At 69.3% G+C, this 52,450-nt stretch carries 48 protein-coding genes and 1 pseudogene; 35 read left to right on the top strand and 14 right to left on the bottom strand.

Features of this window, described 5'->3' with window-relative positions:
• The 3 genes from ADL12_RS35285 to ADL12_RS35275 form a co-directional block, all read left to right on the top strand.
• Positions 1-1,194 (top strand): site-2 protease family protein (locus ADL12_RS35285; RefSeq protein ID WP_244188160.1); only part of this gene is annotated, 1,194 nt, incomplete at its 5' end.
• 56 nt (positions 1,195-1,250) lie between these two features.
• The gene (locus ADL12_RS35280; protein ID WP_062710055.1) at positions 1,251-2,153 is read left to right on the top strand and encodes a tRNA (adenine-N1)-methyltransferase; all 903 of its coding nucleotides are present in this window, start codon (positions 1,251-1,253) and stop codon (positions 2,151-2,153) included.
• A 278-nt stretch (positions 2,154-2,431) separates the two neighbouring features.
• On the top strand, positions 2,432-3,010 hold the full coding sequence (locus tag ADL12_RS35275) for a hypothetical protein (protein WP_062710052.1): 579 nt from the start codon (positions 2,432-2,434) through the stop codon (positions 3,008-3,010).
• A gap of 57 nt (positions 3,011-3,067) precedes the next feature.
• Here ADL12_RS35275 and ADL12_RS35270 read toward each other — a convergent pair whose 3' ends face one another.
• Complete coding sequence (locus ADL12_RS35270; protein ID WP_062710049.1) at positions 3,068-3,373, bottom strand: ferredoxin; 306 nt, start codon at positions 3,371-3,373, stop codon at positions 3,068-3,070.
• Positions 3,374-3,618: 245 nt separating this feature from the next.
• On the opposite strand from ADL12_RS35270, the gene arc reads away from it, so the two are divergent.
• The 6 genes from arc to prcA all read left to right on the top strand — a co-directional run bounded on the left by arc (position 3,619) and on the right by prcA (position 9,804).
• Positions 3,619-5,385 (top strand): proteasome ATPase, encoded by a 1,767-nt coding sequence (arc, locus tag ADL12_RS35265; protein ID WP_062710046.1) that lies wholly within the window; start codon positions 3,619-3,621, stop codon positions 5,383-5,385.
• Between the two features lie 245 nt (positions 5,386-5,630).
• Positions 5,631-7,142 carry a depupylase/deamidase Dop gene (gene dop / locus ADL12_RS35260; protein WP_341846390.1) on the top strand — a complete coding sequence of 504 codons (1,512 nt, stop codon included), beginning with the start codon at positions 5,631-5,633 and terminating at the stop codon, positions 7,140-7,142.
• A 198-nt stretch (positions 7,143-7,340) separates the two neighbouring features.
• Positions 7,341-7,559 (top strand): ubiquitin-like protein Pup, encoded by a 219-nt coding sequence (locus ADL12_RS35255; protein WP_030955201.1) that lies wholly within the window; start codon positions 7,341-7,343, stop codon positions 7,557-7,559.
• Positions 7,560-7,609: 50 nt separating this feature from the next.
• On the top strand, positions 7,610-8,176 hold the full coding sequence (locus ADL12_RS51395) for an endonuclease VII domain-containing protein (protein WP_079052448.1): 567 nt from the start codon (positions 7,610-7,612) through the stop codon (positions 8,174-8,176).
• Complete coding sequence (gene prcB, locus ADL12_RS35250) at positions 8,128-8,973, top strand: proteasome subunit beta (RefSeq protein WP_062710039.1); 846 nt, start codon at positions 8,128-8,130, stop codon at positions 8,971-8,973. Before ADL12_RS51395 ends, prcB begins: the two co-directional genes overlap by 49 nt.
• Before the next feature lie 60 nt (positions 8,974-9,033).
• Complete coding sequence (prcA, locus tag ADL12_RS35245; protein ID WP_062710036.1) at positions 9,034-9,804, top strand: proteasome subunit alpha; 771 nt, start codon at positions 9,034-9,036, stop codon at positions 9,802-9,804.
• A 78-nt stretch (positions 9,805-9,882) separates the two neighbouring features.
• On the opposite strand, the gene ADL12_RS35240 is transcribed toward prcA, so the two are convergent.
• Positions 9,883-10,899, bottom strand: coding sequence for a LacI family DNA-binding transcriptional regulator (locus tag ADL12_RS35240; protein WP_062710068.1), 1,017 nt, complete (start codon positions 10,897-10,899; stop codon positions 9,883-9,885).
• 102 nt (positions 10,900-11,001) lie between these two features.
• On the opposite strand from ADL12_RS35240, the gene ADL12_RS35235 reads away from it, so the two are divergent.
• The 11 genes from ADL12_RS35235 to ADL12_RS35185 all read left to right on the top strand — a co-directional run bounded on the left by ADL12_RS35235 (position 11,002) and on the right by ADL12_RS35185 (position 22,371).
• On the top strand, positions 11,002-12,261 hold the full coding sequence (locus tag ADL12_RS35235; protein WP_062710033.1) for an MFS transporter: 1,260 nt from the start codon (positions 11,002-11,004) through the stop codon (positions 12,259-12,261).
• Between the two features lie 9 nt (positions 12,262-12,270).
• Positions 12,271-13,632 carry a Pup--protein ligase gene (gene pafA / locus ADL12_RS35230; protein WP_059196529.1) on the top strand — a complete coding sequence of 454 codons (1,362 nt, stop codon included), beginning with the start codon at positions 12,271-12,273 and terminating at the stop codon, positions 13,630-13,632.
• A 110-nt stretch (positions 13,633-13,742) separates the two neighbouring features.
• The gene (locus ADL12_RS35225) at positions 13,743-14,684 is read left to right on the top strand and encodes an FKBP-type peptidyl-prolyl cis-trans isomerase (protein WP_062710029.1); all 942 of its coding nucleotides are present in this window, start codon (positions 13,743-13,745) and stop codon (positions 14,682-14,684) included.
• Positions 14,685-14,745: 61 nt separating this feature from the next.
• Entirely contained in the window at positions 14,746-15,117 is a 372-nt protein-coding gene (locus ADL12_RS35220; protein ID WP_030053355.1) for an FKBP-type peptidyl-prolyl cis-trans isomerase, read from the top strand.
• 157 nt (positions 15,118-15,274) lie between these two features.
• Positions 15,275-16,228 (top strand): helix-turn-helix transcriptional regulator, encoded by a 954-nt coding sequence (locus tag ADL12_RS35215; protein WP_062710026.1) that lies wholly within the window; start codon positions 15,275-15,277, stop codon positions 16,226-16,228.
• 19 nt (positions 16,229-16,247) lie between these two features.
• The gene (locus ADL12_RS35210) at positions 16,248-17,276 is read left to right on the top strand and encodes a helix-turn-helix transcriptional regulator (protein ID WP_062710023.1); all 1,029 of its coding nucleotides are present in this window, start codon (positions 16,248-16,250) and stop codon (positions 17,274-17,276) included.
• A gap of 44 nt (positions 17,277-17,320) precedes the next feature.
• Positions 17,321-17,614 (top strand): hypothetical protein, encoded by a 294-nt coding sequence (locus tag ADL12_RS35205; protein WP_079052447.1) that lies wholly within the window; start codon positions 17,321-17,323, stop codon positions 17,612-17,614.
• 20 nt (positions 17,615-17,634) lie between these two features.
• The gene (locus ADL12_RS35200) at positions 17,635-17,829 is read left to right on the top strand and encodes a hypothetical protein (protein WP_062710019.1); all 195 of its coding nucleotides are present in this window, start codon (positions 17,635-17,637) and stop codon (positions 17,827-17,829) included.
• A gap of 260 nt (positions 17,830-18,089) precedes the next feature.
• A complete protein-coding gene (tatA, locus tag ADL12_RS35195; protein ID WP_062710016.1) occupies positions 18,090-18,377 on the top strand; it encodes a Sec-independent protein translocase subunit TatA in 288 nt (95 codons plus the stop codon).
• A 46-nt stretch (positions 18,378-18,423) separates the two neighbouring features.
• On the top strand, positions 18,424-19,371 hold the full coding sequence (tatC, locus tag ADL12_RS35190; protein ID WP_062710014.1) for a twin-arginine translocase subunit TatC: 948 nt from the start codon (positions 18,424-18,426) through the stop codon (positions 19,369-19,371).
• A 147-nt stretch (positions 19,372-19,518) separates the two neighbouring features.
• Positions 19,519-22,371 (top strand): DEAD/DEAH box helicase, encoded by a 2,853-nt coding sequence (locus tag ADL12_RS35185; protein WP_062710012.1) that lies wholly within the window; start codon positions 19,519-19,521, stop codon positions 22,369-22,371.
• 104 nt (positions 22,372-22,475) lie between these two features.
• On the opposite strand, the gene helR is transcribed toward ADL12_RS35185, so the two are convergent.
• From helR to ADL12_RS58625, 4 genes are all read right to left on the bottom strand, one after another.
• Positions 22,476-24,629, bottom strand: a complete 2,154-nt coding sequence (helR, locus tag ADL12_RS35180; protein WP_062710009.1) for an RNA polymerase recycling motor ATPase HelR — start codon at positions 24,627-24,629, stop codon at positions 22,476-22,478.
• A gap of 107 nt (positions 24,630-24,736) precedes the next feature.
• Positions 24,737-25,963, bottom strand: coding sequence for a glycosyltransferase (locus tag ADL12_RS35175; protein ID WP_062710006.1), 1,227 nt, complete (start codon positions 25,961-25,963; stop codon positions 24,737-24,739).
• 152 nt (positions 25,964-26,115) lie between these two features.
• The gene (locus ADL12_RS58630) at positions 26,116-26,436 is read right to left on the bottom strand and encodes an allophanate hydrolase-related protein (protein ID WP_425265178.1); all 321 of its coding nucleotides are present in this window, start codon (positions 26,434-26,436) and stop codon (positions 26,116-26,118) included.
• Between the two features lie 150 nt (positions 26,437-26,586).
• Positions 26,587-27,612, bottom strand: a complete 1,026-nt coding sequence (locus ADL12_RS58625; protein WP_425265180.1) for an amidase family protein — start codon at positions 27,610-27,612, stop codon at positions 26,587-26,589.
• On the opposite strand from ADL12_RS58625, the gene ADL12_RS58620 reads away from it, so the two are divergent.
• The 6 genes from ADL12_RS58620 to ADL12_RS35140 all read left to right on the top strand — a co-directional run bounded on the left by ADL12_RS58620 (position 27,567) and on the right by ADL12_RS35140 (position 32,923).
• Complete coding sequence (locus ADL12_RS58620; RefSeq protein ID WP_425265179.1) at positions 27,567-28,031, top strand: hypothetical protein; 465 nt, start codon at positions 27,567-27,569, stop codon at positions 28,029-28,031. The two genes, ADL12_RS58625 and ADL12_RS58620, sit on opposite strands and share 46 nt — an antisense overlap.
• A 301-nt stretch (positions 28,032-28,332) precedes the next feature.
• Positions 28,333-29,925 carry a sensor histidine kinase gene (locus ADL12_RS35160; protein ID WP_079052446.1) on the top strand — a complete coding sequence of 531 codons (1,593 nt, stop codon included), beginning with the start codon at positions 28,333-28,335 and terminating at the stop codon, positions 29,923-29,925.
• Positions 29,922-30,329 carry a roadblock/LC7 domain-containing protein gene (locus ADL12_RS35155; protein WP_062710000.1) on the top strand — a complete coding sequence of 136 codons (408 nt, stop codon included), beginning with the start codon at positions 29,922-29,924 and terminating at the stop codon, positions 30,327-30,329. Before ADL12_RS35160 ends, ADL12_RS35155 begins: the two co-directional genes overlap by 4 nt.
• Positions 30,326-30,730, top strand: coding sequence for a DUF742 domain-containing protein (locus tag ADL12_RS35150; RefSeq protein WP_062709997.1), 405 nt, complete (start codon positions 30,326-30,328; stop codon positions 30,728-30,730). Before ADL12_RS35155 ends, ADL12_RS35150 begins: the two co-directional genes overlap by 4 nt.
• Positions 30,711-31,331 (top strand): GTP-binding protein, encoded by a 621-nt coding sequence (locus tag ADL12_RS35145; RefSeq protein ID WP_062709994.1) that lies wholly within the window; start codon positions 30,711-30,713, stop codon positions 31,329-31,331. Before ADL12_RS35150 ends, ADL12_RS35145 begins: the two co-directional genes overlap by 20 nt.
• Before the next feature lie 119 nt (positions 31,332-31,450).
• Complete coding sequence (locus ADL12_RS35140; protein WP_062709992.1) at positions 31,451-32,923, top strand: cytochrome P450; 1,473 nt, start codon at positions 31,451-31,453, stop codon at positions 32,921-32,923.
• Positions 32,924-32,950: 27 nt separating this feature from the next.
• Here the strand turns inward: ADL12_RS35140 and ADL12_RS35135 are convergent, their stop codons facing one another.
• Complete coding sequence (locus tag ADL12_RS35135) at positions 32,951-33,892, bottom strand: RluA family pseudouridine synthase (RefSeq protein WP_079052452.1); 942 nt, start codon at positions 33,890-33,892, stop codon at positions 32,951-32,953.
• A 1,227-nt stretch (positions 33,893-35,119) separates the two neighbouring features.
• Between ADL12_RS35135 and ADL12_RS35130 the strand changes: the two genes are divergently transcribed.
• From ADL12_RS35130 to ADL12_RS35120, 3 genes are all read left to right on the top strand, one after another.
• A complete protein-coding gene (locus tag ADL12_RS35130) occupies positions 35,120-36,043 on the top strand; it encodes a terpene synthase family protein (RefSeq protein WP_062709984.1) in 924 nt (307 codons plus the stop codon).
• A 16-nt stretch (positions 36,044-36,059) separates the two neighbouring features.
• Positions 36,060-37,439 (top strand): cytochrome P450, encoded by a 1,380-nt coding sequence (locus ADL12_RS35125; protein WP_062709982.1) that lies wholly within the window; start codon positions 36,060-36,062, stop codon positions 37,437-37,439.
• Between the two features lie 104 nt (positions 37,440-37,543).
• Positions 37,544-38,125 carry a GNAT family N-acetyltransferase gene (locus tag ADL12_RS35120; RefSeq protein ID WP_062709979.1) on the top strand — a complete coding sequence of 194 codons (582 nt, stop codon included), beginning with the start codon at positions 37,544-37,546 and terminating at the stop codon, positions 38,123-38,125.
• Between the two features lie 91 nt (positions 38,126-38,216).
• Here the strand turns inward: ADL12_RS35120 and ADL12_RS35115 are convergent, their stop codons facing one another.
• The 4 genes and pseudogenes from ADL12_RS35115 to ADL12_RS35100 all read right to left on the bottom strand — a co-directional run bounded on the left by ADL12_RS35115 (position 38,217) and on the right by ADL12_RS35100 (position 42,654).
• Positions 38,217-38,579: a hypothetical protein gene (locus ADL12_RS35115; RefSeq protein WP_062709976.1), complete on the bottom strand. Its 363-nt coding sequence runs from the start codon at positions 38,577-38,579 to the stop codon at positions 38,217-38,219.
• A 357-nt stretch (positions 38,580-38,936) separates the two neighbouring features.
• Positions 38,937-39,146 carry a hypothetical protein gene (locus ADL12_RS35110; protein WP_062709973.1) on the bottom strand — a complete coding sequence of 70 codons (210 nt, stop codon included), beginning with the start codon at positions 39,144-39,146 and terminating at the stop codon, positions 38,937-38,939.
• Positions 39,147-39,491: 345 nt separating this feature from the next.
• Entirely contained in the window at positions 39,492-40,466 is a 975-nt protein-coding gene (locus tag ADL12_RS35105) for a GNAT family N-acetyltransferase (RefSeq protein WP_062709970.1), read from the bottom strand.
• A gap of 629 nt (positions 40,467-41,095) precedes the next feature.
• Positions 41,096-42,654, bottom strand: a pseudogene (locus ADL12_RS35100) (amino acid permease).
• Between the two features lie 36 nt (positions 42,655-42,690).
• Between ADL12_RS35100 and ADL12_RS35095 the strand changes: the two are divergent.
• On the top strand, positions 42,691-42,897 hold the full coding sequence (locus tag ADL12_RS35095) for a hypothetical protein (RefSeq protein WP_062709967.1): 207 nt from the start codon (positions 42,691-42,693) through the stop codon (positions 42,895-42,897).
• Between the two features lie 29 nt (positions 42,898-42,926).
• Here the strand turns inward: ADL12_RS35095 and ADL12_RS35090 are convergent, their stop codons facing one another.
• Positions 42,927-43,772 (bottom strand): siderophore-interacting protein, encoded by an 846-nt coding sequence (locus tag ADL12_RS35090; RefSeq protein ID WP_062709964.1) that lies wholly within the window; start codon positions 43,770-43,772, stop codon positions 42,927-42,929.
• Between the two features lie 165 nt (positions 43,773-43,937).
• Positions 43,938-44,867: a 5'-3' exonuclease gene (locus tag ADL12_RS35085; RefSeq protein ID WP_062710065.1), complete on the bottom strand. Its 930-nt coding sequence runs from the start codon at positions 44,865-44,867 to the stop codon at positions 43,938-43,940.
• A 235-nt stretch (positions 44,868-45,102) separates the two neighbouring features.
• Here ADL12_RS35085 and ADL12_RS35080 point away from each other — a divergent pair, with 235 nt between their 5' ends.
• From ADL12_RS35080 to ADL12_RS35065, 4 genes are all read left to right on the top strand, one after another.
• Positions 45,103-46,191 carry a quaternary amine ABC transporter ATP-binding protein gene (locus tag ADL12_RS35080; RefSeq protein WP_062709960.1) on the top strand — a complete coding sequence of 363 codons (1,089 nt, stop codon included), beginning with the start codon at positions 45,103-45,105 and terminating at the stop codon, positions 46,189-46,191.
• Positions 46,184-48,814: an ABC transporter permease/substrate binding protein gene (locus ADL12_RS35075; protein ID WP_062709957.1), complete on the top strand. Its 2,631-nt coding sequence runs from the start codon at positions 46,184-46,186 to the stop codon at positions 48,812-48,814. Before ADL12_RS35080 ends, ADL12_RS35075 begins: the two co-directional genes overlap by 8 nt.
• A gap of 478 nt (positions 48,815-49,292) precedes the next feature.
• Positions 49,293-49,862 carry a helix-turn-helix domain-containing protein gene (locus ADL12_RS35070; RefSeq protein ID WP_062709954.1) on the top strand — a complete coding sequence of 190 codons (570 nt, stop codon included), beginning with the start codon at positions 49,293-49,295 and terminating at the stop codon, positions 49,860-49,862.
• On the top strand, positions 49,862-50,581 hold the full coding sequence (locus ADL12_RS35065) for a helical backbone metal receptor (protein ID WP_062709952.1): 720 nt from the start codon (positions 49,862-49,864) through the stop codon (positions 50,579-50,581). Before ADL12_RS35070 ends, ADL12_RS35065 begins: the two co-directional genes overlap by 1 nt.
• On the opposite strand, the gene ADL12_RS35060 is transcribed toward ADL12_RS35065, so the two are convergent.
• Positions 50,493-51,617, bottom strand: coding sequence for a TDT family transporter (locus tag ADL12_RS35060; protein ID WP_062709949.1), 1,125 nt, complete (start codon positions 51,615-51,617; stop codon positions 50,493-50,495). The two genes, ADL12_RS35065 and ADL12_RS35060, sit on opposite strands and share 89 nt — an antisense overlap.
• A gap of 70 nt (positions 51,618-51,687) precedes the next feature.
• On the opposite strand from ADL12_RS35060, the gene ADL12_RS35055 reads away from it, so the two are divergent.
• A partial coding sequence (locus ADL12_RS35055) for a LysR family transcriptional regulator (RefSeq protein ID WP_062710062.1) occupies positions 51,688-52,450 on the top strand: 763 nt, incomplete at its 3' end.

The raw sequence follows: 52,450 nt of genomic DNA, 5'->3' as shown, positions 1-52,450 counted from the left end.
CCCCTCGCCCACTCCGGCACGGAAAAGCCCCGCCCGCCCAAGCGCCCCCGAGGCGGGCTGCTGATGGGACGGCCGTTCGGCGTGCCCGTGTACGTCGCGCCCAGCTGGTTCCTCGTCGCCGCCCTCATCACCTGGGTGTTCGGCGGACAGCTCGACCGGGTGCTGCCCGAACTCGGCGCCGCCCGCTACCTCGTCTCCCTCTTCTTCGCCGTCGCCTTCTACGCCTCCGTCCTCGTCCACGAACTCGCCCACACCGTCGCCGCCCTCCGCTTCAAGCTCCCCGTACGCCGCATCCAGCTGCAGTTCTTCGGCGGCGTCTCCGAGATCGAGAAGGAAGCCGAGACACCGGGACGGGAGTTCGTGCTCGCCTTCGTCGGCCCGCTGCTCTCCCTCGTCCTCGCCGGCGTCTTCTACGCCGCCATGCAGACCGTCGAACCCGGCACTGTCCCCGGCGTCCTGCTCGCCGGCCTGATGGCCTCCAACCTCATCGTGGCCGCCTTCAACCTGCTCCCCGGCCTGCCTCTCGACGGCGGCCGCATGCTCCGCGCAGTCGTCTGGAAGATCACCGGCAAGCCGATGAGCGGCACCATCGCCGCCGCCTGGATCGGCCGCGCCCTCGCCGTCTCCGTCCTCATCGGACTCCCGCTGCTCACCCAGTCCGGCGCCCTCGGCTCCGACGCCGTCGACAACGTCGGCATGGACACCGTCATGGACGCCCTGCTCGCCGCCATCCTCGCCGCGATCATCTGGACCGGCGCCGGCAACAGCCTGCGCATGGCCCGCCTGCGCGAACACCTCCCCGAACTGCGCGCCCGCACCCTCACCCGCCGCGCCGTCCCCGTCGAGACCGACACCCCCCTCTCCGAGGCCCTGCGCCGCGCCAACGCCGCCGGCGCCCGCGCCCTGGTCGTCGTCGACGCCGACGGCAACCCCCTCTCCCTCGTCCGCGAAGCCGCCATCGTCGGCGTACCGGAACACCGCCGCCCCTGGGTCGCCGTCAGCGGCCTCGCCCAGGACCTCACCGACGGAATGCGCGTCTCCGCCGAGCTGGCCGGCGAGGAACTCCTCGACACCCTCCGCGCGACCCCGGCGACCGAATACCTCGTCGTCGAGGAGACCGGCGAGATCTACGGCGTCCTGTCCGCCGCGGACGTGGAGCGCGCCTTCGTGAAGGCCATGGCCCGCCCCAGCTGAAGCACCGGCACACACGCGTGGTCGGCGACCCCCCGAAACGCCGGTAGGCTGGTCACATGTCCGAACCGACCGGTGCCGCCCGCAGGCGCGGGCCCTTCAAGGTCGGGGACCAGGTTCAGCTGACCGACCCCAAGGGCCGCCACTACACGTTCACGCTCGAAGCCGGGAAGAACTTCCACACCCACAAGGGTTCCTTCCCGCACGACGAACTGATCGGCGCACCCGAGGGCAGCGTTGTCCGCACCACCGGGAACGTCGCCTACCTCGCGCTGCGCCCCCTGCTCCCCGACTACGTCCTGTCCATGCCCCGCGGCGCCGCCGTGGTCTACCCCAAGGACGCGGGGCAGATCCTCGCCTTCGCCGACATCTTCCCCGGCGCCCGCGTCGTCGAGGCCGGCGTCGGCTCCGGCTCGCTCAGCAGCTTCCTGCTGCGCGCCATCGGCGACCAGGGCATGCTGCACTCCTACGAGCGCCGCGAGGACTTCGCCGACATCGCCAAGCAGAACGTGGAACGCTACTTCGGCGGCCCCCACCCCGCCTGGCAGCTCACTGTCGGTGACCTTCAGGACAACCTCAACGACACCGACGTCGACCGCGTCATCCTCGACATGCTCGCCCCCTGGGAGTGCCTGGAAGCCGTCTCCAAGGCCCTCGTCCCCGGCGGCATCGTCTGCTGCTACGTCGCCACCACCACCCAGCTCGCCCGGACCGTCGAGTCCATCCGCGAGATCGGCTGCTTCAACGAGCCGACCGCCTGGGAGACGATGATCCGCAACTGGCACATCGAAGGCCTCGCCGTCCGCCCCGACCACCGCATGATCGGCCACACCGGCTTCCTCCTCACCGCCCGCCGCCTCGCCGACGGCGTCGAGCCGCCCATGCGCCGCCGCCGCCCCGCCAAGGGCGCCTACGGCGAGGACTACGAAGGCCCCAACGCCGACGGAGGCGCCGGCCGCTGAGGCGGCCCCGTGCCGCATTCAACGCACAGGCGCTGTGGTCGAGTTCCCGGAACCCCTCCGGAACTCGACCACAGCGCCTTTCTGTTGACACGGCCACAACGACCGACACCTCCGACCGACCCCGCCGAGCGTCGTACGAGACCCGCACGCCCCCTCCGTAACCCCAACCACCGGACATCCGCCACCGGAACTCCACACCCCCGCCGTTCCCCCGGCCTGTGACGTGTGGCACCATGCTGGCCACCCCACCGGCACAGCCCTCACAGGAGACGCTCCTAGTGCAGCAATCCGCCGTCCCGGAACTGGCACACACCCACGCCCGGCCGATCCACTGGCTCGCCACCGCCACAGCGGTCGCCGGTGTCGTGGCCCTCTCCTCGGTCCTGCAACCCAACTCGGCGACGGCGGCCCAGACAGCCGGCCCGGGGGCGAAGAACACCCCTGCCGCCACCACACCCCCCGACCCCACGGGAGTCGACTTCCCCCTCGAATGCGGGCCGGTGAAGGCGATCGTGGTCAAGAAGGCCACCGGAGACCTCGACGGCGACGGCAGCCCCGAAACCGTGGCCGTGGTGCACTGCGACTCACCCATGGGCACCCCGCCCGACGGCGTCTACGTCCTCACCCGGACCACCGAGACCGCCACACCCCGCCTCATCGCGACCCTCATCAACCCGAAGGACAGCATCACCGTCAGTGACATCGCCGTCCGCGGCGGAGCCGTCGTCGCCGACCTGCTCGGCTACTCGTCAATCGACGTACCGCGCTGCTGCCCGGACGTGAAGAACAGCGCGAAGTGGCAGTGGAAGAACGGCGCGTTCGTCCGCACCACACCCGCCGGCGCCCAGAGCGTCTGACCACGCCACCGGCACATGTGAGAAATCAGACAGTCGTAACACCCCGTACACGCAAGGTCACTCGGCGTCCGGACCGAACATCTCGACCTTGTCCGAAACACGACGCACATGGATGCACTCGCCCGGACACTCCTTCGCCGAGTCCACCACATCCGTGAGAAGCGGCAGCGGTACGGGCGTTGTCGCCCCCTTGGCCTGCAGCAACTCGTCCTCGCCGCTCTTCACATAGGCCAGACCATCGATGTCCAGCTCGAACACCTCGGGCGCGTACTGGACACAGATGCCGTCACCAGTACAGAGATCCTGGTCGATCCAGACCTCCAGCGCCTCACTGCCGACCCCGGCCGCCTGCTCCACGCTCATCTCTCCTGCCCTCTGCTACGCCGAGCCGCACGGGAATCCGGCCAGCTCTGACGGGTGTTGAACGCTTCGAGCCTACCTGTGGCGGCTTCCCAATCATGTTCGGTGGGTATTCCCCTGGCGTGAGGGAGAGCGCAAGGGTGAAGATCGGACACACCTCGACAGTCTTTGTGATCTAGGGGTTTCAATCGACACCCACCCAGGTAGGGTCTGGAAGCGTCCAGCTCCCCTTGGAGGAGGTGAGGACCGTGGCAGCCCACGACGACGACATGAACCGCGGCATCCGCCCGGGACGAGGGTCCGACGACCCGGCCGGGCAGATCGCCTACCTTGAGCAGGAGATCGCCGTCCTGCGACGCAAGCTCGCCGACTCTCCGCGACACACGAGGATTCTCGAAGAGCGGATCGTCGAGCTGCAGACAAACCTGGCCGGCGTCTCCGCACAAAACGAGCGACTCGCCAACACGCTCCGTGAGGCCCGCGACCAGATCGTGGCCCTCAAGGAAGAAGTCGACCGGCTTGCACAGCCACCGGCCGGCTTCGGTGTCTTCCTGCAATCCAACGAGGACGGCACAGCCGACATCTTCACCGGAGGCCGCAAACTCCGCGTGAACGTCAGCCCGAGCGTCGAACTCGACGACCTCAGGCGCGGCCAGGAACTGATGCTCAACGAAGCGCTCAACGTGGTCGAAGCCATGGAGTACGAGAGCGTCGGCGACATCGTCACCCTCAAGGAGATCCTCGAGGACGGCGAGCGCGCCCTCGTAGTGGGACACACCGACGAGGAACGGGTGGTACGGCTCGCCGAGCCGCTGCTGGACGTCACCATCCGCCCCGGCGACGCCCTGCTGCTCGAACCCCGCTCCGGCTATGTCTACGAGGTCGTACCGAAGAGCGAAGTCGAGGAACTCGTTCTCGAAGAAGTACCGGACATCGGCTACGAACAGATCGGCGGCCTGGGCAACCAGATCGAAATGATCCGCGACGCAGTCGAGCTCCCGTACCTCTACCCCGACCTGTTCAAGGAGCACGAACTACGCCCGCCCAAAGGCGTCCTCCTGTACGGGCCCCCCGGATGCGGCAAGACACTCATCGCCAAGGCCGTCGCCAACTCGCTGGCCAAAAAGGTCGCCGAAGTCACCGGCCAAGCCCAGGGCAAGAGCTTCTTCCTCAACATCAAGGGCCCCGAGCTCCTCAACAAGTACGTCGGCGAAACCGAACGACAAATCCGCCTCGTCTTCCAGCGAGCCCGTGAAAAGGCCAGCGAGGGCACACCCGTCATCGTCTTCTTCGACGAAATGGAATCCCTCTTCCGCACCCGCGGATCCGGCGTCAGCTCGGACGTGGAAAACACCATCGTCCCCCAGCTCCTCGCCGAGATCGACGGCGTGGAAGGCCTGCAGAACGTGGTCGTCATCGGCGCCTCCAACCGCGAGGACATGATCGACCCCGCCATCCTGCGCCCCGGCCGCCTCGACGTGAAGATCAAAATCGAGCGTCCCGACGCCGAGGCCGCCAAGGACATCTTCGGCAAGTACCTCACCGAGCGCCTCCCACTGCACTCCGAAGACCTCGGCGAGCACGGCGGCAGCAAGGCGACGACCGTCCAGAGCATGATCCAGACCGCCGTCGAGCAGATGTACGCCGAATCCGAGGAAAACCGCTTCCTGGAAGTCACCTACGCCAACGGCGACAAGGAAGTCCTCTACTTCAAGGACTTCAACTCCGGCGCCATGATCGAAAACATCGTGGGCCGCGCCAAGAAGATGGCGATCAAGGACTTCCTCGAACACAACCAAAAGGGCCTCCGCGTCGCCCACCTCCTCCAGGCATGCGTGGACGAGTTCAAGGAGAACGAGGACCTGCCCAACACCACCAACCCGGACGACTGGGCCCGCATCTCCGGAAAGAAGGGCGAACGGATCGTCTACATCCGCACCCTCATCACCGGAAAGCAGGGCGCAGACACCGGACGCTCCATCGACACGGTGGCGAACACCGGTCAGTACCTGTAAAAGACAGGGCGGCTGCGGGTGCCCTCACCGGGTACCCGCAGCCCACTGTTTTTCAGGCCAGAACCGGAACACGAGGCGTGCAAGGCAATGACGCAAATGATCTCCCCACCAGCGCAGAGGCGTTCTAGGCTCTTCCATACCGCCAAGTCGCGCAGTGCGGGGACGGGCACCGCACACGCAACCGAGCGCCAGCGGTATCTGTGCAGCGCCCACGACCGAGGGTGCCGCCGGGCAAGGAGGGCCGCATGACCGTACGGCGAGTAATGGGCATCGAGACGGAGTACGGGATCTCCGTCCCCGGCCACCCCAACGCCAATGCCATGCTCACCTCATCCCAGATCGTCAACGCCTACGCGGCGGCGATGCACCGGGCCCGCCGGGCCCGCTGGGACTTCGAGGAGGAGAACCCGCTGCGGGACGCGCGAGGCTTCGACCTCGCCCGCGAGGCCGCCGACTCCAGCCAGCTCACCGACGAGGACATCGGCCTGGCCAACGTCATCCTCACCAACGGAGCGCGACTCTACGTCGACCACGCACACCCCGAATACAGCGCACCCGAGGTCACCAACCCGCGCGACGCCGTCCTCTGGGACAAAGCCGGCGAACGCATCATGGCCGAAGCCGCCGAACGCGCCGCCCAGCTCCCCGGCGCCCAGCCCATCCACCTCTACAAGAACAACACCGACAACAAGGGCGCCTCCTACGGCACGCACGAGAACTACCTGATGAAGCGGGAAACCCCCTTCTCCGACATCGTGCGCCACCTCACCCCCTTCTTCGTCTCCCGCCAGGTCGTCACCGGAGCAGGACGCGTCGGAATCGGCCAGGACGGCCACGAACACGGCTTCCAGCTCAGCCAGCGCGCCGACTACTTCGAAGTCGAGGTCGGCCTGGAGACCACCCTCAAGCGCCCCATCATCAACACCCGCGACGAGCCGCACGCCGACGCCGAGAAGTACCGCCGCCTACACGTGATCATCGGCGACGCCAACCTCTCGGAAATCTCCACGTACCTGAAGCTGGGCACCACCGCCCTGGTCCTGTCGATGATCGAGGACAGCTTCATCGCCGTGGACCTCGCCGTCGACCAGCCCGTACGCACACTCCACCAGGTCTCGCACGACCCGTCCCTGAAGCGCCTGATCACCCTCCGCAGCGGCCGCACACTCACCGCCGTCCAGCTCCAGATGGAGTACTACGAGCTGTCGCGCAAATACGTGGAGGAGCGCTTCGGCGCCGACGCCGACGAGCAGACCAAGGACGTCCTCACCCGCTGGGAGGACACCCTCAACCGCCTCGAGCGCGACCCCATGAGCCTCGCCGGCGAACTGGACTGGGTAGCCAAACGAGAACTCATGGAGGGCTACCGGCGCCGCGACGACCTCGACTGGGACGCCGCCCGTCTCCACCTCGTCGACCTCCAGTACGCCGACGTACGCCCCGAGAAGGGCCTCTACAACCGTCTCGCGGCCCGGGGACGCATGAAACGCCTCCTGGACGAGACGGACGTCGAGCGGGCCAAGGCCAAGCCGCCCGAGGACACGCGCGCGTACTTCCGCGGACGCTGCCTGGAGCAGTACGCCGACGACGTCGCCGCGGCCTCCTGGGACTCGGTGATCTTCGACCTGCCCGGCCGGGACTCCCTCCAGCGCGTTCCAACCCTCGAACCGCTTCGCGGAACGCGAAATCACGTCAAGGAGCTCCTGGACCGCTGCCGCACGGCAGAAGACCTGGTCAGGGTCCTGTCAGGCGGCTGAGGGCACTCGGGCGGTGTCGGCCGGGCGTCGGCTGGGCAGGGTGGAAAACCCGGCGTCCGGGAATCATCGAGATGGCCCCCGTACGTTGGAGAAACTGCGGGGCCGATGTCAGACCCGGCTTGTAGGGTCTGATCATCACCGATCGGCAGGAAAGCCGACCTGTCGACCATGTCGGGCGAACTGAGCGGGGTGAGGGATATGGCAACCAAGGACACCGGCGGCGGACAGCAGAAGGCCACACGTTCCACTGAGGAGGTCGAGGAGCAGGCGGCTGAGACGCAGGCTTCCGAGGATCTCAAGGAGCGGCAGGAGAAGCTGAGCGACGACGTCGACTCGGTTCTGGACGAGATTGATGATGTCCTTGAGGAGAACGCAGAGGACTTCGTCCGTAGTTTCGTTCAGAAAGGCGGCGAGTAACCTTCGAATCGAAGGTTGCGGGGGCGTCGAATTTGGGGAACGAAGGAGCGGTGAAGCGCTGCGTGCGGTGCGGCGAGGACAAGCCGTACGCGGCCTTCGCTCGTAAGCGGTCGAACCTTGATGGCTTGCAGCGCCACTGTCGGGATTGCAGGACCAACTACCACAGCGGTGCGCAGGTAGCTGTGGTCCGGCTCAAGGCGGACGTGCCCGAGGGGCACAAGCGCTGTCGAGGATGTGGCGAGGTGAAGCCGCACAGCGAGTGGCATCGCAAGAGGAGCGCTGCCGACGGCTTGGCCAGTCGCTGCAAGGCGTGCAGAGCGGCCGCAGCGCCGGCGCAACATCTGCGGCGCAAGTACGGCATCACCGAAACCGAGCGCGACGAGATGATCGCCTCCCAAATGGGGCTCTGTGCGATCTGCCTGACGGCTCCGGCCGTTCATGTGGATCACTGCCACAACACGGGTAGGGTCCGTGGCGTACTGTGCTTCAACTGCAATTCCGGCCTCGGCCTGTTGAGGGACGACCCCGAAGCGATGAACCGAGCTGCCGACTACTTGGAAGGAAACGCGTGGAAGCCAACACTCGTAGCACCGGGCGTCTACCAGCTGCCTTCCTGACGCCTGGGTCGTCCTCGTTCATGGACTTTCTCTCCGAGCACCAGCCGGAGATGCTGCCCGGTAACCGTCAACTCCCGCCCACGCAGGGTGTGATCGAGGCGCCGCACGGCACCACGATCGTGGCTGTGACGTTCCCCGGCGGTGTCGTGCTGGCCGGTGACCGGCGGGCCACCATGGGCAACATCATCGCGCAGCGGGACATCGAGAAGGTCTTCCCGGCGGATGAGTACTCGGCCGTCGGTATCGCCGGTACGGCTGGTCTGGCCGTCGAGATGGTGAAGCTCTTCCAGTTGGAGCTGGAGCACTTCGAGAAGGTCGAGGGTGCTCAGCTGTCGTTGGAGGGCAAGGCGAACCGGCTGTCGACCATGATCCGGTCGAATCTGGGGATGGCGATGCAGGGGCTGGCGGTCGTGCCGCTCTTCGCGGGGTACGACGTCGACCGGGAGAAGGGGCGGATCTTCTCCTACGACGTGACCGGTGGTCGTTCGGAGGAGCAGGGTTACGCCGCGACCGGTTCTGGTTCGATCTTCGCGCGTGGTGCGATGAAGAAGCTCTTCCGTGATGACCTGAACGAGGCCGAGGCCACGACGCTCGTGGTGCAGGCCTTGTATGACGCGGCTGACGACGACTCGGCGACCGGTGGTCCCGATGTCGCGCGCCGGATCTACCCGATCGTCACCGTGATCACCGAGGACGGTTTCCGCCGGCTCGGCGATGAGGAGTCGTCCGAGATCGCCCGTTCCATTCTGGAGCGGCGTCTGGAGCAGCCCGACGGTCCGCGGGCCGCGCTGCTGTAGGCGGCGGGTCGGTCTTATCAAGGTGATCCTGTGACTTCGACAGAAAGGGACGGATAACCGGTGTCGACGCCGTTCTATGTCTCACCCCAGCAGGCCATGGCCGACCGGGCGGAGTACGCCCGTAAGGGCATCGCCCGTGGTCGCAGCCTGGTCGTGCTGCAGTATGCCGATGGCATTGTCTTCGTCGGCGAGAACCCGTCCCGCGCGCTGCACAAGTTCAGCGAGATCTATGACCGGATCGGCTTCGCGGCGGCCGGCAAGTACAACGAGTACGAGAATCTGCGGATCGGCGGTGTGCGGTATGCCGATCTTCGTGGTTACACCTATGACCGTGATGATGTGACCGCTCGTGGTCTGGCCAATGTGTATGCCCAGACGCTGGGTACGATCTTCTCTTCCGCGGCGGAGAAGCCGTATGAGGTGGAGCTGGTTGTTGCCGAGGTCGGGGAGACGCCGGAGGGTGATCAGATCTATCGGCTGCCGCATGACGGCTCGATCGTGGACGAGCACGGCTCGGTCGCGGTCGGCGGCAATGCCGAGCTGATCAGCAATTTCCTTGACCAGCGGCACCAGGATGGTATGAGCCTCGCCGAGGCCCTCAAGCTGGCCGTCCAGGCTCTGTCGCGCGAGTCGAACGGTACGCAGCGGGAGATTCCCGCTGAGCGCCTTGAGGTCGCGGTGCTGGACCGTACGCGTCCGCAGTCGCGGAAGTTCAAGCGCATCGTCGGTCGTCAGCTGGCGCGGCTGCTGGAGGCCAACGGCGCGGCCACTGAGGCCGAGAGTGCCGACTCTGCGGAGGACTCCGAGGAGTCGGGTAGCTCCGAGGAGTAGCCGCACCTCCCCACCTCGTCGCCCGTACTGTGCCCCGGCCGCCCGCTCGGCCGGGGCGCAGGGCGTTCATGGCGGGGTTCAGGGCGCGCTGGGCGGCGCTGTGGAGCCTCGTACGACGAGTTGGACCGGAATGTCGCCTCCCTCGAGCTCGCGGCCTTCCAGGACGGCCAGGAGGGCTTGCATGCCGCGTTCCCCGAACAGTTCGGCGTCGAGTCGTACGGTGGTGAGTTCGGGGTCGATGGCGGTGGCGAGGGCGAGGTCGTCCAGGCCGGTGACGGAGATGTCGTCGGGGATGCGCAGGCCGAGGCGGCGTACGGCCTTGTAGGCGCCGGCGGCGAGTTTGTCGTCGTCGCAGATGATCGCGGTGGGGCGGGGGCCTTTGGCGGAGAGTGCGGTTTCGGCTGCGGTGAGGGCGCCTTCGATGGAGATGGGGGCGCGGATCGTGAGCAGTGATGTGCCGGGTACTGCGCCGATGCGTGCGGCGAGCTCACGTGCGCGTACTTCGAAGGTCCAGGACGCCACGTCGGCTGCGAGGTGCAGGATGCGGCGGTGGCCGAGGGTGAGCAGGTGTTCGGCGACTTGGCGGACGCCGTCGGTGATGTCGAGGTTGACGGTGGCGGCGCCGAGGCTGCCGTTGGGGTCGCTGTCGAGCATGACGAGGGGCAGTTGGTCGCCGCGGATTGCGGTGAGGGCGTCGGCGGCCATGGAGGAGGCGATGACGCCGTCGAGGGCGGCTTGGGCGGAGGCGAAGGGGTTGCGGGCGGGGCCGATGCCTTCGGGGGAGGGGTAGAGGACGACGCCGAAGCCGTTCTGGGCGGCGATGCGGGCGGCGCCGGTGTAGACGCCGGCGAAGAACTCGGTGGTCAGGGCGGGGACGACGAGGAGGACGGTTCGGGTGTGGCCGAGGCGGAGGTTGCGGGCGGCGAGGTTGGGTCGGTAGCCGAGTTCGCGGGCGGCCTGGCGGACGCGTTCGGCTGTGGTTTCGGAGACTCGTCCGCGCCATTTGCCGCCGAGCACCAGGGAGACCGCGGCCTGGGAGACTCCCGCGGCCTGGGCGACGTCCCGGCTGGTGGGGCGGGTGCTGCCCTGTGCCACCGTCCGCATGCTCCTTCGTCTGGACTCGTGAACAGTGCACATGGTACGTATGACGGGAGGCGTTATACGTAACACTTGACCGAGCGGAGGGCGGCGCGGCCGATGACCGGCGCATACGTGGAGATCCTCAGGGCGAGGCATGCCGCCCGGCTGCTCGTCGGCACGCTCACGGGGCGGCTGCCGAACGCTGTCGCCGCGATCGCGATCGTGTTGTTCGTGCGCGAGGAGGGTGGCTCGTACACCCTGGCCGGCGGTCTGGCGGCTGTGTACGGGGTCGCGAACGCCGTGGGGCAGCCGGTGCTGGGCCGGCTGGTGGATCTGTACGGGCAGCCGCGGGTGCAGTTGCCCGCCGCGGTCGCCTCGGCCCTGGCGATGGCCGCGTTCGCCTTCGTGGGCATCGGGCCGCTGCCGCTCGCCTACGCCGCCGTCGCGGCGGCCGGACTGTTCACGCCGCCTCTGGAGGGTGGTCTGCGGGCGCTGTGGTCGTCGGTCCTCCACAGGGAGGACCAGGTGCACACGGCGTATGCCATGGACGCGGTGGCGCAGGAAGTCATGTTCACCGTCGGGCCGTTGCTGCTGACGTTGGGTGCGTCGGTGTGGTCGGCGCAGGCGGCGCTGCTTCTGCTGAACGTCGTCGGGGTGCTGGGTGCTCTGTCGGTGGTCGTGTCGCCGCCTTCGCGCGCGTGGCGTTCGGAGCCGCGTGAGGCGCACTGGCTGGGGGCGTTGCGTTCGCCGGGGCTGTTGGCGCTGCTCGCCTCGTTCCTGTTCATCGGGATGGCGCTCGGTTCGATCGCGGTCGCGGCCGTCTCGTATGCGGACGACCATGGCGGTGACGCGGTGTACGGCTGGCTGATGGCGGGTGTGGGGCTGGGTGCGCTGATCGGTGGTGTGGTGTACGGGGCGCGCCGGTGGGGCGGGGAGCCGGCGCTGCGACTGCGTCTGCTGGTGGCGCTTCTGGCGGTGTGTTATCTGCCGTTGATGCTGATGCCGGGGGCGGTCGCGATGACCCTGCTGGCGGTACTGGCGGGTGTGTTCCTCGCGCCGTGCATCGCGTGTGCGTTCGTGCTGGTCGACCGGCATGCGCCGCGCGGCACGGTCACCGAGGCGTTCTCCTGGCTCGTGACGACGTTCACGGTGGGTGCGTCGGTCGGAACGGGCCTGGCGGGGCCGGTGGTCGAGGTGGGCGGGGCGCTGTGGGGGTTTGCTGTGCCGAGTGCGGCGGGGGCCGTGTCGTTGCTGGTCCTGCTGGCCACGGGGCGGGTCCTCGCAGCTCCCGCGAGGGGCGCGGTGGTTGCGGCTTCATCGGAAAATGATCCAAACCGTGCCGTCGAACCCCGTTTCAGCTCAGGGGATCGGGCGTAATGTTCAGTCATGGACCGCCGCATTTTCGGGCTGGAGAACGAGTACGGCGTCACGTGCACGTTCAGGGGACAGCGCCGCCTGTCGCCTGACGAGGTGGCGCGGTACCTCTTCCGCCGTGTCGTGTCATGGGGCCGCAGCAGCAATGTCTTTCTGCGAAACGGCGCCCGTCTGTATCTCGACGTGGGCTCACATCCGGAATACGCGACACCCGAATGTGACAACGTGACCGAACTGGTCACCCACGACAAAGCAGGCGAGCGCATTCTCGAAGGACTCCTGGTGGACGCCGAACGACGCCTGCACGAGGAAGGAATCGCGGGCGACGTCTACCTCTTCAAGAACAACACCGACTCGGCGGGCAACTCGTACGGCTGCCACGAGAACTATCTGGTGGCACGCCATGGCGAGTTCTCCCGGCTCGCGGACATCCTCATCCCGTTCCTCGTGACCCGGCAGCTGCTGTGCGGCGCCGGGAAGGTGCTGCAGACTCCGCGTGGCGCGGTGTACTGCGTCAGTCAGCGGGCGGAGCACATCTGGGAGGGCGTCTCTTCGGCGACGACCCGTTCCCGGCCGATCATCAACACGCGCGACGAGCCGCACGCGGACGCCGAGCGCTACCGGCGCCTGCACGTCATCGTGGGCGACTCGAACATGTCCGAGACGACCATGCTGCTCAAGGTCGGCGCCACCGACCTGGTGCTGCGCATGATCGAGGCGGGCACGGTGATGCGTGACCTGACCCTGGAGAACCCGATCCGGGCGATCCGTGAGGTCAGCCACGACATCACGGGCCGGCGCAAGGTGCGCCTGGCCAGTGGCCGGGAGGCCTCCGCGCTGGAGGTGCAGCGGGAGTACTACGAGAAGGCCGTGGACTTCTGCGAGCGCCGCGGTATCCGTACGGGCACGGTCGAGCAGGTCCTGGAGCTGTGGGGCCGCACGCTGGACGCGATCGAGGCCGAGGACCTCGACCGGATCGGCACCGAGATCGACTGGGTCATGAAGTACAAGCTCATCGAGCGGTACCGGGCCAAGCACAACATGACCATGTCGCATCCGCGGGTCGCGCAGATAGACCTCGCCTACCACGACATCCACCGCCGTCGCGGCCTGTACTACCTGCTGGAGAGGAAGGGGCAAGCCGCGCGCATCTGCAACGACTTGAAGATCTTCGAGGGCAAGTCGGTTCCGCCACAGACCACTCGGGCCCGGCTGCGCGGCGACTTCATTCGCAGGGCTCAGGAACAGCGCCGGGACTTCACCGTCGACTGGGTCCACCTCAAGCTCAATGACCAGGCGCAGCGCACGGTGTTGTGCAAGGACCCGTTCCGTTCGGTGGACGATCGTGTGGAGAAGCTGATCGCGGGAATGTGACCGGCGCAATTGAGGAAACGGACCACGGGCCCCGTACGTTCTCGTACGGGGCCCGCCGCACACCCTAGAGTGGCGGGCGACCACAGTGCCGTCTGAGATCTGAGGAACAAGTGCGCCGAATTGCCGGCCTTCTCGTCGTGCCGCTGCTGCTGCTCTCCGCGGCGGCCTGCGGCAGCGACGACAAGGGCTCCGACTCCAGCTCCACCAAGAACGGGGTGCCCGCGATCACCAAGGGCGCCGAGTTCGGGCAGAAGCCGACCCTGGCCAAGGGGGAGGGGGATCCGCCGAAGGAGCTGAAGGTCGAGGTCATCAAGGAGGGGAACGGCGCGAAGCTCAAGAAGGGCGACGCCGCCGAGGTGAACTACCTCGGTCAGGAGTACGACGAGTCCAAGCCGTTCGACAACAGCTTCGACCGCGGCCAGCCGTTCTCGCTCACGCTGGGTGCGGGCGGTGTCATCCAGGGCTGGGAGAAGGGCCTGGAGGGCCAGAAGGTCGGCAGTCGGGTGGAGCTGGTGATCCCCCCGGACCTGGGGTACGGGGCGCAGGGCCAGGGTGACATCAAGGCCAATGCCACGCTGGTGTTCGTCGTGGACATCGTGAAGGGTACGACCATCCCCGCGTCGGCGAAGGGCACGGAGGTCGCGCAGGACAACGTCGACCTGCCGAAGGTCGGCACGAACACCGACGGCAAGGCGCCGAAGGTGACGATGCCGAAGGACAGCGACCCGCCGAAGAAGCTTGTCTCCAACTACGTGCTGGAGAGCGACGGCGCTGTCGTGAAGGGTACGGACACGGTGGTGGTGAACTACGTGGCCCTGCTCTGGGACGGCGGCAAGCAGTTCGACAGCACGTACCAGACGGGCAAGCCGGCGACGTTTCCGCTGGACCAGTTGTCGATCAAGGGTCTGAAGAACGGTCTTGTGGGCAAGAAGGCCGGCAGCCGGGTGCTGCTCGTGCTGCCGCCCGACCAGGCTCTCGGTGACCAGGAGCAGCAGGGCATCCCGAAGAACTCCACGCTGGTCTTCGCCGTCGACATCCTGGCCGTGATGTAAGACTGGGCAGGTTGCCCATCAGTCATCGCGCATGACATACGTACCCATAGGAGTCACTGCAGTGAGCATCGACAAGCCCGAGATCGACTTCCCCGGCGGCGAGCCCCCGGCGGACCTCGAGATCAAGGACATCTGGGAGGGCGACGGCGCGGTTGCGCAGGCGGGCCAGACCGTCACCGTGCACTACGTGGGTGTCGCTTTCAGTACGGGTGAGGAGTTCGACGCCAGCTGGAACCGCGGGACGCCGTTCCGCTTCCCGCTGGGCGGCGGCCGCGTCATCAAGGGCTGGGACCAGGGCGTGCAGGGCATGAAGGTCGGCGGCCGCCGCCAGCTGACCATCCCGGCCCACCTCGCCTACGGCAACCAGAGCCCCACCCCGGCGATCAAGCCCGGTGAGACGCTGATCTTCGTGGTGGACCTGCTCGGTGTCTGATCGTCGCGTCTGACGGTGTATGCCTGATCGGCGTACGACCGGACCCGACTACCTGGGGCCCATGCCTGTCCGGGCATGGGCCCTCGGCTTTTGCCACGCCACTGCGGGGCGGTACGGTCATCGCTCGTAAGCACCATAGGGAAGGCGAAGGGCGTCGATGGCCATTTCCAAGGCCGAGCGGCTCATGAACCTGGCGCTGTGTCTGCTCGGGACGCGGCGGCCGCTGAGCAAGCGCGAGCTGCGTGAGTCCATCGAGGCCTATCTGGAAGCCGGCTCCGACGACTCCTTCAACCGGATGTTCGAGCGCGACAAGGACGATCTGCGCGAGCTCGGGCTGGTCATCGAGACCGTGGAGAACCTCGACGGCGAGGTCGGCTATCTGGCCCGCCGCGACAGCAACCGTCTGCCGCCCATCACTCTGGACGCCGAGGAGGCCGCCGCCCTGGGTCTGGCGGCCAAGGTGTGGCAGCAGGCCCGGCTCGCGGGTGCGGCCAGCGGCGCTCTGCAGAAGCTGCGTGCGGCCGGGTTGCCCGAGGACGTCGACCCGTATGAGGCGCACGGTGCTCTGGAGCCCCGTATTCCGGTGCACGAGGCGGCGTTCGAGCCGCTGATGCTGGCCTGCCGGGATCGCCGCCCGGTCGTCTTCGACTACCGCAAGGCCACTGCCGCCCGCCCCGAGCCCCGGCATGTCGAGCCGTGGGCGCTGGAGTGCTGGCGCGGCCACTGGTATCTCGCGGGCTGGGACCGTGACCGGGGCGCGGAGCGGGTGTTCCGGCTGTCCCGGATCACCGGCAAGGTCCGCAGTCGCAGTGGCCGCTTCACGGCCGAGGTCCCCGATGTCGTCACCGTGCGGGAGACCGTGGCGAGCTGGGCGGGGGAGACCGCCGACCGTTCCGCGTCGATCCGGCTGCGTACGGGCGCCGGGTACCCCCTTCGGGCGAAGGCCACCTCGGTGCGGGAACTCGGGGACGGCTGGGACGAGTTGGAGATTCCGTACGGTCACGGGCTGGATGCCTGGCTGGTGGAGTTCGGGCCGGATGTGGTGGTCCTGGAGCCGGCGGAGCTGCGGGCCGACGTGGTGGACCGGCTGCGTGCCGTGGCCAAGGGCTGAGGGGGAGCGGAGCGAGACAGTGGCAGGCAAACCGGTTCGGCCCGTCAACGCCATCGACCAGACCAGGCGGATGCTCTCCCTGGTGACGTATCTGAGGGAGCGCCCCGGCGCCCGCGTCGAGGACGTCGCGCGCGCCTTCGGCATCTCCGAGGACGAGCTGGTCTCCGACCTCGATGTGCTGCCGATGTGCGGCACCAGCTTCCGCGGCGGCGATCTGCTCGACATCGACACCGACGGCGAGCGCATCTGGTGGCACAACCCTGCCGCCCTCGGGGCAGAAGGGGCTGAGCCGCTGCGGCTCGCCGCCGACGAGGCGACCGCGCTGCTGGTGGCCGCCCGGGCCGTGTCCACGCTGCCGGGGCTGCGCGAGAGCGACCGGCAGGCATTGCTGCGGGCGACTGCCAAGGTGGAGACCGCGGCGGGGGAGGCGGCCGGTGCCAGCTCCCGGCTGTCGGTGACGTTCGAGTCCGAGGGCGGAGTCTTCGCCGACGTCGACCGGGCGATCTCCGAGCGGCGCCGCCTGTGGATCCGCTACTACTCGCCGGCCCGCGACGAGGTCACCGAGCGCGAGATCGACCCCATCCGCCTGGTCAGCGTCGGCCACACCTACGTGGAGGCATGGTGCCGTCGCTCCGAGGCGCGCCGGACCTTCCGCCTCGACCGGGTCGCCGAGATCAAGATCCTGGACGAGCCGTCCGCGCCGCCCGAGGTCGAGCTGCGGGACCTGTCGGAGGGGCTGGTGCAGCCCGCTGCGGAGGACCCGGAGGTTGTCGTCGAGGTCGGTCCGGGCGGACGCTGGGTCGCCGAGTACTACCCGCACGACAGCGCGGATGAGCTTGCGGACGGCGGTCTGCGTATCACCCTGCGCACCCCCGAGCCCGCGTCGCTGCGGCGTCTGGCGCTGCGGCTCGGACGTGACGGCCGTATCGTCTCGCCGGCCGAGTTGGCGGACAGCGCCCGGCAGGCGGCCCGCGAGGCGCTGGCGGCGTACGACGGGGTCGAGGCGCAGAGCGCTGACGGGGCGCACCGGGATCACGACGGGCAGTAGGGCATGCGGTTCGACGGGCAGTGCGACAGACAGGAGCGAGGGCTTTGAGCGAGTCGGCGACGTCTGGTGCGGTGGGAATGACGGTGGCGTCCGCGTTCGCCGGGATGAGAAGCGTGGCTCCGGTGGTGTTCAGGGCGGGCTGCCCGGACTGCCGGGGTCGCTTCGAGCTCGCCGCAAGCGCTCTGCGCCTCGCCATCGGCGCGACCAGCCGTACGACGTTCTACTCGTTCACCTGCCCCGAGTGCGGCGCCTCCGTCCGCAAGCCGGCCGGTGAGCGGATCGTCGAGCTGCTGACGGGCGGTGGGGTCAGCACCCTGCGGCTGCACTCCACGCTGTAGGACGGTCTAGGCTCGGCGTCATGTTCTGGCCGATGATCGCGGTAGCTGTGGGTTTTCTGGGTCTCGCCGTACTCGGCGTACTCGCCGTGCAGGTCTTCCTGGAGGCGCAGCGCCTCGGCAGGCAGGTCACGGATTCCGCGCAGCGCATCAGCAGGGCGGCCGAGGATCTGGAACGGGCGAGCGTGAGCGCGGCCCGGGCTGTGGACTCGCTGTAGCCCGTCCAAGTATTGGGTGTGAGTCCTGCGTCGCATGCGTTTTGGGCCACTTCGCCCTGTCAACCTGACGGTTCGGACAGGTACGCTGCTGGTCGCGGCTCGGAGAACGAGGCCCGGTCCGCGGACAGGGAGTACGCAAGGGGATTGCCTGACGTTTACCCCTGAGCGTTACGATCGCTGACAACACGACCGTTCGGACGTATGTCCGAACGGTCGGACGGCATCCCACTCCAGCCGCCTCGGTGAGAAGGTAAAGACTTATGTTCGGAAAGCTCGGAGCTCCCGAGATCATTCTCATCCTCGTCGTCATCATCCTGCTGTTCGGCGCGAAGAAGCTTCCGGACATGGCGCGCTCGCTCGGCAAGTCCGCCCGGATCCTGAAGAGCGAGGCCAAGGCGATGAAGGACGAGGGCAAGTCCCCCGCCCCGGCCGACCCGCCGAACAACACCGACGAGCAGCCCCCCGCTCAGCGCATCATCCAGGCCGCCCCCGGCGACGTGACGAGCTCGCGCCCGGTCAACGAGCCGACGGACACCACGAAGCGATGACGCAGGGCCGGACGTCTCCGGCCTGAGCATGAGATGAGGACGTGGGTTGCTCAAGTCTGCCCGCAAGAAGGAGATGGATCCCGAGGGGCGGATGCCCCTCGCGGAGCACCTGCGCGAGCTCCGTAACCGGCTGGTCAAGAGCCTGTTGGCGATCCTGGTCACGACGATCGTGGCGGCCCTCTTCTACAAGGACATCATTCAGTTCTTCACGGATCCCATCCTCCAGGCGGTGGGATGCGAATACAGCTTCGCCGAGCTGGCCAAGGACACGAGTGAGAACAAGTGCGCGCGCATCGTGCAGAACGGTCTGCTGAGTCCGTTCACGCTCGCCCTCACGGTCTCCCTGTCATCGGGAGTGGTGCTGGCCGCCCCGGTGTGGCTCTACCAGCTCTGGGGATTCGTCGCGCCCGGCCTCCACCGGCACGAGAAGAAGTACAGCCTCGCCTTCGTGGGCGCGGGTTTCCCGCTGTTCCTCATGGGCGCCTACTTCGCGTACTGGTCGCTGCCCAAGATGGCGTCGGTGATGCTCGAGTTCTCGATCATCGGCAGTGACAACCAGCTGCCCCTCGACGACCTCCTGCAGCTGATCATGCGGATGATCGTCGTCTTCGGCCTCTCCTTCGAGCTTCCGCTGCTGCTGGTGATGCTGAACTTCGGCGGGGTGCTGTCCGGCAAGAAGATGGCCGGCTGGTGGCGCGGCATGATCATGGGCATCACGGTCTTCGCGGCGATCGCCACGCCCAGCACGGACCCGATCTCGATGCTGGCGCTCGCAGGCCCCATCTGGATCCTGTACTTCGGCGCGACGGCCATCGCTCTTGTCAATGACAAGCGCCGTGCGCGTCGTGATGCGGAGGGACCGGCCGACGACGAGGCCTCCGACCTGGACCTGACGCCCGAGGACATCGGCGAGATCGAGCCCGTCTCCGCGAGCCGGGCGCTGCCCGAGCAGGCCGGCCCGGACCGGGTCAACGGCTACGACGACGTGACCTGAGAGACGAGGGTCGGACACCCCTGAGAGGCGGTTTTCAGGGATGTGAGCGACAGGACGGCCGGGGCGCCTACGGGGCGCACCCGGCCGTTTCCGCTGTGCGGCCGTGAGCTGCGCGGATCCCGGGTTTGCGAGGGGTGGATCCGGATAATGATCGTCCTGTTGTCAGTGGCGCCCGGTACGCTCGAAAGCACGATGACAGAGGACCTCTCCCCGGCCGAGCGGTATGCGGCAGCACGCAGGCGCGCTGCCGAGCAGGCCACCGCGCTCGCCTCCTTCCGCGAGATGTACGACTTCGGCCTCGACCCCTTCCAGATTGAGGCCTGCCAGGCGCTCGAGGGCGGGAAGGGCGTGCTGGTGGCCGCGCCCACCGGCTCCGGCAAGACGATCGTGGGCGAGTTCGCCGTCCACCTCGCGCTGATGCAGGGCAAGAAGTGCTTCTACACGACGCCCATCAAGGCGTTGTCGAACCAGAAGTACGCCGACCTGTGCCGCCGTTATGGGGACGGCATGGTCGGCCTGCTCACCGGCGACAACAGCATCAACCCGGACGCCGCGGTGGTCGTGATGACCACCGAGGTGCTGCGGAACATGCTGTACGCCGGGTCGCAGACCCTCCTCGGCCTCGGCTATGTGGTCATGGACGAGGTGCACTACCTCTCCGACCGCTTCCGCGGGGCCGTATGGGAAGAGGTGATCATTCACCTCCCCGAGTCGGTCACCCTCGTCTCGCTGTCGGCGACCGTGTCGAACGCCGAGGAGTTCGGCGACTGGCTCGACACCGTCCGCGGCGACACCGAGGTGATCGTCTCCGAACACCGGCCCGTGCCGCTGTTCCAGCACGTGCTCGCCGGGCGGCGGATGTACCACCTGTTCGAGGAGGGCGAGGGCCACAAGAAGGCCGTCAACCCCGACCTCACGCGCCTGGCCCGGATGGAGGCCCAGCGCCCGTCGTACCAGGACCGCAGACGCGGGCGTGCGATGCGCGAGGCCGACCGGGAGCGGGAGCGCAGACAGCGGTCGCGGGTGTGGACGCCGGGGCGGCCCGAGGTCATCGAGCGGCTCGACGCCGAGGGCCTGCTGCCCGCCATCACCTTCATCTTCAGCCGGGCCGCCTGCGAGGCCGCCGTGCAGCAGTGCCTGTACGCGGGACTGAGGCTGAACGACGAGGAGGCGCGGGAAAAGGTGCGCGCCCTCGTCGAGGAGCGCACCGCCGCCATCCCGACCGAGGATCTGCACGTCCTCGGCTACTACGAGTGGCTGGAAGGCCTGGAGCGCGGTATAGCCGCCCACCATGCGGGCATGCTGCCGACGTTCAAGGAGGTCGTCGAGGAGCTGTTCGTGCGCGGCCTGGTGAAGGCCGTGTTCGCCACGGAGACGCTGGCGCTGGGCATCAACATGCCTGCCCGGTCGGTGGTGTTGGAGAAGCTCGTCAAGTGGAACGGCGAGCAGCACGCCGACATCACGCCGGGTGAGTACACGCAGTTGACCGGTCGTGCGGGGCGGCGTGGCATCGACGTCGAGGGCCACGCGGTGGTGCTGTGGCAGCGCGGCATGAGTCCTGAGCACCTCGCGGGGCTGGCCGGCACGCGCACCTATCCGCTGCGGTCCAGCTTCAAGCCGTCGTACAACATGGCGGTCAACCTGGTCGAGCAGTTCGGGCGGCACCGCTCGCGCGAGCTGCTGGAGACGTCCTTCGCGCAGTTCCAGGCCGACAAGTCGGTCGTCGGGATCTCCCGGCAGGTGCAGCGCAACGAGGAGGGGCTCGACGGTTACAAGGAGTCCATGACCTGCCACCTCGGGGACTTCGACGAGTACGCGCGACTGCGCCGCGAACTCAAGGACCGCGAGAACGAGTTGGCCAAGCAGGGCGCGGCGCAGCGGCGCGCGGAGGCCGCCGTCGCGCTGGAGAAGCTCAAGCCCGGTGACGTGATCCATGTGCCGACGGGCAAGTACGCCGGTCTCGCGCTGGTGCTGGACCCGGGGCTGCCGGCCGGGCGGTCCAACGGCCACCGCGGTTTCGAGCACCACGACGGCCCACGCCCGCTGGTGCTGACTGCGGAACGACAGGTCAAGCGGCTGGCGTCGATGGACTTCCCGGTGCCCGTCGAGGCGTTGGAGCGGATGCGGATCCCGAAGTCCTTCAACCCGCGCTCCCCGCAGTCCCGTCGGGACCTCGCGTCCGCGCTGCGTACCAAGGCCGGACACATTCCGCCGGACCGGCACCGCAAGCGGCGCTCCCAGGCGGCCGACGACCGCGAGATCGAGCGGCTGCGCAAGGCCCTGCGCGCCCACCCCTGCCACGGCTGCAACGACCGTGAGGACCACGCCCGTTGGGCCGAGCGCTACCACCGGCTGCTGCGGGACACCTCGCAGCTGGAGCGGCGTATCGAAGGGCGTACGAACACGATCGCCCGTACGTTTGATCGCATTGTGGCGCTGTTGACCGAGCTGGACTATCTGCGCGGCGACGAGGTCACCGAGCACGGCAAGCGGCTCGCGCGGCTGTACGGCGAACTCGACCTGCTGGCCAGCGAATGCCTGCGGGAGCGGGTCTGGGAGGGCCTCGGCCCGGCCGAACTGGCCGCCTGCGTCTCGGCGTTGGTGTACGAGGCGCGGGTCGCGGACGATGCGATGGCGCCGAAGCTGCCTTCGGGCAAGGCGAAGGCAGCGCTCGGTGAGATGGTTCGGATCTGGGGGCGGCTGGATGCCCTTGAGGAGGACTTCCGGATCACCCAGACCGAGGGTGTCGGGCAGCGTGAGCCGGATCTCGGGTTTGCCTGGGCTGCCTATATGTGGGCCAGTGGTAAGGGGCTCGATGAGGTGCTGCGTGAGGCAGAGATGCCGGCGGGTGACTTCGTGCGGTGGTGCAAGCAGGTGATCGACGTGCTGGGGCAGATCTCGGCGGCTTCTCCTGTGGAGGGCTCGACCGTGGCGAAGAGTGCGCGGAAGGCTGTGGAGGGGTTGCTGCGGGGGGTTGTCGCCTACTCGTCGGTGGGGTGATTGTTGGGGGCGGGTGCGGGTGGGTTGTAGCTGGTCGCGCCCGCGCGGCGGAGCCGCACATCGATGCAGCCCCGCCCCCCTTCAGGGCGTGCGCCCGACGCCGATCAAGAAGTGCCGGTCAGGATCACCAGCTGCTGGGTCGCGCGCGTCATTGCCACGTAGCGGTCCACTGCGCCTGCGATGCCCTCGCCGAATGCCTCCGGGGCGATGAGCACCACCAGATCGAACTCCAGCCCCTTCGACAGCTCCGGGGTCAGTGACTGGACTCGGTCCGTCGGGCGGAACGTCGGGTCGCCGATGACGCAGGCTGTGCCCTCGGCATGTGTGGCGAGCCACCTGTCCAGGATCGAGTCGCGGTCCGACACGGAGCCGTGGGTGACAGGGACGCCGCCGCTGCGGATGGAGGTCGGCACGTTGGCGTCGGGGAGCGCGGCTCGGATGACCGGCTCGGCCTCCGTCATGATCTCTTCCGGCGTGCGGTAGTTGATGCTCAGGGAGGCCAGGTTGATCCGGTCGAGCCCGATCCGCTTCAGCCGTTCCTGCCACGACTCCGTGAAGCCGTGCCTGGCCTGGGCGCGGTCCCCGACGATGGTGAAGCTGCGGGACGGGCAGCGCAGCAGGAGCATCTGCCACTCCGCGTCGGTCAGTTCCTGAGCCTCGTCCACGACGACGTGCGCAAACGGGCCGGCGAGCAGGTCCGGTTCGGGGGTGTGCAGCTCGGACTCGTCGACCAGGTTGCGCTGGAGGTCCGCTCGGCTCAGCTGCGTCATGAGGCCCTCACCGTCGTCGTCGGCCGCTATCAGGTTGTCGACGACCTGGGCCATGCGTTCGCGCTGGACGGCGAGGGCGGCCTCCTGCCGGCGCCTTCGCCGTGACGCCTCCGGGTCGCCGAGCCGCTGCCGTGCCGCGTCCAGGAGCGGCAGGTCGGAGGCCGTCCAGGCCTGGACGTTCGCCCGCTGCAGCCGCCGGACCTCGTCGCGGCTGAGCCAGGGGGCGCACAGGCGCAGGTAGGCGGGGACCGACCACAGGTCTCCGACGAGGTCGGCCGCTTCGATCAGCGGCCACGCGCGGTCGAAGGTCGTGAGCAGCTCCCTGTTCTGCAGCAGCGACTTGCGGAGCAACTCGGGCGAGGCGTCGCCGTCGTGCTTGTCCGTCAGGATCGCCAGCAGCTCCTCCCAGATCAGGGCACGTGCCTCGTTGTGCGGAATCCCGGGCTCCGCCGCCTCGAACGCCTCGGCCCAGTCGTCGGCACTCAGCCAGATGTCGGACCAGTGGGTCGTGACCGTCATCCCCTTGGTGGGCGGCTCCTCGTAGAACCTGACGGCCGTCTCGATCGCCTTCACCAGATCCGCCGACGACTTCAGACGGGCCACCTCCGGGTCGGCCTCGACCGTCGCCGCGGCTCCCTCGGCGACGAGGTCCCGCAGGGTGCAGGTCTGCACGCCCTCCTCCCCGAGGCTCGGCAGGACATCGGCGACGTAGGCGAGGTAGGGCCGGTGCGGGCCGACGAACAGCACGCCGCCCCGACGGTGACCGAGGCGAGGGTCGGAGTGGAGGAGGTAGGCGGAGCGGTGCAGGGCGACGACGGTCTTGCCCGTACCCGGACCGCCGTCCACTACGAGGGCGCCGCGGGATCCCGCGCGGATGATGGCGTCCTGGTCGGCCTGGATGGTGCCGAGCACGTCTCGCATCCGTGCCGACCGGTTGCTGCCCAGACTGGCGACGAAGGCGGACTGGTCGTCGAGCGCGGCGTGCCCGTCGAGCCCGTCCGGGGTGAACACCTCCTCCCAGTAGTCGCTGATCCGGCCACCGGTCCAGCGGTACCTGCGACGGCTCGCCAGGCCCATCGGGTTGCCGTGGGTGGCTCCGAAGAACGGCTCGGCCGCGGGGGAGCGCCAGTCGATCAGCAGCCTGCGGCCCGTGCTGTCGGTGAGGCCGAGCCGTCCGATGTACAGGGGCTCGGGGTCGTCCGCGCCTACCATGCGTCCGAGACACAGGTCCAGACCGAAGCGGCGCAGCGCGCGCAGGCGAGCGGTCAGACGGTGGATCTCCGCGTCCCGGTCCATCGCCTGCCGGCCCGCGCCGCCGGGCGCCCTGCGCTCGGCGTCCAGACGGTCGGTCAGCTCGGCGATCGACTGCTCCAGGCACTCCGCGATGGCCGCGAAGTGCTGCTCGTCGCCGGCGATCAGCGTCGGGTCGGCCTTGGCGGAGAGACGGTCGGGAAGGTCGAACGCGCTGGTGGTCAGGGGGTGATTCAAGTCATCAGCTCCGAATGAGGTGGTGTGCGACCGTGCGCGTGGCAAGGCGTCCGGCCCGGCGGGACGAATCGCGCCGGTTCTCCAAGGTCTGCGCTCTGTGTGCCGGCCTATCGAATGAACTCGCCGAGCAGCAGCTTCGCGGCCACCGTCGCCCCGTCCGTGCGGACCTCGTCGGCCACGGCGGTCGCCCGTGCGCGAGCCTGCGGGGTCAGGGCCGTCTTCAGCGCGGCCGACAGGGACTCGAAGGACGGCGTCGGACCGTCGTGTGCCGCTCCGATGCCCAACTCGGCGACCCGGCCGGCCCAGTACGGCTGGTCGGCCATCTGGGGCACCACGACCTGGGGCGCACCGGCCCGGGCGGCCGTCGTCGTCGTGCCCGCCCCGCCGTGGTGGACTACGGCGGCCACCCTGCCGAACAGCGCCTGCTGGTTGACCTCACCGAATGCGAAGCAGTCGTCCTGGTCGTCGATCAGTGTCAGGTCGGCCCAGCCGCGCCCGACGAGTACGCGGTGCCCCTGCCCGCGCACCGCCTCGATGGCCGCCCGGGAGACGTCCTCCGCGTCGCGCAGGGGGATGCTGCCGAAGCCTACATAGACCGGGGGTGCGCCCGCGTCCAGGAACGCCTCCAGATCTTCCGGGAGCGGTCGTTCGTCCGGCCGGATCCAGGCGCCGGTCTGCACCACATCGAGATCCGCCGGCTCCGGCCACGGGCCCAGGACGGGGTCTGCCGCCAGCAACGGCCGGTCGGACAGGACGTGGTCGCGGACGTTGTCCACCGGCGGCAGGCCGATCGAGACCCGGTGGTTGTTGACCGCGTCACCGAACAGCGCGTTCAGGCTCTCGGTGTTCAGGTCCCACAGCACCCGGTTGTCGGTCACCTCCGGCGGGAGCGGCCGGCCCGGCCATTCGAGCGGCGGGTGGTGCGGCGACGGCAGGTAGGACGGGAAGTAGGACACGAACACATACGGGATGCCCAGCTTCTCGGCCACCGCCCGCCCGGCGGCCGCGGCCGGAAGTGAGCCGGTCGCCACCAGCATGTCACAGTCCTCGGCCACCGGGGCGACCGCGTCGTACGTCGAGGCGACCAACTCGGCCGCGCGCTGCGGCAGGGTCTTCGCCGGCATCGGCGCCGTCCCGGTCACCGCCCCTTTCGTCAGCGCACGCACGGGCCAGCCGATCGGCACCAGCGGCAGGCCGAAACCGTCCAGCAGCTCCTTGAAGTCCGGCGGCGCACACATCCGCACCTCCGCGCCGAGCGCCCGCAACTGCGCCGCGAGTCCCACCATCGGCTCGACGTCTCCGCGCGATCCATACGTCGACAACAGCACGCGCACTTCGCGACTCCCCTATTTCTGCAGGTCCTGGGCTTAGGTCGACGATTGTGCGGTACGACGGGGGCCTTGCCGCAAGCCCCCCGGTGCGCTATAAGTTGAGAGTGGCAAGGAGTGGGTGACCTCCTTGCCTTCACTGTTTCCGGGGCCCGACGTCAGGAGCGGCCGCCCCCGAGGTACGCCCGCCAGCTCCCGTACGACGTGATGTCCTCGGCGCCCGTGAGGGCCACAGGCTCGCACAGGAACCCCGGGACATGGCTGCCGTCCGCCAGTTCCACCCGCCCCAGTGCCATCGGGCGGGGCAGCTGAGCGAGGAGTCGGCCGAGCCCCTCCGCCGGGAGCCGCCACACCTCGGCCTCGATCGCCGCGCCTCCTTCGCCGACGTGGACCAGGCCCGGCTTGGACGGCGTCGTGGACAGGGCGTGCAGGCGGTACACGGGGGCCGTGGCGGTCGTACGGTCGAATCGGGCGCCCAAAGGAGAGCAGTTGCGGGTTGAGGGGCTGGTGGGACAGGTGGGCGCCGACCACGGCCAGAGGGACCTCCGGGCGGAGCAGCCCCGCGATTCTCGCGAGCCGTTCGTCCGTGAACGCCGGGCCGATCAGCGTCACGCCGAAGGGCAGGCCGTTCACCTCACCGGCCGGGACGGCGACGGCCGCCTGATCGAAGAGTTCGTGGAGTTGGTGAAGCGGCCCAGGCGGGCGTTGGCTCCCAGCGGGTCGGCGGCCACCTCGGTGAGGGTGGGGTGGCCGGGTGTGGTGGGGAGCAACAGGGCGTCCCTGTCGGCGAGTTCGGCCTCGGCCTGTGCGCGCAGGGCGGCAAGCCGGTCCTGGTCTGCGAAGAGCCGGTGGGCCGGGATGTCGCGGGCGCGGGTGATGATGCCGGCGACGGTGGGGTCGAGGGTGTCGTCGCCCGCTGACAGCGCCTTGTCGACAAAGCTCCCCACGGCGGTGTGGCGCTCGGCCACGAAGGCACCCCCGTAGAGCATGGCGGCGGCTTCGCTGAAGGCAGTGAGGTCGAGGGTGCGGATCTCGGCGCCCGCGGCGGTGAGCTGCTGTACGGCTGCCTCGTAGGCCTCGGCCCAGCCCTCGTCCAGCTCGCCCAGCCGGTCCGTCGGCGGGACCGCGATACGCCATGGTCCCGGCGTGCGCTGGGGGAGCGGGGGCAGGGCGCGGCCGGGCGGGGACGCCATGAACGACAGGGCCTGCTCGGCCTCCGGCAGCGTCCGCGCGAACACCGTCACACAGTCGAGGGACGCGCAGGCAGGGACGACGCCCTCGGTCGGGACGAGACCCCGAGTGGGCTTGAGACCGACGATGCCGTCGAAGGCGGCGGGCACCCGGCCCGAACCGGCCGTGTCCGTGCCGAGAGCGAAGTCGACGATGCCGAGCGCCACCGCGACGGCCGAGCCGGAACTGGAGCCGCCGCTGATCCTGGCCGGGTCGTGGGCGTTGCGGACCGCGCCGTACGGCGAGCGGGTGCCGACCAGGCCCGTGGCGAACTGGTCCAGGTTCGTGGTGCCGAGCACGAGCGCACCGGCCGCGCGCAGGCGGGCGACGACCGGGGCGTCGGCCTCGGGGAAGCAGGCATACGACGGGCAGCCCGCGGTTGTCGGCAGGCCCCCGACGTCGATGTTGCCCTTCGCCGCGAACAGGCCCCCCGCGAGGGGGAGTCGCTCCCGTCGGACACGCGCTCGTCGATCAGCCGGGCCTCCGCCTCGACCTCCTCCCGCGGACGCAGGTCGATCCAGATCTCGGGGCGGTCCACGGCCTCGATGCGGGGGTAGGCGGCCCGCACAACCTCGGCGGGCTGTACCTGCTGCCCGAGGTGCGCGCCGACCGCTTCGCCGGCTTCCATGCCGTGCGCGCCGAACTCGAGGACGGCTACCGCCAGTTGCTCGCCGCCACGACCGCGGGCGGCGCACTCGCCAGGAGCGAGCTGGATCTGCGTACGGATCTGCTGTTCGGGCTGATCGAGGGTGTCATCCTCGTCCATCGCTCCGACCCGGAGCGCCCGGTGTCGGTGTTCGCCGAGGCCACGGCGGACGCGGCGCTGCGTATCGCCGGCATCTGAGGCGATCTTTCACCCATCACGGTGAGTAACTTTCGTACGCCTGTGCGCCGTGACGCACCGTGTGCGAATGTAATCCGAGCGTATAAATGGAGCCGAGCGTACTCCTGTCGCGAGCCCCATTTCAGGCGCTTGCTGAATATGACACGGCGATGATCCTGTCGGACTAGGCTCGCCCGCAGCGCACCGAGTTGAGGTGTAATCGTGCGCTTGTTCCCAATCATGCAGAAGATCCCGGCATACCCATGACATACCCCCTTGCAAGCTCCCCCTACACCCACCCGATTCATTTCAGAGGGCCCACATGGTGAGCGTTCAATCCCCGCCCAGTCGGCGTGAACTCCCGTACGCGCGCGTGCTTTTGCTGCCGGCCATAGTGATGGCCGCGGCGACCGGAGCCGCCGTCGCCGTGGTGGCGGAACCGGCCCGGACGGCCGTCGGCGTGTGCGGTGCCGTGGCCTTGTTGCTGGTGCTGGTGTCCGCGGCCGAAGCGGTGCGCCGCGGCCGCGCTCTGCGGAACGCGCGGGCCGAGCACGCTCGTCACACCGCGTATCTGGAACGGCGTGTGGCCGCCCACGACGCGGAGATGGTCCGCCTCGCCACGGAGATCACGCCCGCCGCGATCCATCGGCTGCGCTGTGGCGCTTCACCCTATGAGGTGATGCGCGACCTCGCCGAGATCGACCCGTCCTATGCCCAACTCCCTCGGGTTCAGCTCGAGTTCGTGAGCGCGATGGTCGACATCGTCGATCACGAGGAAGCCATCCGCGACTCCGCCCAGCGCTCCTTCGTCAACATCGCCCGCCGAGTCCAGTCGATCGTGCACCAACAGGCCGTGGAACTCAGGGAGATGGAGGAGGACCACGGCCGCAACCCCGAGGTCTTCGACGACCTGCTGCGCATCGACCACGGCACCATGCTGATCGGCCGCCTCGCCGACTCCATCTCCGTGCTCGGCGGCGGCCGCCCCGGCCGCCAGTGGCCCGAACCCGTCCCGCTGTACAGCGTGCTGCGCGGCGCCATGTCCCGGATCCTGGAGTACCGCCGGATCAGCCTTGACTCCATCGCCAAGGTCAACATCGCCGGCATCTCCGTCGAGCCGATCATCCACGCCGCGGCCGAACTCCTCGACAACGCCACGCGCTACTCGCCGCCGCAGACCAAGGTGCACGTCACGGCCACCGAGGTGCAGACCGGTGTCGCGATCGAGATCGAGGACGCCGGTGTCAGCCTCAGCGAGGAGGCCCGCGCCAGGGTCGAGGGCATGCTCGAGCGCGCCAAGCAGGGCACCGACCTCCAGGACCTCGGGGAGTCCCCGCGCCTGGGCCTGGCTGTCGTCGGCCGCCTCTGCACGTCCTTCAACATGCAGGTCTCGCTGCGGTCCTCCGCGTACGGCGGCGTCCGCGCCGTCCTCGTGGTGCCGCGCGAGATGATGACCACCGACCCCGCGCCCGGACTCGCGCACGGCATCGGCGCCGGTTCGGCGCCCAAGGCCGACGACCCCGATGCGCTCGAAGGTCCCAAGCGCGCCCCCAAGAAGCGGCGGCCCACCAGCCCGAAGCTCCCCGCCGGGGTCTCCCTGTCGGACGACGTCCCCGTCGTCACCGAGTGGACTCCGGGCGGGCTGCCCCAGCGCCGCAGCCGGGTCAAGACCCCGCTCAGCAAGCGGATCGCCGAGCAGGCGGCCATCGAGCAGGCCGAGCGGGAGGGCCGGCCGACCATCTGGTCGACGCGCAAGCCCGAGCCCGAGCCCGAGCCGGTGGAGGACGAGCCCGCCCCCGGAGCGTGGGTCGAGGCGTTCTGGAACGGACTCAAGGACAAGCCGGACCCGCTCACACTCAAACCGCGAACCCAACCGGCCCGCCCCGAGGCCGACGAGGAGGGGGACCTCAAGTGATCCAGCAGCGCGCCAACTTCGACTGGATGCTCAAGGAGCTCCACGACGGCGTACCGGGCATCCAGATGATCGTGGTGCTCTCCGCCGACGGACTGCGCATCGCCCGTTACGGCGGCGACCCGGACACCGCCGACCGCGTCGCCGCGGCCTGTGCCGGCCTGCAGAGCCTGGCCAGCGCCGTCGCCTCGGAGATCCCGAAGAGCGACGGCAAGATGAAGATGGTCCTGATCGAGATCAACGGCGGCTACTTCTACCTGATGGCCGCCGGCGCCAACGCCTATCTCGCGGTGCTCTCCGACACGTTCGCCGAACCGGGCCGGATGAGCAACCGTATGACCGACCTGGTCGCCCGCATCGGCGCCCATCTCACCAGTCCGCCCCGACGCAACGGGCAGACCGTATGACTCCTCCGCAACGCCAGCGGCGACACCCCAAGGAACAACCGCCGCCGCCACCGCCTGCCCCGACCGGGAAGCAGAAGAACCCGGAACGGCTCTTCGTGGTGGCCGGCCCGGACGGCGGCGAGCGCGACACCGACCTCGACCTCGTCACCTTAATCGTGGCGCGCGCCGACCCCCCGCCTTCCGCCACGCCGGAACAATCGGCGCTGCTCCGGCTCTGTACCGCCCCACTCTCCGTGGCCGAGCTCTCGGCCTATCTCAACCTGCCGTTCAGCATGATGACGGTCGTGCTCACCGACATGCTGACGGCCGGACTGGTGACGGCGCGCGCCCCGATCGTGCGCCAGGCCGTCGCCGACCGTTCAATTCTCGAAGCGGTGATGCATGGACTTCAAAGGCTCTGACATGGTCCCCGGTCCACGGACCGAGGACCAGCTGCCGCACACGGCCGAGGCCGCGGTCAAGATCGTGATCGTGGGCGGCTTCGGCGTCGGCAAGACGACCATGGTCAGGTCGGTCAGCGAGATCAAGCCACTGACCACCGAAGAGACCATGACGCAGGCCGGCATCGGCGTCGACGACAACTTCGGCTCGGACACCAAGACGGCCACCACCGTTGCGATGGACTTCGGCCGCATCAGTATCACCGAACAGCTCGTGCTGTACCTCTTCGGCACCCCGGGCCAGCAACGCTTCTGGTTCCTGTGGAACGGGTTGTTCGAGGGTGCGCTGGGCGCGGTCGTGCTGGTCGACACCCGTCGGCTCGAGGTCAGCTTCGACGTCATAGGGCGACTGGAGGAGTGTGGCGTGCCCTTCGTGGTGGCCGTCAACACCTTCCCGGACGCGCCCCGTTACGCCATCTCCGAACTCCGTACTGCACTCGACCTGCCCGAGGAGATCCCCATCATCGAGTGCGACGCACGCCGCCGGGCCTCCAGCCGTGACGTGCTGATGACCCTGATGCACTTCCTGCATGCGCTGGCTACGGCGAAGGCTCCGGCGTAAGTCACGTATGCCCCGCGCACAACCCCTCCCCCCGGTCCCGGCCTCGCCGAACCGCCGGACCGGGGGGATCCCCCTCACCTCCTGTACACCGGAATCACTTCAGCTTCGGAGCGACCATCGTGACGCCTGAATCTCTCTTCCCGACCGGCATGGACGAGCCCATGGCCTCCCCGCCCCCCGGCTGCCCCGCGCACGGCATCGGCCCCGGCGGGCTGCGCCGGCTGTACGGCCCCGAGGCGGAGGACCTGGGAGCCGTGTACGAGAAGCTCCGTGCCGAGCATGGGCCGGTGGCTCCGGCGCTGCTGCACGACGATGTGCCGATCTGGGTGGTGCTCGGCCACGCCGAGAACATGCACACGGTGCGAACCCCCTCGCAGTTCTCCCGTGACACCCGGTTGTGGAACTCGATGCAGGACGGCACCGTCAAGCCCGATCATCCGCTCATGCCGCACCTCGCCTGGCAGCCCATCTGCAGCCACGCCGAGGGCGACGAGCACCTGCGGCTGCGCGGCGCCGTAACGGGCGCCATGTCGACCATCGACCACAGGGGCATCCGCCGCTACATCAACCGCGCGACCCAGGACCTCGTCAACCAGTTCTGCGAGGAGGGCCGAGCCGACCTGGTCAGCCAGTTCGCCGAACGCCTGCCGATGATCGTGCTGTGCGAGATCCTCGGCATGCCCGACGAGTACAACGACCAGCTCGTACAGGCTGCCCGCGACATGCCCAAGGGCACCGAGACCGCCATCGCCAGCAACGCGTACATCATGGATGTCCTCATGCGGCTCACCGCCAGCCGCCGGGCCCAACCCGAGGACGACTTCACCAGCCACCTGATCAACCACCCGGCGCGGCTCACCGACGAGGAGGTCGGCCAGCACCTGAGGGTCGTCCTGATCGTCGCGTACGAGGCCACCGCCAACCTCCTCGCCAACGTACTGCGCGTGGTGCTCACCGACCCGCGGTTCCGTGCCCAGCTCAGCGGCGGCCAGATGACGGTGCCCGAGGCGGTCGAGCAGTCCCTGTGGGACGAGCCGCCGTTCAGCACCCTGCTGGGCTACTTCGCCAAGCAGGACACCGAGCTGGGCGGCAAGCGCATCCGCAAGGGCGACGGCCTCCTCGTGGGTCTCGCGCCGGGCAACGTCGATCCACGCGTCCGCCCCGACCCCACGGCCCATATGCAGGGCAACCGCTCCCACCTCGCCTTCAGCGGCGGTCCCCACGAGTGCCCGGGCCAGGACATCGGTCGCGCCATCGCCGACGTCGGCGTCGACGCGCTGCTGACCCGCCTTCCCGACGTCGAACTCGCCTGCGATGAGGACGAGCTGCACTGGCGGGCGTCCATCTCGAACCGGCACCTGGTGGAACTGCCGGTGGAGTTCGCGCCCAAGCCCCAGCAGGACGTCATGGCGCGCCCCGAGCATCCGGTGACGGCACAGCGTCCCAGCAACTGGCAGCTCAGCGCGGCACAGCCGCGGACGGCGGCCCCCCAGCCCGTCGCGCCCGAGCCCGCTGCTGCGACACCGGCGCCCGAACCGACCGTCCGGCGAGGGGTGTTCCGGCGCCTGCTGCGCTGGTGGCGCGGCGACTGAGCCGACCGAGCCGGCCGAGCACCCGGGCTACCCGGCCCATTCGTCGTACGACGACCAGGCCCGCAGCACGCGTGAGCTGACGTACCGGTGCTCGCGCCCCGTGACCGGATCAGTGAACTCCAGTACACGCGCCAGCAGTTGGAGCGGGCGCCGGAAGTCACCGGCCGCCACGGGGCCGGTCACCACCGGATAGAGGGGGTCGCCGAGGATCGGCACTCCCAAGGCGTTCATGTGCACCCGCAGTTGGTGGGTCTGCCCGGTACTCGGTGTCAACCGGTACCGGGCACGCCTGTCCCGGTGCTCCAGCAACTCGACCCGGCTGACGGCGTTCGGCTCGCCCTCCACCTCACGGGCCGCCATCACGCCGCGCTCCTTGACGATCCGGCTGCGCACGGTGCGTGGCAGGTCCACCGAGGGGTCGTACGGGGCCACCGCCTCGTACTCCTTGGCCACCCGCTTGTCGTGGAACAGCGTCTGGTAGGCCCCACGTTCCTGCGGTCGCACCGTGAACAGCACCAGCCCGGCCGTCAGCCGGTCCAGCCGGTGCGCCGCGCTCAGCGTCGGGACGCCGAGCTCCCGCCGCAGTCGCGCCAGGGCCGTCTCGGCGACATGGCTTCCGCGCGGCGTGGTGGCCAGGAAGTGCGGCTTGTCAGCCACCACCACGTGGTCGTCCCGGTACACGACGTCGACCGCGAACGGCACCCGCTCCTCGTCGGGCAGCTCACGGTGGAACCACACGAACATCCCCGGCACGTACGCCATGTCCCTGGACACCGGACGCCCGGTGGCGTCCACGATCTGCCCCGCGTCCAGCATCCCGTCGATCACCCCGGCCTCGGCAGCGAGCCGCGCCACGAGATGATCCCGCACGGTCGCCCACGCGTCCCCGGCCGGCAGCCGCACGCGCACCGGATCGACCCCGTCGCGCTGCGGCAGGGGAGAGGGTGGGGGCGGAGTACGGCGTCTCATCACGATCAAGTCTACGAAGGGCACCGACAGCGGTCTCGTTCCGGTGGATTCTCTGGATTCGGTGGGTTCGGTGGGGCGTACGCGGGTGTGACGTGAGGGGCACATCTCGCGGAGGTAGGCAGTGCTGGTCCTCTTCAGGGGCGCACTCCGTAGGTTGGGTACGCATCGGTGCGTATATGCGCGCGCCTCCCGCCAGGGGCTTGTGGCTGGCACGCTTCGAGAACTCGTCCAGGTCGTACAAGCGGCCTCGGTGGCGTGCTCTTCCTGTGGGCCGAGCGCGTGGGGTGATGTCTGTGGACCAGGGAGAAAATGCGGGACGCGCGATGTCGGAGTGGTGCGTTCCCATCGCGGTGAAGGCGCTGGGAGGGGGCGAGCCGGTCGCTCGGTTCAGGACTGCCGAGGACACGATCGAACGTCCCCCCGCACATCGGCGCCGTCCTGGACGGCGTCGACCGAAGCCTCCTCGACAGCCTCACGGCCTACGCGCTGCCTCTGGGCGAGGCGTTCCAGTCGCGCGACGAGTCGCGCGGCGTTTTCGGGGATACGGACGTCACCGCAGGTCCCGCCCGGACGATCTGCGCGCGGGTAGACCACGGCCCTGTCCGTCCTTGCCCTCGCTCTCGCCCTGCGGTAGGGGCCATCGCGCCGCGCGGAGGAGATGTGCCGCCTGGTCGGACGCGCGGACCTGACCTAGGCTGGCGCCAGCCAGATCCGTGCAACTTTCACCAACACCGGTGCGTGCTCACGTCGAGGACATGATTGCCCGAAGTCGTGACGCCGTCCTGGCCCTCCTCGGCACCCCCATGTCCCTGTCCCCGGCCGCCGTCCCGCGACGGTGGCGTCTGGCGGACACCACCACACGGAGGGGCGCATGACCCCACCCGGCATACGCGTGTTGCCGGCCGCCCTCCGCGGTTTCTGCGCCGGCGTCGCCCGCGCCGTGCAGACCGCGGAGCGGGCAGCGGAACGCTATGGGCTGCCCGGACGCGCCGGCGTCTTCTCTGCCCAGGGTGTCGCTGTACCGGTCCCCGTCTGCGACCCGTCCGAAGGCGTCCGGCCGTCCCGGACAACGATGCCCTTTCCGCCTGCGCCTGGCCACTGCGCGGGAGCTTCCGACAACACATGCAACAGGGGAAAGAGATGTCACAGGAAATACAATTCTCGATTCCGTTTCCGGCTCGTACGAGCCCGGACGGAAAGCGCTGCCAAGACCGTGGGTGCGCGTGGATGGGAGACGCGGGCCTGGTGAACGGACCCGGGGCGCTGGAGGCGTTCCTCCGCACGGTCGATCACATCGGGCTGGCCGCTCTCACCTACCCTTACGCGGCGGGCAGGTCGCTGGACCTGGCCGCCGACACACTGGGGCTGGCTTTCGTGATGGACGACCAGCTCTCAGGGCCGGGAGAGCGGGCACCGGGCCTGGTCGCCAGGATCATCGAGGACGTGACGGCCGTCACGACGCCCGTTCAAGGAACAACTTCCGCCCCTGCGGCTCCCGTTCGGAGCAGGCTCTTACGCCGTCCTACGCCGTTCGTCCGGGTCTGGCTGCGTCTGTGGCGGGAGCTGTGCGAGGGCATGTCGCCCGACTGGCAGGCACGATCGGCCCGGAACTGGACCGACTTCTTCGCCACCTTCCCGGTGGAGGACCACAACCACCGCAACGGCATCTACCTCGACATCGACCGCTACCGCGCCCTGCGTCGCATCAGCGTCGGGGTGGAGCCGTTGATCGACGTGGCCGAGCGTGTCGGCGGGTTCGAAGTGCCGGCCCGGGTACAGGACAGCGCGTGGATGAGGCGGTTGAGGTCCACGGCATCCGACGTGATCGCCGTGGTGAACGACGTCCACGGGGTGGAGCGGGAGGAGTCGCACCGGGACGCGCACAACCTCGTCCTGCTGCTGGAACACCATGGACGGCTGCGCCGCGACGAGGCCATCGACGAAGCGGTGCGGATGTTCGACCGGCAACTGGCCGAGTTCATCAGCCTGTACGAGCAAGTACCCCGGCTGTGTGCCCCGTTGGACCTGACCGGACGGGAACGCGACGCCGTGGAGAGGTTCACCGAGGCCCTGTGCCTGTGGATTTCCGGCAGTTACACGTGGAGCGTGGGTACCAACCGTTATGCGCTTCCGACTGCGCAGAGTGCATAGGGGAGGGGAACAGCCCATGGCCACCCACTTCGTCACCAGCGCAGCCCCCGGGGCGCTGCCCCTGGTCGGTCACGCGCTCCCGCTGATGCGACGGCCGGTCGAGTTCCTCGACTCGCTGCCCGCTTACGGTGATCTGGTCGAGATCCGGATCGGCCCGACCCGCGCGTACGTACCGTGCCATCCCGAACTGCTGCGGCAAGTCCTGATGGAGGACCGCGTCTTCGACAAGGGCGGCGCGCTCTTCGACCGGCTCCGGGACATCGTCGGCAACGGACTGGGCAGCTGCCCGCACCGAGACCACCGCAGGCAGCGCCGACTGCTCCAGCCCGCGTTCCACCGGGCACGGCTCCAGCAGTACGCGGAGGTGATGGAACAGGAGAGCACCGCGCTGACCGAGTCCTGGCATGCGGGCCAGGTCGTCGATGCCTTCCCGGTGCTGTACGGCTTCACCTTGCGCACCGCGGTCCGCACGCTGTTCACCGCCCACGTCGACGACGACGCCGTGGACGGCATCCAGCGTTCCTTCGACACCGCGCTCGGCGGGCTCTTCCAACGCATGTTCCTGCCAAGGGCCTGGCAGCGACTGCCCCTGCCCGCGAACCGCCGCTACGAGCAGGCACTGGAGCACCTGCACGGCACGGTGGACCGCATCATCGCGGACTACCGGCGCGGCGACCAGGACCACGGAGATCTGCTGTCGAAGCTGGTGTCCGCCCGCGACGAGGGGGGCGGGGCGGGCCTGACCGACGAGGAGGTCCACGACCAGGTCATCACCATGCTGTTCGGCGGATCCGAGACCGTCGCCGCGAACCTGACCTGGACCCTGTACCTGCTGTCCAAGCATCCGGAGGCCGCCCGCCAAGTCCAGGAGGAGACCGACGCGGTGCTCGGCGGGCGCCCGGCAGGTTGGAGCGACCTGCCCGAACTGCCTTTCACCAACCGGATGATCACCGAATCCCTCCGGTTGTATCCGCCCGCGTGGCTGTACACGAGAATCACCGCATCGCGGGTGGAACTGGCCGGTCGGCTCCTGGAGCCGGGCACGACACTGGTCATCAGCCCGCCGGTGGTGCACCGCCAGGCGGCGGTTCATGCCGACCCCACGGGCTTCACTCCGGACCGTTGGCTGCCGGACCGCACCGCCGATCTGCCCCGCGGGTCGTTCGCCACCTTCGGAGCCGGCGCCCGCAAGTGCATAGGCGATGCCTACGCGCTGGCCGAGGCGACACTGGCGCTCGCCACCATCGCGAACCGGTGGCAGGTGGAGTGCGCGCCCGGCACGGATGTCCGGCCGGCCCCGTTGGCGACCGTCATGCATCCGCGCCGCCTGCTTCTGCGACTGGTGCCGCGTACCACGAAGGCTGTACGCCGCACCGCACAACGCAGCCTGTCCTGACAGGCCGGCCCCAGCCGAGGGCCCCGGCTCGGGCCGGGCGTCCTCGGCGGGGGACCGGAGTGGACCGGCGCGGACCAGCGGCGCCGGTTGGCAGGATGCCGTGCATGCCCTTCCTCACTGACCCCGTCCTCACCCCAGGCGCCCTCTCCGGCATCGCCCAGCCGACCATCCCCACCGGTGACGGCCTGGTCCTGCGCCCCTGGACGGCCACGGACGCGCCCGCCGTTCACGCTGTTTTCCAGGACCCCGTCCTCCAGCAGTGGCACGCCAAGAAGGCCGACTCCGTGGAGGAGGTCGGTGGCTGGATCGAGGGCTGGCTCAAGGACTGGGAGGAGGAGCGGACCGCGCAGTGGGCTGTCGTGGACGCGGACACCGACCATCTGCTGGGCCGCGTGGCACTGCGCGAGATACGGCTCGACGAGGGCACGGCCGAGGTCGCCTACTGGACCGCCGTCGAGGCCCGCGGCCTGGGCGTCGCCGCCCGAGCGACGACCACCCTGGCCCGCTGGAGCCTGGACGACATCGGCTTCCATCGCCTGGAACTCATGCACGCCGTCCGCAACGAGGCGTCCTGCCGCGTGGCGACCAAGACGGGCTTCGCGCTGGAGGGCACCAAGCGCAGCGCCGTCCTGCATGCGGACGGCTGGCACGATATGCACCTGCACGCGCGCGTCAAGGGCGACTGACCGGGCGGGCCCGGCCGACCTAGCCGGTCGTTTCCGGCAGGTCAACGGCATCGGCGAGTCAACGTTGATGGGGTGACCTCTCGGCCCGGTCCTATGCGCGGCTCTCTCGTAGCAGGAAGGTGAACATCATCAGGATGACGGCGGCCGGAATGATGAAGAGGGCGTACGGCCATCCACTGCTCCTGCCCCGGATCAGCAATGGCAGCGCGAAGGCTGCCACCGCGCCACCGAGGGCGATCCAAGCGAGGACGTACGTCACTGCGCGGAAGGCGTCGAATGCGTGGTACGCCTCTCGGCTGAGGGACGTACGGGCGAAGAGGTGAGCGGCGGCGGCCAGGATCAGGCAGATGAGCGCGACTACCTGTGCCACGATCCCGAGCCGTTCCGGGACGTCAAGTTCGGCGGAGTGCTCGTTGCGCCCTCGCTGGGCCCGCTCCTCGCCCCGCAGCCCCACAGGCCGAGCACGATCGACAGGACGCTGGCGGCGATGGACAACCCTTCCTCCATAGCCGGACGCTAACCCGCCCGGTCCCCGGGGCGGGGAGGCACGCACGGGAGGGTCGCTCCGTCGGCCGATCCTGGAGCGGCCCCGTAGCAACGCCCTTAGCGGGCAGAGGTCAAGCAAACCAGCTGACGAAGGCGGCCTACCCTGCTGTGCTCCTTGCCCGGTAGGGACACAGGAGGCTCGACAGGTCCTTGACGCCGAGATCGGCGAGTCGCGGACCGGGCCGATCCCCGGCGTCTGGGGGGTGACCTCGGGTGTCGGGGTACTGCGTGATGCGATGCTGCACGTACCGCAGGATCGATCGGGTCACCGCTTGCTCCACGTGCGGTGAGGGTGGTTGCGGATCTCCACGTCGGCGTCCGTCGCGGCCGACAGGTCGCCGCTGTCGCGCGCTTCCTGCCGTTGTTTGGCCAGCGCCTGGCACACGTCACAGTCCGGCGCCGGTTCAGGATGCGGGAGGGGAAGCGTCAGGGTCACGGGACCCGTCATGGTCGTCTGCTGCTTCCTGCCCGCCATCGCGTCTCCCCGACTGTGTGTGACACCGGTTACGACCGTAGGGAGCTGGGAATGGGCCGGTCCACGAAGTTGCACGCGGTTGCACGCAAGCCTGGGCGGCCTTGACGCCCTGGTCACGACACCGTGCGATTCCAAGATCATCCCAGAAAAGGCGAAAAGGCGCGGGCGAGGCCGGCCCCCCCTTCCTGGCCGTCTGCACCCCTATGTATTAAGGGGGCTCACCCTTGGGCTTCAATCACTGACCGTCAAAGCCTGGTGTCGTAGGGGCTGACGTCTCGTGATCCCTGCGGTATGTCGTCTCCTGACGGCATCGGGTCTTCCTCGAAGCCGAGTATGGCGGTGGGCTCAGCGCCAGTCGTCGATCACGTAGGCGTCTGGGTGGCTGTAGCCAGGTTCGTTGGGCTTGTGCATGGTCACGCCTTGCAGCCAGGTACGGAAACCGCGGTCGACCATGCGCCGGTAGGCATCCTGGCGGGCCAGGTTCATTCCGGCGTCCAGTTGCCCCAGTCCCTTCTCGGTGGCCAGCTGCTCGCACGCATTCAGCAGTCGTTCGAACCGGTCCGCGGCGTCCGGGCCAGGGCGTACGGCGCCGAATTTGACGAAGCACACGTCCTCACCGGCCTCCGACCCCGCTCCGCAGTGGCAGACGGCCAGACCGTCGAGGTCGGAGTCGGCGCCCTCGAGGAGGATGGTGTCACCGAGCCCCTGCGCCTGTGTGGCCATGATCTCGCGCTCCAAGCTCAGGCCCTCGTACACGGCCCCCGTCAGTGCGCGACTGAGGCTCAGTGCGTCGGGCCGCTCAGCGGCGGTCAGCTCGCCGTACAGCACTCGGCCGGGGACTGCGGCACTGACGGTGACCTGTTTCTTCATGATGGCTGTAAGGAATCGGGGCCAGAAACCATACCGGCGGTAGAGCTCGAGGTGCTTGGGACTGTGCGAGAAGGTGAACAGGCCGAGGTGGCGGTTCTCCCAGGTGTCGAAGCAGGCCATGACCGGTTCCATGAGGCGCCTGCCGATGCCCTGGTCCCACAGATCCGGACGTACGGTCAGCGGGCCGAAGAACCCGACGCTGCCCCAGTTGGCGGCGAAGTTCGATCCGACGACCTCGCCCTCGACGGTCGCTGCGAAGGCCGCGTGTGGATCTGCCGCCCAGCGGGTGCGGACATAGTCGGCGGTCCCGAAGAACGTCTCCGGCTCAGGGGCCCCGAGGAAGGTGCCGAAGGCGACCCTGAAGATCTCGTCGGCCCGATCCAGGTCCGGCTCAACCAGCGGGCGGACCGTCACCGAGGCGGCGACACTCGTTCGCTTCGCTGCGGGCATGATCGCTCTCCTTTCCGCCCCCAGTTCCATCGCACCACGGACGTGCGCCGCGGGCGAAGCGACAGGTCCGGCGGTACCTAGGATCGAGCGGCCGCGTTCCCCGACGACCGGGCGGCCGTCTTCCTGCCGATCGACGACCCGCAGGGCCCCGGTCCGCCGGGGGCTCCGAGGAGCCGGAGGAGCGCCGACTGTGCCCTGCTCTACCGCCTCGCCCTGCCATGGCTATCACCGCCGTCGACAAGTTCGCCCAGCGAACTATTGGAGCCCGCCATGGCTACGTAACTCATCGAGGCGGCGCGGCGCTGTTACAAGGCGCTGGTGCGGATTGCGGCGTCGAGCGGCCTTCGTCTCGGGGAGCTGTTCGTTATCGAGGACGGCGTCGACTATCTACGCCGCAGGGTCGAAGGGTCCAACAGCTCTGCACACCAACCAAGGAACCGCTCTGTACACCAACCATGGGACCGCAATACCTCGGCCCGCTCAAGACGCCCGAGAGCTACCGCGATGTGCCGCTGGCGCCGTCGGCGCTCACCGGGCTGTCCATGCACGTCGCCGAGTTCCCGTCAGACGAGTCGCGCAGTGGGAGCGCCGCGGCAGGCCCGAGGGCGCCGAGGACACGACGGCCGCAACTATCGAATCGGTGATGACGGAGCTGGAGCAGTTTCTCCAACAGAGTGCACGCGATGTGCACGCCGCCACCGGTACAGGACCTCACCCCCAACCGTGATCAGCAAGAACAGCACCGTGAATCACTGGAAATACCAGTGCCCACCCGCCGGGTCGTACACCGCAGCCCGTGGCCAGGCCAGGTTGACGGTCATGGCGAGGCCGTAGAGCAGGGCCAAGGCGTTGACCGGGACACCCCAACGGCCCAGGGAGAACAGGCGGTTGCTCGCCTCGTCGGTGCCGTCGGTCGTGTAGCGTCCGCGTAGGCGGGCCACCAGCAGGGAGCCGGTCACCATCGCGTACGCCAGGTACAGCATGACGATGCAGGTCGTGCCGATGGCCAGGAACGCTTCCGGTGAGGCGAAGTTGAGGAGCAGCAGGGCGGCCGCGAGGACGCTGACGACCAGGGCGGGTGCCCCGGGCATGCCGGTGCGCGGTCGACCTTCGCGAGGCGGTGGGAGAACGGGAGTTGGCCGTCGCGGGCCATGGAGAACAGCATCCGGCTGGCAGCCGTCTGGATGGCGAGGGTCGCCACCGTGATCGCCACCACCACGTCGGCCGGCAGCACCTGGCCCACGCCTCGCCCAGGCTTGCCCGTCAGGACGTAGCTCAGGCCGTCGACCGCCAGGCGGCCGTCCGTGAGGCTGGGGGCGGCGAGCAGGCCGGCGGCGGCCAGCGCGGTGAGGATCGTGCGGGGCGCGGTGCGGCGCGGATGGTGCGTCTCCTCGCTCATCTCGCCCGCGCTGTCGAAGCCGATCATCACGTAGGCCGCCGTGAACGAGCCGACCAGCAGCACGCCCAACAGGCCGGACCCGGCGGCGCCTTCGGTGGGGAAGGTGATGCCGGGGGAGCGCTCGGAGTGGGTCAGCAGCAGCGCGATGGTCAGCACCGCGCCGATGATCTCGGCGGTCACACCGACCCGGTTGACCAGCGACAGCACTCGGTTGTCCAGGAGATTCACGACTGTGGTGAGGGTCGGCAGGGTCACGCCGAGCAGCGCCGTGTTGGCCGCGCCGTCCGCCGAGGTCGGCGCGGGGTCGGTGCCGATCAGCTGGAAGCCGGACCAGAGCGCCGGCAGCACCATCTGCAGCGCGAGCGCCGCCGCCGCGACCACCACGATCTGCCCGATCACCATGATCCAGCCGGCGAACCAGCCGAAGGTGACGTTCGACAGGCGCGAGGACCACTGGTAGATCGCGCCCGAGATCGGGTAGCGCGCGGCCAGCTCCGCGAAGCACGCGGCCACCAGCGACTGCCCTACGAGCACCGCGGGCCAGGCCGAGAAGAAGACGGGGCCGCCGAACGCGTTCCCGAAGGCGAAGAACTGGAAGACGGTCGTCAGGACGGAGATGAAGGAGAAACCCGCCGCGAACGACGCGTACCGGCCGAGGCTGCGGTGCAGTTCCTGGCGGTATCCGAACGTGGCGAGGGAGCGCTCGTCAGGGTCGTGCGGCGGGTCGGGGCGAGGGGCGGCGGGGGCGGTGCGCCCGACAGGAACTCTCGCGCCGCTGTGCGAGAGCAGGTTGCCGCCAGTCGCAGGCCTCTCGCGGACTCCGGCATGAAGATCAAGTCACGCTCGGCCGGCCTGTTCCCCGCCTTCATGGCGCCGTCGCAGGCGCCCGCCCCGATGGGGCGCATGGCCGACTTTCATCCGCTCAACTGCGCGATGTCCGTGGGCCGTTCGGTCACCTGCGGTCACGGCGACCGGCGGGACGTCCTGAGCCATGGAGCGCCCCTGGGCACAGTGAAGGGGCGGCTCCTGTGAAGGTGCCGCCCCTCTGGATCCACGCAGGGCTACGCCGCCGGCGCCGCCCCCTCCTGCTCCGCCTCGATCCGTGCGTTCCAGTCCCGCTTGGAGGCCTGCCAGCCGTCCTCGTCGTGGCCGAGCCGCCAGTAACCGGAGATCGACAGGTCCTCGCGGGACATGCCGCGCTCGACCCGCAGCAGCTGGCGCAGCTCCTTCACGAAGTGCGCCTCGCCGTGCACGAAGGCGTGCACCCGGCCCTCGGGGCACTCCAGCGCGCGCACGGCCTCGACCAGCGCCTCACCGACAGGACGGGAGCCGCGGTGCAGCCAGATGACCTCCACGTCGGAGTCGATCTTCTGCTCCTCCTCGGGGCCGGCGATCTCCACGAACGCGTACGCCGTGGCGCCGTCGGGCAGCGACTCCAGGGAGCGGGCGATCGCGGGCAGCGCGCTCTCGTCCCCGACGAGCAGATGCCAGTCGGCGTCAGGGTCAGGGGCGTAGGCGCCGCCCGGCCCCATGAAGCGCACGGTCTCGCCGGGCTGGGCGCGCATCGCCCACGGGCCGGCCAGGCCCTCGTCGCCGTGGAGCACGAAGTCCAGGGTCAGTTCACGGTGCTCGGGGTCCCAGGCCCGCACGGTGTACGTCCGCGTCACCGGCCACTGCTCGCGCGGCAGCTCCTCGCGGATGCGCTCCAGGTCGAAGGGCTCGGGGTAGCTCACGCCCTCGGGGGAGAACAGCATCTTCACGTAGTGGTCCGTGCAGGTGTCCGCCGCGAAGTCGGCGAGCCCCTCGCCGCCCAGCACCACACGCTGCATGTGTGGGGTCAGCCGTTCGGTACGGACGACCTGCGCGGAGTGGGGCTTCCGCGGCTTGCGGGCAGGGCGTAGTGCCATCACTGGCCTCCCTCGTTCCAAGCTTAGGTTTACCTAAGTTAGCACCTCCCTTCAGTGAATGCCGCTATGACTCGCTACGGCTCGTTCATGAAAGGGCGCATATACGCGCACACAAGGAACGAATTCCCCGAGCCAGGAACCCCATGCGCTGCCTCGGGACCCCCTTCACGCCCCCAGCGTCACAAGCAGCCGCTGCAGCGAACCGCCGAGCCCCCACCGCATCGCCAGCTCGTCCAGCCCCGCCGAATCCCGGGGCGCACGCGGCAGCGCAGTGTCGACGTCGGGCAGCGGGACGTCGGCCGCGACCCGCACCACGGTCGGCGCGACGGCGACGTACGGCCGCGACTCGTCCAGCCGCTTGCGCTGCGAGGGCGTCAGCTTCGCCTTCGGGTCGTCGACCGCCGCCATGATCCCGGCCACGTCGCCGAACTCGGCCAGCAGCTTCGCGGCCGTCTTCTCACCGATGCCGGGCACGCCCGGCAGACCGTCGCTCGGGTCGCCGCGCAGCAGCGCCAGATCCGCGTACCCCCGGCCGTCGACGCCGTACTTCTCGCGCAGCCACGCCTCGTCGGTGAGCTGCAGGGTGCCCACGCCCTTGAGCGGATACAGCACCCGCACCCCGCGCGCGTCGTCCACCAGCTGGTAGAGGTCGCGGTCGCCGGTGACAATGTCGACCGGGCCCTTCGCCCGCGCGGTGAACGTGCCGATCACGTCGTCCGCCTCGTACCCCTCGACCCCCACGCGCGCGATGCCGAGCGCGTCGAGGACGGCCTCGATGACCGGCACCTGCGGCGAGAGGGTGTCGGGCACCTCCTCCTCGTCCGGCCCGACCTCGTGCTCCTCGGCGACCCGGTGCGCCTTGTAGGAAGGGATCAGCTCGACCCGCCACTGGGGCCGCCAGTCGGCGTCCATGCAGGCCACCAGCGCGTCCGGGCGGTGGTCCTTGACCAGGCGGTCGATGAAGTCGAGGAGCCCGCGCACGGCGTTCACCGGTGTGCCGTCCGGGGCCTTCACGGAGTCCGGGACGCCGAAGTAGGCGCGGAAGTAGAGCGAGGCGGTGTCGAGGAGCATCAGTCGTCCGGTCACGCCACGCATCATGCCGTACGCCACTGACACCGGCCCGCCGGTGCGCAGACGGCGTGGGTGCGTGCGCAGACAGCCGCTCTTCGGTGCGCAACGCGTTGCGGTGTGCGCGTGCACTGTGGGCTGGACCACTTGTGCGTTTGCAATCAGGGAACGAGGGCAGGCGCCCCGCCCGGAGCGACGCGCTTGCGCATTCAACTGTTGCGCACGTCGCTCTCTTCATTGGCCGTCGAGACAAGAGGTACCCGTGTCAACCAGGCTTGAGGCCGAACACCTCTACAAAGTGTTCGGCAGACGACCGGACGAGGCTGTCGAGCGGCTCCGCCACGGAGCCGACCGGGAGGAGCTGCGCGCCGACGGCACCACCGCCGCCGTGATCGACGCCTCCTTCACCGTGGAACCGGGCCAGATCTTCGTCGTCATGGGCCTGTCCGGATCCGGCAAGTCCACCTTGCTGCGCATGCTCAACGGGCTCCTGGAGCCGACCGCGGGTCACGTCCGCTTCGACGGCCAGGACCTGACCGCGCTCGGCGACCGCGAGCTGCGCGAGGTCCGCGCGCAGAAGATCAGCATGGTGTTCCAGCACTTCGCGCTGTTCCCGCACCGCAGCGTCCTGGAGAACGCCGCCTACGGCCTCGGTGTCCAGGGCGTGCCCCGCGCCGAGCGCGAGAAGCGCGCCGCCGAGGCCCTGGAACTGTGCGGTCTGGCCGGCTGGGAGAAGTCCTGGCCCGATGAGCTGTCCGGCGGCATGCAGCAGCGCGTGGGCCTCGCCCGCGCGCTCGCCACCGACGCCGACCTGCTCCTCATGGACGAGTCCTTCAGCGCGCTCGACCCGCTGATCCGCCGTGACATGCAGGACCAGCTGCTCCAGCTCCAGCAGACCCTGAAGAAGACGATCGTCTTCATCACCCACGACCTCAACGAGGCCATGCGCCTCGGCGACCGCATCGCGGTCATGCGCGACGGCCGCATCGTCCAGACCGGCAGCGCCGAGGACATCCTGATCCGCCCGGCCAACGACTACGTCGCCTCCTTCATCCAGGACGTCGACCGCTCCCGCGTCCTGACCGCGGCGGCCGTCATGGACGAGGACGTCCGCGGCGACGAGGCCGGCTGCGGCTGCGAGACCGCGACGCCCGACACCCCGTTCACCGAACTCTGCGCGATCAGCGCCCGCCTGACGCACCCCGTGGCAGTCCTCGACACGAAGGGGAAGCTCGTCGGTCGCATACCCCGACAACGCCTCGTCGGATTCCTCGGCGACCAGCAGGGCGAGCCCGAGCCCTGCGACAACCCGCGCGGCACCCGCGACGGGATGGTGATCGCCAATGCCTAGGATCCACTTCGGAGACTGGATCGAAACCGCGGTGGACTGGCTGCAGTCTCACCTGACCTGGGTTTTCGACATCGTCAAGGCCGTCCTCGGCGGCATGTACGACGGAGTGGACGCCGTCCTCGGCGGCGGCGAGCCGCTGCTGATGGCCGGCATTCTCGCCGTGATCGCGTGCTGGCTGCGCGGTCTGCTGCCCGGCACCCTGGCCTTCGTCGGCCTCGCCCTGATCGACTCGCTCGGTCTGTGGGACGACGCGATGGACACGCTCTCGCTCGTCCTCGTCGCCGCGGTCATCACCGTCGTGTTCGCGGTGCCGCTGGGCATCTGGGCCGCCCGCAGCAACCGGGTCAGCGCCCAGCTGCGGCCGGTGCTGGACGTCATGCAGACGATGCCGGCCTTCATCTACCTCATCCCCGGCGTCATGTTCTTCGGCGTCGGCACCACCCCCGGCCTCCTCGCGACGATCATCTTCGCCATGCCCCCGGGCGTGCGGATGACCGAGCTGGGCATCCGGCAGGTGGACGGCGAACTGATCGAGGCGGCCGAGGCGTTCGGCACCAGCCCGCGCACCACGCTCGCACGCGTCCAGCTGCCGCTCGCGCTGCCGACGATCATGGCCGGCGTCAACCAGGTGATCATGCTGGCCCTGTCGATGGTCGTCATCGGCGGCATGGCCGGTGCCGGCGGCCTCGGTGAGCAGGTCTACTCCGCCATCACCCAGCTCAAGGTCGGCCTGGCCGCCGAGAGCGGTGTGGCCGTCGTCGTCCTCGCGATGTACCTGGACCGGATGACCGGTGCGCTGGGCCAGCGGGTTTCCCCGCTCGGCCGCCGGGCCGCGGCCAAGGCGGCGGTCGCTGCCGCGGGCCGCTTCAGGCTCGCGCACTACAAGCCCGGCGGCGCGGTCGCGGTCGTCGGCGTCGTGGTCCTCGCCCTCGTCGCCGGCGGCATGAACCAGGCCGGCTCCGGCGGCGGCGAGCAGACCGCCGCCGGGAACAGCACGAACGTGGGCCAGGGCGAGAAGATCAACCTCGGCTACATCCCCTGGGACGAGGGCACCGCCACCACGTACCTGTGGAAGGAGCTCCTTGAGCAGCGCGGCTACGAGACCGACGTCAAGCAGCTCGATCCCGGCCCGCTCTACTCGGGCGTGGCCCGCGGCGACATCGACTTCCAGACCGACGCCTGGCTGCCGACCACGCACAAGGCGTACTGGGACAAGTACAGCTCCCAGCTCGACGATCTCGGCGCCTGGTACGGGCCCACGTCGCTGGAGCTGACGGTTCCGTCGTATGTGAAGGGCATCGACTCGCTCGCTGACCTGAAGGGCCAGGGGAAGAAGTTCGGCGGGAAGATCATCGGCATCGAGGCGAGCGCCGGGATGATGGGCACGCTGAACAAGTCGGTGTTGAAGGCGTACGGCCTGGACGGCGAGTACAAGGTGGTCTCGTCGAGTACGTCGTCGATGCTCGCGGAGCTGGACCGGTCGATCAAGAAGCGTGAGCCCGTGGTCGTGACGCTGTGGTCGCCGCACTGGGCGTACGGCAAGTACGACCTGAAGAAGCTCAAGGACCCCGAGGGCGCCTGGGGCAAGGGCGAGCAGATCCACACCGTCGCGCACAAGGGCTTCGACAAGAAGAACCCGACCGTCGCGAAGTGGCTGAAGGGCTTCAAGCTCACCGAGACGCAGCTGACCAGCCTGGAGAACGACATCCGCGCCGCGGGCGAGGGCCAGGAACAGGACGGCGTGCGCACCTGGCTGAAGAAGAACCCCGGCCTGGTCGACAAGCTCGCCCCGGTCGCCGGCGGCGCGAAGAAGCAGGGCAGGGACGCGGGCAGGGCCGTGGACATCGGCTACTTCCCGTGGGACGAGGCCATCGCCGCCACCTATCTGTGGCAGAACATCCTCGAGGACCGCGGCTACAAGCCGAACGTCGAGCAACTCGATCCCGGCCCGCTCTACACCTCGCTGGCGCAGGGGCAGATGGATGTGCAGCTGGACGGCTGGCTGCCGACCACGCACAAGGAGTATGTGGACCGGTTCAAGGGGCAGTTGGACGACCTTGGCGCGTGGTACGGGCCGACCTCGTTGGAGTTGACGGTTCCGTCGTATGTGAAGGGTGTCGATTCGCTGGCGGATCTGAAGGGCCGGGGCGAGGAGTTCGGCGGGAAGATCATCGGCATCGAGGCGAGCGCCGGGATGATGGGCACGCTGAACAAGTCGGTGCTGAAGGCGTACGGCCTGGACGGCGAGTACAAGGTCGTGTCGTCCAGCACTTCCTCGATGCTCGCGGAGCTCGACCGGTCGATCAAGAAGCGTGAGCCCGTCGTGGTGACGCTGTGGTCGCCGCACTGGGCGTACGGCAAGTACGACCTGAAGAAGCTCAAGGACCCCGAGGGCGCCTGGGGCCAGGGCGAGCAGATCCACACCGTGGCCAAGAAGGGCTTCGGCCGGGAGTTCCCCGAACTGAACGGCTGGCTGAAGAACTTCAAGCTGACCGAGGAGCAACTCGCCTCGCTGGAGGTGGAGATCCAGAAGGGCGGCGCCGGAAACGAGAAGGAGTCCGCACGCCGTTGGATGGACACCCGTCCGGGGATCGAGGACAAGCTGGCGCCTGTGACGGGATAGCTTCACAGGCCCTGAAGTAGAAAAATGCACCGGGTGCGGGATTCATGCGTACGTGAATCCCGCACCCGGTTCTGTCTGCGTCACCGGCGCCATTGACCGGACCGAGCCCCTCCGCGCCTACGAGAAGGATCCGGCCAACCACAGAGCGCTACGTCGCCCCCCGAGCCCTTCGGCCCTGGCCAGGCACTCCACCCGCAACCACGAGGGAACACAGGAGGCCGCCGCAGCATTGAAATGAACACGGGTACTCGTGCTGAGCGGGAGTCAGCGGTGCCGCGCGGGCGGCCGACACGTTCGGGGAGCCGATCCCACTGGCGCGAACCGATGGGTCGTACTCCCCCTGATGTGGCGTCGATGTGACGGGCGCATGAAACGGTTTGCCGAACATGCGTAGGGTGCAGAGAACTCAACAGAAGGTGTGCGCCGGGAGGCGGGCGCGAGGACATCGGACCTACGAGCGAAGGAGGGAGCCAGAGCGATGGGCGACCACAAAGAACAGTCCCTTCGAGTGGGCGCGGCCGTACGGCGGCGGCGTCGCGCGCTGGATCTCACCCTTGCCGTCGTCGCCGAGCGCAGCGGCCTGTCGGTGCCCTTCCTGAGCCAGGTCGAGAACGACCGGGCACGCCCCAGCAGAAGCTCCCTGGAAAAGGTCGCCGACGCGCTGCGTACGACAGCCGTCGAACTCCTCGCCGCGGCCGACCCGGCGTGCAGCGTCGACGTGGTGCGGGCCGACGGCACGGAGCTGGCGCCGGAGCCCCGGGTGCGTTCCCTGGTGCGCGGTCACCATCAGATGCATGCCTCCGAGTTCACCGGCGACCATGACGCGGGCCGTGAATTCCAGTACCGCAACGACCAGTTGATGTACGTCGCCGACGGCGCGGTGGAGATCGAGGCGGAGGGCCGCGCCTACCGCCTCGGCCGCGGCGACACCCTGTACCTCACCGGCGGGGTGCGTCACCGCTGGCGGGCGACCGTGCCGGACACGCGCGTGGTCGTCGTGGCGGTGGCGGAGCACATCGAGGCCGTCCGGGACCGGCCGGGGCGCTGATGCGCGTCGTCTCCCTGGTGCCGTCCCTGACGGAGGCCGTGGCCGTCTCGGCCCCCGGCGCCCTCGTCGGCGCCACGGACTGGTGCAGCCACCCGGCCGACCTGGACGTCACCCGCGTCGGCGGCACCAAGAACCCCAAGATCGACCGGATCCTCGCCCTCGCCCCCGACCTGGTGATCGCCAACGAGGAGGAGAACCGCGGGCCCGACCTCGCCGCCCTCCGCGCGGCCGGCATCCAGGTCCTGGTGACCGAGGTGCGGGAGGTCCCGGGGGCCTTCCGGGAACTGGCGCGGGTGCTGGACGCCTGCGGGGTGACGGCCCACCCGCGCTGGCTGGACGAGGCGGAACGGACCTGGTCGGCGCTGCCGGCCCCGGAACGCCGTACGACGGCCGTGGTCCCGATCTGGCGGCGCCCCTGGATGGTGCTCGGCCGCGAGACCTTCGCGGGCGACGTACTGGCCCGCCTCGGTGTGGACCACCGGTACGCGGCGCACGAGGACCGCTACCCGCGCATCCCCCTGGACGACCTGCGGGCAGCGGCCCCGGACATCGTCGTCCTCCCCGACGAGCCGTACCGTTTCACGGCCGACGACGGCCCGGAGGCGTTCGCCGGCCTGCCCTGTGCACTCGTCAGCGGACGGCACCTGACGTGGTACGGCCCGTCACTGGCCGAGGCACCGCGGGTGCTGTCCGAGGCCCTGCGAGCAGCGCACCGCTGAGCAGACCGCGGGTGGTGCACACGGCGGTGACGGCCCAGGCGCCGACGAGCACGGCATACAGCCCGATGGAGACCCAGCCGTAGACCACGAGCCCGGTGTGCCGGGCGAGTGCCGCGGCACCGGTGACACAGGTGCCGACCGGGAAGGTGAACGCCCACCACGTCATCGCGAACCCCATGCCGTGCCGCCGAGCCCGCAGCACGTGGGCGGTGGCGAGCCCGAACCACAGGAGCGCGAAGCCCATGACGGGCACACCGTAGAGCACCGCGAGAACGCCGAAGGCCTGGCTGTACGGAGCCGGGACCACGCCGGGGGCGACGTCGGCGAACGTGCCGACGGCGGTGGTGGACTGCCCGAGCGGGCCCAGCACCAGGAACAGGGTCGGAGTGAGGGCGAGGGGCAGGGACCCGCCCGCGATCAGCCGGGCGAAGACCAGCGGCAGCATCAGCAGCGTGGCGAGCAGACTCAGCCCGAACATCGCGAAGCAGGCGAGCAGCAGGGTCTCCCGGGCCTGCCCGGGCGGCAGATGCGGCACGAGGAGCGGCCCGAGCGCGGCGGACACCATGGGCGCGACGAGCGGCAGCAGCCACACGGGCGTGGCCTGGGACGGGTCTGTGCGGTGGCGTACGGCCATGAGGTACGGGACGGCGACGGCGGCCGCCAGCCCGATGACCGTACCGGCGGTGAAAAGGACGGCATCGAGTGCGACCGCCGCTTGGACCCCGATCCAGTCCCGGCCCACGGTGACCGCACCGCCGCCGACGGCCGACAGGGCCATGGCCAGACAGCCGTAGAAGGGCGCGGTGGCCGGGTCGAGGAGGTGGGCGCGGGCCTGGTCGCGGTGGTGGGTCCAGTGCAGGGCACGGGCGCCGAGCAGGGTGACGAGCAGGGCCAGGGAGAGGGCCCAGACGGCCGTGCAGGCGGTACGCAGGCCGGGGAGGTGCAGCGGCAGTCCGGCTCCGGCGGTGGCGACGGCGGCGGTGCCCATGACGGACGCGTACCAGTTGGGTCCGAGATGACGGACGGCGGTGACCATGCGCTCAGGGTCGCTGCGTGGGTTGCTCACCACCAGGGAGTCTGCCTCTATGGCGACATAAACTGGGCTTATGACTCAGGCGTCGGAGGGGCAGTTTCGCGCGGGACCCCTGGCACATCGCGTCCCGGATCTAGGTGCGCTGGAGCTGTTGCTGGCGGTGGCGCGGCTCGGCAGTCTGGGCGGGGCGGCGCGCGAACTCGGCATCACACAGCCGGCGGCGAGCAGCCGGATCCGCTCGATGGAACGCCAGCTGGGTGTGGCCCTGGTGGACAGGTCACCGAGGGGATCCCGGCTCACGGACGCCGGGGCGCTGGTGACGGACTGGGCGCGGCGCATCGTGGAGGCCGCGGAGGCCTTCGACGTGGGTGCGCAGGCGTTGCGGGACCGGCGTGACTCGCGGCTGCGGGTGGCGGCGAGCATGACGATCGCGGAGTACCTGCTGCCGGGCTGGCTGCTCGCGCTGCGCGCCCAGCGGCCGGACACGGCGGTCTCGCTGCTCGCCGGGAACTCGGCGGCGGTGGCGGAGCGGCTGCTGGCGGACGAGGCGGACCTGGGGTTCGTGGAGGGGCTGACCGTTCCGACGGGGCTGGACTCCGTGGTCATCGCCCACGACAACCTGATCGTGGTGACAGCTCCGGGCCACGCCTGGGCGCGGCGCCGGCGCTCGCTGGAGGCGTCGGAGCTCGCGACGACCCCGCTGATCCTGCGGGAGAAGGGCTCGGGCACCCGCCAGGTCCTCGACGCGGCGCTCGGCGGGCTGGCCCGTCCCTTGATCGAGCTGTCCTCGACCACCGCGGTCAAGGCGGCCGCGGTGAGCGGGGCGGGGCCGGCGG

It is taken from the genome of Streptomyces regalis (assembly GCF_001509475.1).
GTDB lineage: Bacteria > Actinomycetota > Actinomycetes > Streptomycetales > Streptomycetaceae > Streptomyces > Streptomyces regalis.
The sequence above is the reverse complement of the archived record's forward strand: the minus strand, read 5'-3'. Positions and strand labels throughout refer to the sequence as shown.

What these genes read in the sequence shown, in the direction of transcription:
- ADL12_RS35110 (WP_062709973.1), bottom strand. Translation starts at nt 39,146, where the DNA reads ATGGCGGGCAGGAAGCAGCAGACGACCATGACGGGTCCCGTGACCCTG.
- ADL12_RS35160 (WP_079052446.1), top strand. Translation starts at nt 28,333, where the DNA reads ATGGTGAGCGTTCAATCCCCGCCCAGTCGGCGTGAACTCCCGTACGCG.
- ADL12_RS35065 (WP_062709952.1), top strand. Translation starts at nt 49,862, where the DNA reads ATGCGCGTCGTCTCCCTGGTGCCGTCCCTGACGGAGGCCGTGGCCGTC.
- ADL12_RS35255 (WP_030955201.1), top strand. Translation starts at nt 7,341, where the DNA reads ATGGCAACCAAGGACACCGGCGGCGGACAGCAGAAGGCCACACGTTCC.
- pafA (WP_059196529.1), top strand. Translation starts at nt 12,271, where the DNA reads ATGGACCGCCGCATTTTCGGGCTGGAGAACGAGTACGGCGTCACGTGC.
- ADL12_RS35270 (WP_062710049.1), bottom strand. Translation starts at nt 3,373, where the DNA reads ATGAGCGTGGAGCAGGCGGCCGGGGTCGGCAGTGAGGCGCTGGAGGTC.
- ADL12_RS35135 (WP_079052452.1), bottom strand. Translation starts at nt 33,892, where the DNA reads ATGAGACGCCGTACTCCGCCCCCACCCTCTCCCCTGCCGCAGCGCGAC.
- ADL12_RS35070 (WP_062709954.1), top strand. Translation starts at nt 49,293, where the DNA reads ATGGGCGACCACAAAGAACAGTCCCTTCGAGTGGGCGCGGCCGTACGG.
- dop (WP_341846390.1), top strand. Translation starts at nt 5,631, where the DNA reads ATGACCGTACGGCGAGTAATGGGCATCGAGACGGAGTACGGGATCTCC.
- ADL12_RS35090 (WP_062709964.1), bottom strand. Translation starts at nt 43,772, where the DNA reads ATGGCACTACGCCCTGCCCGCAAGCCGCGGAAGCCCCACTCCGCGCAG.
- ADL12_RS35095 (WP_062709967.1), top strand. Translation starts at nt 42,691, where the DNA reads ATGAAGATCAAGTCACGCTCGGCCGGCCTGTTCCCCGCCTTCATGGCG.
- ADL12_RS35145 (WP_062709994.1), top strand. Translation starts at nt 30,711, where the DNA reads ATGGACTTCAAAGGCTCTGACATGGTCCCCGGTCCACGGACCGAGGAC.
- ADL12_RS35075 (WP_062709957.1), top strand. Translation starts at nt 46,184, where the DNA reads ATGCCTAGGATCCACTTCGGAGACTGGATCGAAACCGCGGTGGACTGG.
- ADL12_RS35120 (WP_062709979.1), top strand. Translation starts at nt 37,544, where the DNA reads ATGCCCTTCCTCACTGACCCCGTCCTCACCCCAGGCGCCCTCTCCGGC.
- ADL12_RS35085 (WP_062710065.1), bottom strand. Translation starts at nt 44,867, where the DNA reads ATGCGTGGCGTGACCGGACGACTGATGCTCCTCGACACCGCCTCGCTC.
- ADL12_RS35185 (WP_062710012.1), top strand. Translation starts at nt 19,519, where the DNA reads ATGATCGTCCTGTTGTCAGTGGCGCCCGGTACGCTCGAAAGCACGATG.
- ADL12_RS35200 (WP_062710019.1), top strand. Translation starts at nt 17,635, where the DNA reads ATGTTCTGGCCGATGATCGCGGTAGCTGTGGGTTTTCTGGGTCTCGCC.
- ADL12_RS35235 (WP_062710033.1), top strand. Translation starts at nt 11,002, where the DNA reads ATGACCGGCGCATACGTGGAGATCCTCAGGGCGAGGCATGCCGCCCGG.
- ADL12_RS35125 (WP_062709982.1), top strand. Translation starts at nt 36,060, where the DNA reads ATGGCCACCCACTTCGTCACCAGCGCAGCCCCCGGGGCGCTGCCCCTG.
- ADL12_RS35150 (WP_062709997.1), top strand. Translation starts at nt 30,326, where the DNA reads ATGACTCCTCCGCAACGCCAGCGGCGACACCCCAAGGAACAACCGCCG.
- ADL12_RS35280 (WP_062710055.1), top strand. Translation starts at nt 1,251, where the DNA reads ATGTCCGAACCGACCGGTGCCGCCCGCAGGCGCGGGCCCTTCAAGGTC.
- ADL12_RS35215 (WP_062710026.1), top strand. Translation starts at nt 15,275, where the DNA reads ATGGCCATTTCCAAGGCCGAGCGGCTCATGAACCTGGCGCTGTGTCTG.
- ADL12_RS35130 (WP_062709984.1), top strand. Translation starts at nt 35,120, where the DNA reads ATGGGAGACGCGGGCCTGGTGAACGGACCCGGGGCGCTGGAGGCGTTC.
- ADL12_RS35060 (WP_062709949.1), bottom strand. Translation starts at nt 51,617, where the DNA reads ATGGTCACCGCCGTCCGTCATCTCGGACCCAACTGGTACGCGTCCGTC.
- tatA (WP_062710016.1), top strand. Translation starts at nt 18,090, where the DNA reads ATGTTCGGAAAGCTCGGAGCTCCCGAGATCATTCTCATCCTCGTCGTC.
- ADL12_RS35105 (WP_062709970.1), bottom strand. Translation starts at nt 40,466, where the DNA reads ATGCCCGCAGCGAAGCGAACGAGTGTCGCCGCCTCGGTGACGGTCCGC.